Annotated in this window: 36 protein-coding genes, 1 tRNA gene and 1 pseudogene (2 of these 38 cut by a window edge); 23 read left to right on the top strand and 15 right to left on the bottom strand. The window is 69.0% G+C overall.

Translation table 11 applies throughout. The features are described 5' to 3' along the window. The 4 genes from ACLQ2N_RS33565 to ACLQ2N_RS33550 form a co-directional block, all read left to right on the top strand. Positions 1-894 carry the 3' portion of a DNA cytosine methyltransferase gene (locus ACLQ2N_RS33565; protein ID WP_425819164.1) on the top strand. Its footprint begins 321 nt before the window's first position, so the window shows 894 of its 1,215 coding nt (coding positions 322-1,215); its start codon lies beyond the left edge, outside the window; its stop codon occupies positions 892-894. Then, entirely contained in the window at positions 894-1,997 is a 1,104-nt protein-coding gene (locus ACLQ2N_RS33560; RefSeq protein WP_425819162.1) for a DnaB-like helicase N-terminal domain-containing protein, read from the top strand. Before ACLQ2N_RS33565 ends, ACLQ2N_RS33560 begins: the two co-directional genes overlap by 1 nt. A 337-nt stretch (positions 1,998-2,334) precedes the next feature. Next, the gene (locus ACLQ2N_RS33555) at positions 2,335-3,420 is read left to right on the top strand and encodes a DUF317 domain-containing protein (protein WP_425819216.1); all 1,086 of its coding nucleotides are present in this window, start codon (positions 2,335-2,337) and stop codon (positions 3,418-3,420) included. Between the two features lie 206 nt (positions 3,421-3,626). Next, positions 3,627-4,988, top strand: a complete 1,362-nt coding sequence (locus ACLQ2N_RS33550; RefSeq protein WP_425819160.1) for a DUF317 domain-containing protein — start codon at positions 3,627-3,629, stop codon at positions 4,986-4,988. Positions 4,989-5,160: 172 nt separating this feature from the next. Here the strand turns inward: ACLQ2N_RS33550 and ACLQ2N_RS33545 are convergent, their stop codons facing one another. Further along, the gene (locus tag ACLQ2N_RS33545) at positions 5,161-6,027 is read right to left on the bottom strand and encodes a DUF5655 domain-containing protein (RefSeq protein ID WP_425819158.1); all 867 of its coding nucleotides are present in this window, start codon (positions 6,025-6,027) and stop codon (positions 5,161-5,163) included. Positions 6,028-6,769: 742 nt separating this feature from the next. Here ACLQ2N_RS33545 and ACLQ2N_RS33540 point away from each other — a divergent pair. From ACLQ2N_RS33540 to ACLQ2N_RS33495, 10 genes are all read left to right on the top strand, one after another. Beyond that, the gene (locus ACLQ2N_RS33540) at positions 6,770-8,338 is read left to right on the top strand and encodes a TIGR02677 family protein (protein WP_425819156.1); all 1,569 of its coding nucleotides are present in this window, start codon (positions 6,770-6,772) and stop codon (positions 8,336-8,338) included. Next, complete coding sequence (locus ACLQ2N_RS33535; protein WP_425819154.1) at positions 8,338-9,759, top strand: DUF2398 family protein; 1,422 nt, start codon at positions 8,338-8,340, stop codon at positions 9,757-9,759. The genes ACLQ2N_RS33540 and ACLQ2N_RS33535 overlap by 1 nt, the downstream gene beginning before the upstream one ends. Beyond that, positions 9,756-14,075: an SbcC/MukB-like Walker B domain-containing protein gene (locus ACLQ2N_RS33530; RefSeq protein WP_425819152.1), complete on the top strand. Its 4,320-nt coding sequence runs from the start codon at positions 9,756-9,758 to the stop codon at positions 14,073-14,075. Before ACLQ2N_RS33535 ends, ACLQ2N_RS33530 begins: the two co-directional genes overlap by 4 nt. After that, a complete protein-coding gene (locus ACLQ2N_RS33525) occupies positions 14,072-15,394 on the top strand; it encodes a TIGR02679 family protein (RefSeq protein ID WP_425819150.1) in 1,323 nt (440 codons plus the stop codon). Before ACLQ2N_RS33530 ends, ACLQ2N_RS33525 begins: the two co-directional genes overlap by 4 nt. A 54-nt stretch (positions 15,395-15,448) precedes the next feature. Beyond that, positions 15,449-16,519 (top strand): serine/threonine-protein kinase, encoded by a 1,071-nt coding sequence (locus tag ACLQ2N_RS33520; RefSeq protein WP_425819149.1) that lies wholly within the window; start codon positions 15,449-15,451, stop codon positions 16,517-16,519. A gap of 74 nt (positions 16,520-16,593) precedes the next feature. Beyond that, positions 16,594-19,530 carry a DEAD/DEAH box helicase gene (locus tag ACLQ2N_RS33515; protein ID WP_425819147.1) on the top strand — a complete coding sequence of 979 codons (2,937 nt, stop codon included), beginning with the start codon at positions 16,594-16,596 and terminating at the stop codon, positions 19,528-19,530. Further along, positions 19,527-24,443, top strand: coding sequence for an Eco57I restriction-modification methylase domain-containing protein (locus ACLQ2N_RS33510; protein ID WP_425819145.1), 4,917 nt, complete (start codon positions 19,527-19,529; stop codon positions 24,441-24,443). The genes ACLQ2N_RS33515 and ACLQ2N_RS33510 overlap by 4 nt, the downstream gene beginning before the upstream one ends. Before the next feature lie 9 nt (positions 24,444-24,452). Then, complete coding sequence (locus tag ACLQ2N_RS33505; protein WP_425819143.1) at positions 24,453-31,058, top strand: DEAD/DEAH box helicase; 6,606 nt, start codon at positions 24,453-24,455, stop codon at positions 31,056-31,058. Continuing rightward, positions 31,058-33,202 (top strand): UvrD-helicase domain-containing protein, encoded by a 2,145-nt coding sequence (locus ACLQ2N_RS33500; RefSeq protein ID WP_425819141.1) that lies wholly within the window; start codon positions 31,058-31,060, stop codon positions 33,200-33,202. The genes ACLQ2N_RS33505 and ACLQ2N_RS33500 overlap by 1 nt, the downstream gene beginning before the upstream one ends. Before the next feature lie 139 nt (positions 33,203-33,341). Next, entirely contained in the window at positions 33,342-34,796 is a 1,455-nt protein-coding gene (locus ACLQ2N_RS33495) for an NF041680 family putative transposase (protein ID WP_425819139.1), read from the top strand. A gap of 8 nt (positions 34,797-34,804) precedes the next feature. Here ACLQ2N_RS33495 and ACLQ2N_RS33490 read toward each other — a convergent pair whose 3' ends face one another. Together ACLQ2N_RS33490 and ACLQ2N_RS33485 are read right to left on the bottom strand one after the other, a co-directional pair. After that, positions 34,805-35,284, bottom strand: a complete 480-nt coding sequence (locus tag ACLQ2N_RS33490; protein WP_223837665.1) for an ASCH domain-containing protein — start codon at positions 35,282-35,284, stop codon at positions 34,805-34,807. Continuing rightward, entirely contained in the window at positions 35,281-37,341 is a 2,061-nt protein-coding gene (locus ACLQ2N_RS33485) for a GNAT family N-acetyltransferase (protein ID WP_425819137.1), read from the bottom strand. Before ACLQ2N_RS33485 ends, ACLQ2N_RS33490 begins: the two co-directional genes overlap by 4 nt. Before the next feature lie 381 nt (positions 37,342-37,722). On the opposite strand from ACLQ2N_RS33485, the gene ACLQ2N_RS33480 reads away from it, so the two are divergent. The 4 genes from ACLQ2N_RS33480 to ACLQ2N_RS33465 all read left to right on the top strand — a co-directional run bounded on the left by ACLQ2N_RS33480 (position 37,723) and on the right by ACLQ2N_RS33465 (position 42,010). Further along, a complete protein-coding gene (locus ACLQ2N_RS33480; protein ID WP_425819135.1) occupies positions 37,723-38,247 on the top strand; it encodes a hypothetical protein in 525 nt (174 codons plus the stop codon). 532 nt (positions 38,248-38,779) lie between these two features. Next, complete coding sequence (locus ACLQ2N_RS33475) at positions 38,780-39,868, top strand: hypothetical protein (RefSeq protein ID WP_425819133.1); 1,089 nt, start codon at positions 38,780-38,782, stop codon at positions 39,866-39,868. 670 nt (positions 39,869-40,538) lie between these two features. After that, on the top strand, positions 40,539-40,793 hold the full coding sequence (locus tag ACLQ2N_RS33470) for a helix-turn-helix domain-containing protein (RefSeq protein ID WP_425819131.1): 255 nt from the start codon (positions 40,539-40,541) through the stop codon (positions 40,791-40,793). Next, positions 40,793-42,010: a tyrosine-type recombinase/integrase gene (locus ACLQ2N_RS33465; RefSeq protein WP_425819129.1), complete on the top strand. Its 1,218-nt coding sequence runs from the start codon at positions 40,793-40,795 to the stop codon at positions 42,008-42,010. Before ACLQ2N_RS33470 ends, ACLQ2N_RS33465 begins: the two co-directional genes overlap by 1 nt. Before the next feature lie 110 nt (positions 42,011-42,120). On the opposite strand, the gene ACLQ2N_RS33460 is transcribed toward ACLQ2N_RS33465, so the two are convergent. Continuing rightward, a tRNA-Pro gene (locus ACLQ2N_RS33460) sits at positions 42,121-42,194 on the bottom strand. Between the two features lie 50 nt (positions 42,195-42,244). Further along, a complete protein-coding gene (locus tag ACLQ2N_RS33455) occupies positions 42,245-44,878 on the bottom strand; it encodes an ATP-binding protein (protein WP_425819127.1) in 2,634 nt (877 codons plus the stop codon). A 110-nt stretch (positions 44,879-44,988) separates the two neighbouring features. On the opposite strand from ACLQ2N_RS33455, the gene ACLQ2N_RS33450 reads away from it, so the two are divergent. Together ACLQ2N_RS33450 and ACLQ2N_RS33445 are read left to right on the top strand one after the other, a co-directional pair. Next, positions 44,989-45,483 carry a DUF309 domain-containing protein gene (locus ACLQ2N_RS33450; RefSeq protein ID WP_425819125.1) on the top strand — a complete coding sequence of 165 codons (495 nt, stop codon included), beginning with the start codon at positions 44,989-44,991 and terminating at the stop codon, positions 45,481-45,483. Positions 45,484-45,562: 79 nt separating this feature from the next. Next, positions 45,563-45,958, top strand: a complete 396-nt coding sequence (locus tag ACLQ2N_RS33445; RefSeq protein ID WP_425819123.1) for a hypothetical protein — start codon at positions 45,563-45,565, stop codon at positions 45,956-45,958. 339 nt (positions 45,959-46,297) lie between these two features. Here ACLQ2N_RS33445 and ACLQ2N_RS33440 read toward each other — a convergent pair. The 9 genes and pseudogenes from ACLQ2N_RS33440 to ACLQ2N_RS33400 all read right to left on the bottom strand — a co-directional run. Further along, positions 46,298-46,573, bottom strand: a pseudogene (locus ACLQ2N_RS33440) (FAD-dependent oxidoreductase); the annotation flags it as partial. An 89-nt stretch (positions 46,574-46,662) separates the two neighbouring features. After that, the gene (locus ACLQ2N_RS33435; protein ID WP_425819121.1) at positions 46,663-47,430 is read right to left on the bottom strand and encodes a sulfite exporter TauE/SafE family protein; all 768 of its coding nucleotides are present in this window, start codon (positions 47,428-47,430) and stop codon (positions 46,663-46,665) included. A 37-nt stretch (positions 47,431-47,467) separates the two neighbouring features. Then, the gene (locus ACLQ2N_RS33430; protein ID WP_425819119.1) at positions 47,468-48,100 is read right to left on the bottom strand and encodes a LutC/YkgG family protein; all 633 of its coding nucleotides are present in this window, start codon (positions 48,098-48,100) and stop codon (positions 47,468-47,470) included. Further along, complete coding sequence (locus tag ACLQ2N_RS33425; protein ID WP_425819117.1) at positions 48,097-49,635, bottom strand: LutB/LldF family L-lactate oxidation iron-sulfur protein; 1,539 nt, start codon at positions 49,633-49,635, stop codon at positions 48,097-48,099. Before ACLQ2N_RS33425 ends, ACLQ2N_RS33430 begins: the two co-directional genes overlap by 4 nt. Next, positions 49,632-50,399, bottom strand: coding sequence for a (Fe-S)-binding protein (locus ACLQ2N_RS33420; protein WP_425819115.1), 768 nt, complete (start codon positions 50,397-50,399; stop codon positions 49,632-49,634). Before ACLQ2N_RS33420 ends, ACLQ2N_RS33425 begins: the two co-directional genes overlap by 4 nt. A gap of 158 nt (positions 50,400-50,557) precedes the next feature. Continuing rightward, positions 50,558-51,292 carry a FadR/GntR family transcriptional regulator gene (locus tag ACLQ2N_RS33415; protein ID WP_425819113.1) on the bottom strand — a complete coding sequence of 245 codons (735 nt, stop codon included), beginning with the start codon at positions 51,290-51,292 and terminating at the stop codon, positions 50,558-50,560. 81 nt (positions 51,293-51,373) lie between these two features. Then, positions 51,374-52,417 carry a S66 family peptidase gene (locus ACLQ2N_RS33410; protein WP_425819111.1) on the bottom strand — a complete coding sequence of 348 codons (1,044 nt, stop codon included), beginning with the start codon at positions 52,415-52,417 and terminating at the stop codon, positions 51,374-51,376. Positions 52,418-52,426: 9 nt separating this feature from the next. Then, on the bottom strand, positions 52,427-52,846 hold the full coding sequence (locus ACLQ2N_RS33405; RefSeq protein ID WP_425819109.1) for a DUF4440 domain-containing protein: 420 nt from the start codon (positions 52,844-52,846) through the stop codon (positions 52,427-52,429). Between the two features lie 34 nt (positions 52,847-52,880). Continuing rightward, positions 52,881-53,621, bottom strand: coding sequence for a class I SAM-dependent methyltransferase (locus ACLQ2N_RS33400; protein WP_425819107.1), 741 nt, complete (start codon positions 53,619-53,621; stop codon positions 52,881-52,883). A gap of 175 nt (positions 53,622-53,796) precedes the next feature. Here ACLQ2N_RS33400 and ACLQ2N_RS33395 point away from each other — a divergent pair, with 175 nt between their 5' ends. The 3 genes from ACLQ2N_RS33395 to fusA all read left to right on the top strand — a co-directional run bounded on the left by ACLQ2N_RS33395 (position 53,797) and on the right by fusA (position 57,488). Further along, positions 53,797-54,705, top strand: coding sequence for a DUF2510 domain-containing protein (locus tag ACLQ2N_RS33395; protein WP_425819105.1), 909 nt, complete (start codon positions 53,797-53,799; stop codon positions 54,703-54,705). Between the two features lie 102 nt (positions 54,706-54,807). Then, complete coding sequence (locus ACLQ2N_RS33390; protein WP_425819103.1) at positions 54,808-55,107, top strand: hypothetical protein; 300 nt, start codon at positions 54,808-54,810, stop codon at positions 55,105-55,107. 302 nt (positions 55,108-55,409) lie between these two features. Then, positions 55,410-57,488 (top strand): elongation factor G, encoded by a 2,079-nt coding sequence (gene fusA / locus ACLQ2N_RS33385; RefSeq protein ID WP_425819101.1) that lies wholly within the window; start codon positions 55,410-55,412, stop codon positions 57,486-57,488. Positions 57,489-57,545: 57 nt separating this feature from the next. Here fusA and ACLQ2N_RS33380 read toward each other — a convergent pair whose 3' ends face one another. Continuing rightward, positions 57,546-57,671, bottom strand: the final stretch of a protein-coding gene (locus ACLQ2N_RS33380) for a glyceraldehyde-3-phosphate dehydrogenase (protein ID WP_425819099.1). 1,320 nt of this gene lie beyond the right edge of the window; the window shows 126 of its 1,446 coding nt (coding positions 1,321-1,446); the start codon falls outside the window, past its right edge; it ends in the stop codon at positions 57,546-57,548.

Here is a 57,671-nt window from a genome sequence, read left to right as displayed (position 1 = left end):
TGCCGCGACGAGCGCTCCCTGCTCGCCGCCGAGCCCATGCGCTACCTGTACGCCCTGAACACCGTCGGGGACCCGGAGTGGGTGGTCATGGAGGAGGTGCCGGACGTGTTGCCGTTGTGGAGGCAGTACACGAGCATCCTGCGCCGGTGGGGTTTCTCCGCCTGGTGCGGAATCCTCAACGCGGCCGACTTCGGCGTGCCGCAGACCCGGCGGCGCGCGATCCTCCTCGCCTCCCGAACCCGTTCCGCGCAGCCGCCCTCGCCCACGCACGCCCAACACGAAGAATCGGAGAGCCTGTTCGGGCCCGGCCGTGCCCGTTGGGTCAGCATGGCCGAAGCCCTCGGCTGGGGCGCCACCGCCCGGCCCGTCCCCACCGTGTGCGCCGGTGGCGGGAGCGGGGGCGGCCCGGAGCCCTTCCCGTCCGGCTCCCGCAAGGCCCTGTCCACCGCCCGGGACCACGGCGCCTGGCTCCCCCAGCCGGACACCGTCCCCCGGCCCCACCGACATGGGGGCCGGCTCGCCGACGGGGCCGGCCGCTGGGACTGGTCGTTGCGTAGCAACAACCAGGTGCACGCCACCGTCCGCTCGCTGTCCGAGCCGGCGGGCACGCTGTTCTTCGGTCACCGGAGCAACGAGTGCACCTGGGTCGCGCAGCCCGCTCCGACACTCGACGAGTCGGGAACGCGAGCGGCGCCGGCGCCGGAGCCGATCCGGATCACCGCCCAGGAGGCCGGCATCCTGCAGACGTTCCCCGCGAACTACCCCTGGTCCGGGAACCAGAGCGCGCGGTTCTCCCAGATCGGCAACGCCGTGCCCCCGCTCCTCGCGGGACACCTCCTGGCACCGCACCTCGGCGTCCCACTCGACCCCACCGACTTCGCCCTCGCCGCCTGATGCCCCATACCCCAGCACCCCACCCTGACGAACTCGCCCCCGTCGTACCGCCGCCCCCGGTGTTCCACGCCGAGCAAGCCCTCCTCGGAGCCCTCCTGCGCGAACCTCACCGACTCGGCGACGTGACCGGCATCGGCCCCGACTCCTTCTCCACCACCGCTCACGCCGCCGTGTGGGCCGCGATCACCGCCATGCCGGCACCCGACCCCGCCACCCACGCGAAGGACACCATCTGGCACACCGCGGTCCTCGCCGCCGCACGCGAACACGCACGGGGGCTGACACCCACCTACCTCCACACCCTCATCCAGCAGTGCTCCTGGCCCAGCCACGCACCGGCATACGCCCGCATGATCGAAGCCGACCACTCCCGCCGCCGCCTGAAGTCGGCCGCCGGACACCTCCTTCGCACCGTCCACGACACCGCTCTCCCCCATCGCGTGCAGACCACGCTCGCCGAGGCCGACGCCGTGGCCGCCGTCGTGGACGACATCGCCAACCGCTTCCCCCCACGCGCGGGCGTGCGACATCCCCCAGCCGTGGACCCGGCCCCCCTCCCGCTCGATGCCGAGGCAATCGGGGAAGAGCAGCTGCTGCTCGCGACGGCCACCGCCCACCCCGACACGATCGCCGCTATGCCGTGGCTGCTCCCCGACGACTTCGTCCTGCCGCTGCACGCCGGCCTCTGGCAGACGCTGTCCCTCCTCGCCCGCCGCCAAGCCCCTGTCGACCCCGTCACCGTCCTCTGGGAAGCCCAGCAACACGGGGTGCTGGATGACAGGACCCCTCCCCGCGACGTCCTGGAGCTGCTGAGCGAAACGTCCGGGGCCGCGGAGTACTGGGCCGAGCGCGTCCTGGAGCGCTCCCTGCTGGCCACCGCCGACCGCACCGTCCAGCGCATCGAGGCATACGCCGCGGCTCCGGCCACCACGCCCTTCCAGCTCGTGGTCGGCGCCCGCCGAGCGCTCGCCGACCTCGGCGCCGTACGAACCCGCTGGCAGTACGCCACCGGAACCGGACCGCCGCCACGGCCTCGCCCGGCAACCGCCGCGCGTGCGGGCCCTCCGACCACGGCTGCGCGCCCCGCACGCGCCACCCGATAACCCCCGCCCCGGACCACCGGCCATGCAGGTCGAGTCCCCGGGAGAAGAGACGCCGCCACACCGTGCCTGACCCCATCGACGCCTTCGTCATCCTCGCCCCCCACCCGAAGCACCGCCTCGCCGTCACCGCCGAACTGGACGGCTCCCAGGCCCATATCGCCCGCGCGGCGCTGCAGGCCGCCGGGTGGGCCACCGTCACCGACACCCTCCTCGTCCTGGCCCGCATCGACCACGAGGAGCCCTACTGGGCCAAGCAGGCCGCCAAACGGCTGATCGCCGAAGGCATCACCGTTGAGATCGCCCCACGACTCAGCGCAGCCATGAACCAGGAGAGGACATGGGCCGGCTACCTGGACCGCGGCCTCACCCCCGGCCAGGTTCGCGCGCGCTCCGACCGAGCGCAGAAGATCCACGACGACATCCTTCACGGGGAACTCGTCATCCACGCCCACGCCCACGACGGCCACGACATGGCCTCGGTCGGCACCTACCGCACCTCCCGCAACAGCAGATCCGTCCACCTCCTGGGAGAGAATCACCTGCGCAGGGTGACCGCGCACTTCGACTCCCCGGCCCAGGCCATGCGCGCCTTCGAAGAGACCCACGCCCACCGGATGCACCCCGGCCCGGCGCCCCTGACGTACATCGAACGAGAGGCGGCGCAGGCCCGCAGCAGCCTGGCCGCCCCCGTACCGGACAAGTCGACGGCGCCCCTCCCGGAGCCGGAGGCCGTCCCTGTCTACGCGGCCGATCCCGGCAACTACGACGCTCTGCTCGACGATTTCCTCGATGCACACGACGCCTGGCACAAGTGGCGGCCCCGCGACGAAAGCACCTATGCGGTGCACGAGTCCCAGACCCTGCGCATCGAGCGCATCCACGAGCCGCAGGCGAGAATTCGTGGACCGTCGCCGGGTACGAGTCACCTGTCTCCGACCGCATGTGGCACCTGGCCTTCCCCGACACCACACCCGAGCCAGTAGTCCGAACGCTCCTGGACAGCCTCGCCAGCGGCGACCACGACCTTGCGCTCGGCAGTCCCATCACGGCGAAGACCGTCGCTCAGGCCATCGCGCCCCTCACCCAGGCCGGATGGGAGAACACCATCGACGGTCGCTGCATCCGCTGGGCCAGCCCCCACGCCGGCGTACAGCTCGACACCTTCGCCGCCCAGAATCCCTACCTCAACCCCACCTGGCTCATCTGGGCCGGGCCCGACCCCCAGCAGGCCACCTGGGTCGTACACGCCTCGGCATACACCCCCGCACAGGTACTCACGGAACTCGTCGAATGCCTCGCCCCGGAACTCGGGCAGGTGAACGACAGCCCCACAACTCGCGGTTTCAGTCACCCACTTGAGGCCAGTGTCACACTCCCGGCCGCTCCGACCGCGATCAAGGCACCGCCCGGCCGCCAACCCTGACTGCTCCGCAGGAGCCGACGAGCATGAAGCCACTGCGTGACGCTGCGCACCTGCCCGAACGGGGCACGCGCAGCCGCCCGCGCTTCGCCGAGCCTGCGCGCCGAACCGCGGCACGACTATTCCACGCGAGCAACCCGGCAGCTCCTTAACGGCGCTGCTGGCCGGACCCGACCGTCCGGCCACCGACGGAAGAGACCAGCCCCCCCATGACCTCACCCATCGACGCGCACGTCCGCTTCGATACTCACCCCACCCACCCGACCGCCGTGGCGGCCGTACTGACCGGCACGCAAGCCCATATCGCCCTCACAGCCCTGGAAGCCGCCGACTGGAGCATCGTCGCCACCAACATCATGGTCCTGGCCCGCATCGACCACGAGGAGCCCTACTGGGCCAACGAGGCCGCCAGCCATCTGCTGGCCGAGGGCATCACCGTGAAAATCACCCCACGGCTCCAGGAAGCCATCGACGAGGAATGGACCTGGGCGAACTACCCCATGCCGTGGTGCAGTCGCAGCGAAGTACGCGAGGTCTCCAACCAGGCGCAGAAGATCCATGACGACATCCGCCACGGCCACCTGCTCATCCACGCCCACGCCCGCGACGCCCACACCACCGTCGCGGTCGGCACGTACCTCCACCGGAGCGGCAAGTCCGTCTACTTGCACGGTGAGGACCACCTCCGTCAGGTCGCGGACACCTTCGACTCGCCGGCAGAGGCACTGACGGCCTTCGAAAAGGCCCACGCCGCGACGATGCAGCCCGGGCCGGCGCCTCTGACGGACACCGAGCGCGCCGCCGCACAAGCACGCTCCGTCTTCGACGGCACTACGGCCAGAACCGAACCTTCCCGCCCCTCGTTGGAGACCGTCCCCGTCTACCTCGCCGATCCCGGCGACCACGAGACGCTCCTCAGCTCCTTCCTCGACTCAAACCCCGAGTTCGAGAAACGGCGCACCTGGTCGGACGAGGCGACGTACGCCATCCATGAATCCCAGACGCTGCGCATCGAACACATCCACAACATGGACGCCCGCGAGATCGCATGGACCGTGGCCGCCTTCGAAACCCCGGTCTCCGACCGCATGTGGCACCTGACCGCGACCGGCTCCACCCCCGCGCCCGTAGTACAGGAACTGCTGAACCACCTCGCCGACGGCGGCGGCTGGGACACCGCAGTCGGAGCCCCCGGGGACGAGAAGATGACCACGAAGGCCACGCAGCCGCTCTCCGACGCCGACTGGAAACACACCGTAGACGGGGTCCGGATGCGCTGGACGTCGCCCGCCGGGGACGCAGGCGTCCTCTTCGACGCTTTCCACGCCCAACAGCGGAGCCAGACCATGGCCACCTGGACCATCTGGGCCGGCTCGAACCCGGACCGGCCCACCTGGGCCGTCACCGCTTCCCCGCACGCACCGAATTCTCTCCTGGCCGATCTGTTCGAGACCCTTGCCCACGAAACCGGACTCCGCCGCCCCAAGGCCCCCGGCACCGGGCACCGGACGAGCCCCGCTTCTTCGTACCCAGCGGTCACGGTCAATACGGCCGGCAGCCGTACACGCTGATCATCGGCAGACACGAGCGGGGCAACATAGCGCGGGACCGCCGGTTAACCAAACCGGCGGTCCCGCGCATCATTGATAGTCCACCGCCACGTCCCACTCGCACGTCGAAAGGCATGACCCCACGACGACAGAACAGCCACGAAGCGGCCCCGGCCCAGAGATCAGCAGGCGATCACGACGCCGCGTAGCTTGCCCGGAACAGACCCTGCGCCCGCTCCACGTCCTTCGGCGTACGGAGCTGAACCTCCAGGTCACCCGTCCCGTGGTGACCGAGATCGGACACGTCCCGGGTGAAGCCCGGAACGAGGTCGACGTCCTTCGGGTCGATCTTTAGGTACACCAGCAGCTTGGTCCGCTGCGGGGGGCACAGGCAGGCGAAGTTCCGCAGCCGCTGATACGCCCGGTAGGTCCTGCGCTCGACGACGTGCACGCCGTCCCCGAGCCCTAGCAGGGCCTCGTCGACCGCGCCGACCAACTCCGCCATCGCGGCCTCCTGGTCGTTCCCCGGCGTCTGGGCCGCAGACCGGCGCCGTGCGCGGCGGGACACCTGCATGCCGCCGCTGACGGAGGCCACGGTCTCCAGGCCGAGCAGGTCGCTGCCGAAGTACCGGTAGCGGACCAGGTCGATCGAGCGCCGGTGCTCACGCACGGCATGCACGTCGTAGCGGGTGAAATCACCTGCGATGCAGACAAGGCGCGGGCTGCTCCACAGGACCTGGGACGCGGCCGTCGGTCCGAGCAGGTCGCGGACCAGGCGCTCGAACTCATCACGGTGATCCACAAGCCACGACAGGTAGAACAAACCTTGATGGATCACGCCGGCGTCGATGCCGCGCTTGTACTCCACGATGACCGGTGAGCCGTTCTCGTCCAGCCCGAGCGAGTCGATCCGGCCCCCGTGCACCGGCCCGGTGCTGTACTCGCTCGCCAGGAACCGAACGCCCAGCAGCGTCTCCATGTGCGCCTCGACAAGCCCCTGCACATCGGCCTCGACTTCAGCAAGACGCGGCATGACCTCCGTCATGCCGCTCTTTGTCATGTCCGTACGGAACAACTTCAGGCCCGAAACCTCCCCCTTGACCAGGAGACCTACAACGTCGAGCCGATGCCAGATTGTTTCCCCGAGGGACTTCGAGGGTGTGAAGATGATGTGAGAAGCTACGCCCGGGTCACCGAAGGGCAGCCATGTCCCACGGTTCCCAGGGGTCGCCAGATCCCACATACGTCCCACGGGAACATGGGACGAGCGCCTGGAAGACTGCGTTTTCGCAGGTCAGCCCCCGTAGCTCAGTGGATAGAGCAGGTGCCTTCTAAGCGCCTGCTCTATCGAGAGGAACCATGAGCCGAGGCGCCAGCGACTGGCCCGCACCCGAAAATTTCGCGCAGCTACCAGCACGAGACAATTCACCGACACCTTCCGGTATCGATAGCCTAAAAGGCCGCCGCCTGTGGCGATACCAGCTGAAATTGCACGCCTGGAAATTCAAAGCGAGCCGCAATTGAGCTGAATTTTCCGTTCACTGCAAACGCAGCGGCAATCCATAAACCCCAAGCATTACTCATTTCATGCTTGGAATTTCGGGCGACGTCACGCGTCCTGTCCCCGCTTGTTGCGCCGACATCCGTCGGGACCACGCGAAGCACCGCTCGACCCTCAGCCGCGGGCCCGGCCTCACCCCTGCCGCAACGCTGCAGGGCAGCGTCATCTCCCGTTCGCAAGCCGATTGTCAGTGGCACCTGCCAGGGTATGCCGCAGTGTGTAGCCAGCCGAGGGGGCACAGGTGTTGCAGCGTGATGACTCTGGAGTCTCCGAGTCATTCGATCTTGATTCATTGACGGTGGGCGACCGCCTGCGACTGTTCAACTTCACGCAGCGCGATGATCCTGTCGCATATTTGTGGGTGCTGCGTGCGATGAACGTACTGCGAGCGGTACACCAGTTACAGGTTCACCCTGACGACGTGGCGAACACGTTGAAGGAGCTCGCCACAGAGCACGACGAGGTACCGTCTGCTGCGGATCTGAATCTGCGGGGCATGCTCGACAACCTCTCCTCGGACGACGAGCAGGTCCTCTATCGAGTGGAAGATCCGTTGCGGTGCGGCAATCTTGCCGCATACCGGAACCGGCAATCGGTCTACCAGTTCACGGAGATCGGCTACCGCGTCTACCGCGCGGTGGAGGAGGTCATCGGCTCCCGCGTACAGGACGCGAACCTGTCGCGGCTGGTCTTCGCCGACATCCTGACGGACTTCAAGGCGCTGGCGACAGCGAACCGGGAAGGCGACCGGGACGAGGTGTACCGCAAGCTCGCACGCCTCGACAGCGTGCTGGAAGACATGACCCAGCGGGCGGCGCGCTTCTATCTGACCCTGAACGACGTGGCGCGCACGACGGATGTCTCTCCCGAGACGTTCCTGCGCTACAAGCACGCGCTGCTGGCACACATGAGTGAGTTCACAGCGGAACTGGAGCGCTACGCGCCACGCCTGGCCGAGGCCGTGTACGAAGTGGAAGACACCGGGGTCGAGACCCTGCTGGAGCGGGCCGCCGCAGTGGATGAGCGGCCCATGATGCGGCCCTCCGCCCGACTGGAGGACTGGCGGCGGCGCTGGATCGGGCTGCGCCAATGGTTCTTGGCGGACGGCCCTGGGGAGACCAAGGCCGCCCATCTGCAAGGCGCTACCCGCACGGCTATTTCGGGGGTCATCGCCCTACTGCGGCAGGTGACGGAGTCACGTCGAGGTGGGGTGAGCCGGACCACCCAGCTCCGGCATCTTGCCGCCTGGGCGGCGGCTGCGCCGGATGAGCAGGCGGCGAACGCGCTGGTGTCCGCCGCCTTCGACCTGCGCTCGGTACGTCATCTATCGGGTGCCCACGACGACGATGACCAGATCTCGCCGCGGACGACGTGGTGGGATGCGCCTGGTGTAGAGGTCAGCATCAGCCTGTTCCGGCACGGCAAGCGGCCAGCACCGGGTGGCCCGCAACCGGTCCGTACCCGCCGTGGTGCCCATGCCCGGCTACGTGAGCAGCAGTTGGCGGATCGGGCCGCGGACCGGGAGGCCGCGAAGGATCTCCTGGACCATGGGCCGCACGACCGGGTGCTGAACGAGGCGGAGACCCGCGCCGTGCTCAAGCTGCTAACCCGTGCCCTGCAGGTGCGAACGGTCGTCGCGGGCCGACTGCGTTCCGGCACCGGCAGCAGCGACGTCCTGACGCTGCGCCTGATCCCGAACGAGCGCGGCAGCCAGCTGCGGACCGAGACCGGCACGCTGCACCTGCCCGGCTTCGCCCTGGAGATCAAGCCCCACGGTGCGATGCGCCGAAGCCGAACGGAGAAAACCTGATGCCCGCCCATCGCGTAGCCGCCTCCGTGGAGACCGCAGACCTTGGCTCGTACCAGCAAGCGGCCCGGCTCATGCTGCTGCATGGCATCGTCACCGAGAGCTACCCGCGGGCCAAGGCGCTTGCGCTGGTGCTGCAATGGGCCGACGAACTGGCCAAGGACTTCCGTGACCTGTTCGGCTACTCCTTGCAGACCAGCGCCCGTCACGCACGGCTGTTGCGGCGGCTGGACGCCTTCGACGCCAGCCAGGCGTTCCTCACGGTGAAGAGCAAGCGACCCTTCGACCGGCGGCGGCTGGCCTACCTCTGTCTGATCTTGGCCTGCCTGCACAGGTCGCGCGTCGAGATCAACCTCGCCGATCTCGTCAAACTGCTCACGCCGTCCGCGAACACGATCGAGCACTTGGGCTTCGATGCGACCGCACCAGGTCACAAGGACGCGGTCGTTGACGTGATGGACTGGCTCGTCGACCGGGGTGCACTGCGGATCTCCGATGGCTCCATGGAGGACTGGGCCCGTGACCACGACCGCGGGGACGCGCTGTTCGACATCGACCACGACACCTGCGCGGCGCTTTTCCGGCCGAACAAACCGCTGCAGCACCTGGTCAGCGCTGCTGGGCTGTTGGACACTCCGACCGCCGGCACCGGGCGCGACCCCCGTCGCCGCTTTGCTGCCCAGCGAGCCCGTCGGCTGCTGATCGAGTACCCGGTGGTCTACTTCAGCGACACCGACGCGGAGACCGCGATAGCACTGCGCCAGCCCACCCTGGCCGAGGACATCGCACGGCTTACCGGGTTGCCTGTCGAGCGCCGGGCCGAGGGCATCATGCTCGTAGACACCACAGGGCACTTTACGGACAAGCGGTTCCCCGGCCGCGGCGGAGCCGTCAACCGGACTGCCGGGCTGATACTCGCGAAGATCGCGGACCTGCGGGAAGACCCGGACCGGGCCAGCAGCCTTCACTACCTCCTGCCCACCGATCCAGGAGAGGAACACGCAGTCCTGCTCAGCCGCATCGATATGGCCCTGCCGCAGGCGGGCACGCTCGAAGCCTTGGCGCACGACCCGCACGCGGATGCTGGCGAGCACGCGGCCGAGGCCGATCCGGACTCCCCGGAGCATGAGGGGCAGACGGGCTTGCCCTTCGTGGAACACGGCACGCTGGAGCAGATGATCACCGAGCTCTATGAGGAGTTCGGCCCCTCGTCCTTCACCAACAAGTGGCAGGCCGATCCCGGCGGGCTACTGGCGGAGGCGGTCGCGCTCCTGGCGGACCTGCGCCTGGTCCACATCGTCCCCGGCGGGATTCTGGTCCGGCCCGCGGCCGGCCGCTACCGCAATATCACCGCCGTCCTACCGCGCCCCGCGCACGACGGCCAGTTCGCTCTTGACTTCCCCACTGAGGAAACCTTTCGATGACGCTCATCCCTCACTCCCGCACCGCTGACCGGTCGGAGGTCCGCTTCAAGCCCACCCGCGCCGGAGTGATCGGCCTATGGGACTACACCGACGAGGAGTTCGTCTTCGCCGACGGACGCCTGGTCCTGCGCGGGCACAACGGTTCCGGCAAGACCAAGGCCCTGGAGGTTCTCTTCCCCTTGGTCCTGGACGGTGTCCTCGACGCGAGGCGTCTCGATCCGTTTAGCGGCGAGGAGCGCACCATGAAGTCGAACCTGCTCTACAAAGGGCAGGAGTCCGCATACGGCTATGTGTGGATGGAGTTCGCCCGCACCGCACCCGACGGAGAGGTCCTCGAAGCCGTCACCGTGGGGATCGGCATGCGGGTGACCAAGCCGATGTCCACGCCGGCCCGCTTCTTCTTCGTCACCGACGGCCGTGTCGGCATCGACTTCGGCCTGCTGGACGCCGCCTCGCGCCCGCTGCGGGAGAACGCTCTGAAGAAGCTCCTGGGTGAAGGAGCCACCTACGCTACGGCGGAGGCGTACCGGGAGGCGATCGATGACCGGCTGTTCGGGCTGGGCCGCGAGCGCTACAACCAGCTGGTCAACCTTCTGCTCCAGCTACGGCGTCCTCTGCTGGCCAAGGACCTCGACCCGGTCAAGGTGTCCGACACCCTCACCGCCGGCCTGCGTCCCGTCGACGAGGACCTCATCCTGCAGGCCGCCCGCGATTTCGAGAACCTCGCCGAGATCCAAGCGCTCCTCAACGCACTGACGGGGGCGGACACCGCGGTCCGGACCTTCCTGCGTGAATACACCGGTTATCTGCGCGCCCATGCCCGTGACCGCGTGGACCAGGTCACCGGGCGCATTCAGGACACAGCCGCGCAGTGCGAGACGATCATGGAGGCGGCGGAGGACCACCGCACCGCCGAGCGGCAGCTGGCCTCCTCACAGCATGAGCGCGATACCGCCGAACGCCGGTGCAATGAGCTCAGCGCGAGCCTGGCCGAGTACAAGAACCACGACGCTATCAAGCAACAGAACGGTCTCGAGGAGCTGCGCGATCGCGTACGCAACGAGCGCCAGGGCATCGCGGAGAGTGGCCGCCACCTCAACCGGGCCCAGGAGGGCTTGGCTGCCCTCAAAGGGGAGGCTGAGCGGGCTCTCCTGAGACACGATGAGCTACGCAAGGCCGCTTCTCGGCATACCCACAGTCTCATGGACGCGGCGCGCCGCTGCGGCGTCCTGCACGACGACGACACACTGGATCTCGGTGCCGATCTGGACACGGACGTGGCAGGCCGGGTTGCCGCGCGTCGCAGCGAAGTGGAGGACGTACGCGTCCACCTCAGCGCGTCCGAGAACGCCGCGAAGGACCAGGAGCGCGAGCAGGAGCACGCTGACGCGGCGAGCGGTGAGCTGACCGAGACCGAGCGGCAATCCGCCGCAGCAGCTGAGAAGCTCGAGATCGTCCGCGCCACGGCCGACCAGGAGCTGGAGGAGTTCATCAGCCGCTGGAGCGGCAGTGATGACACCGCGGTCTTGGTCGCCGCCGACGGTGACGTACTGCGTACTGCCATCGCCGCGGTGGGGGAACCCGAAGCGGCCTCGCTGCCGGAGGAGTTTCGTTCTCTCACCGACCAGCGCCGCACCAGTGCTCTGGCCCGCGTCGAGAACTTGAAGCGGGAGTACAGCGACGTCGCGGAGGCCCTGCGATCCAGGCGAGCAGAGCGCGACACCGTGGCAGCGGAAGGCGACGACGCGCCCCCGCCCAGTGACCTGCGCCCCGCCAGCCGCGATGCGCGGCCCGGTGCGCCGTTGTGGCAGCTTGTGCGGTTCGCCGAGGATGTTCCCAACGATCATGCGGCTGCGGTGGAGGGCGCCCTGTACGCGGCCGGCCTGCTCACCGCCTGGCTGCACCCCGACCTTGCGCTGACCGACCAGGCACTGCACGACAAGCTCGGCGACGCCTATCTGCGCCCACTGCCTCCCGCGCAGCGGCCGACCGGACGCACCCTGGCCGACGTACTGGTCGTCGAAGATCAGCAGCTCGTCTCCGCCGCGGCCGTACAGGCTGTCCTGGCGTCCGTCGCCGTAACGGACGACGTCCCTGCGACGGACGGCGCGCTGCGCGCTCCTGCGGTCACGACCGGCTCGCACTTCTGCCTCGGCATCCAGGTCGGTGCGCATCCTAAGGATCAGCCGGAGTACATCGGGGCCACGGCACGAGCCGCCCGCCGGCGCGAGCGGCTGCGCCTGCTCGAAGAATCCATCGCCGTCCTGGAAGCTCAGCTCGCCGGCATCGAAGAGCAGCAGAGGCACGCGCAGGAAGCATGCGACGACTTCGACCGCGCCCGGCATGAGCTCCCGCGCACCCAACCGATCATCCAGGCGGTGGGTCAGGTGGCGGTGGTGGCGGAGAAGGCCGCTGGCGCACGCCGCCGCCTCTCCGAAGCCCGCAAGCGGCTCGACGGGGCGATTGCGCGCGCCCATGAGAAGAATCGGCAGCTTCGGCATGCTGCCACAGCCGCACGGCTGCCTACGCTTCGTGAGGAACTGGACAACGTCGCGCAGGCCATCGACGACTTCGCCGACGCCGGCAAGGCGCTCTCCGCCTGCCGTGAGCAGGCCGATGCGGCCGAGCGCGACATCGCCGGCCGCAAGGAGATCACCGAAGCGCAGACCGAGTCCTGCTCAGAGCAGGCTGAGGCGCTACAGGCGCGTAGGGATGCGTTCGCCGTTCAGGAGGAACGTCTGCGCACCCAGGAAGCGACGCTCGAAGCTCCTCTGCAGGAGATTCTGCAGCAGATCACGGACGCGGAGGAGCAGCTCACCACGGCGCAGAAGACGTACGACCGTGCGAAGAAGGACGCGGAAGAGCATCGAGACCGGCTTCTGAAGGCTGACCATGCCCTGGAGTTCGGCCGTACCGCACTCGCCACGGCCGTGGCGGAGCAGGTGCGCACCACGCTCACGCTGGAGCCATATGCCCGGCCCGACCTTCTCGGCCTCCTGGAAGCGAACGCCGAGACCATCTGGCTGCCCCACGACATGTGGCCGAGCCCCGAGCAGGCAGTCCAGGCCCTCATGGACAGCCTGACCTCGCCCGGCATTCCCCTCACGGGCATCGAAGCCGCCCAGAGCGTCGTCCCCGCATCCGTCGCTTCCTTGGTCAACGCGCTCGATGAGGCGACCCGGGGCCGACCGATCACCTCGAGCCTCCTGAAGACCGTGACATCCAAGATCTCTAGCGCTATCACCGCGCTGGAGGCAGCCCTGCTGGAATCTGATCAGGGTTACCTCTTCGAGTGGGAGCCGGCCGGTGACATCATCCTGGCCCGGGTCACCGACAGCGAAGGCCCCGCCCCCGTAACGGACTTCGCCCGTCGCCTGGCCGAACAGCTCGCCGATCAGAGCGTACTGCTGGAAGACAGGGAACGGACCGTCCTGGAGGACGGACTCCTGACCGGGCTGGCCGAGCAAATCCATGATCGCACCGTCGCCGCCCGCGACCTGGTCAAAAGCATGGACGCCGATACCCGCTCCAAGCCGATGTCCTCCGGTACCACCGTGGGCATCAACTGGATCACCTCCGACGCACTCACCGACTCCCAGCAGGCCGTCAACAAACTGCTCGACAAGGACGCCTCCGGTCTCGGACCGGCAGGACTGGCCGAGCTCCGCTCCCACCTGCGCAGCCAGATCCGCGCGAGGGCTGCTGCCGACAAGAAGAGGAGCTACCAGCAAGTGATCGCTGAGGTTCTGGACTATCGCGCCTGGCGCAAGTTCGAACTCCGGCTGTTCCGGCCGGGCATGAGCGAAGAGGAGCGGAAGAAGGGAGAACTGCTCACCAAGGCCAAGCACAGCGTGATGTCCGGCGGCGAGAAGTCCGCCTCCATCCACCTTCCGCTCTTCGCAGCCGCCCATGCGCAGTACAGCTCCGCCTACCCCACCTGCCCGCGGCTGATCGCCCTCGACGAAGCTTTCGCCGGCATTGACGAGAAGTACCGCCCCGACCTGCTCGCCCTCACGGCCAAGTTCGACCTCGACCTCTTCATGACGGGCTACGACCTGTGGATCACCTACCCTGACGTGCCGCAGATCTCCCACTACGACATGAAGCACGACGAGGCGTCCCACACCGTCTCCGCCATGCTGCTGGTCTGGGACGGCGAACAGATCCTCGATGACCTCGAGTACCCCGGATCCGACGATCTTGCCGCCGAACTCCTTGGCTTCGCGCCCCGTCGGCACGTTCCCGCAGGGGCAGGACTGCTCGCGGACATCCACGAGGACGAGCCGACGAACAACAAGGTCGAGGAGACAGAATGACCGGATCGACAGAGGCATACGAGCGCTACCGGGCCCCCGAGTTCCGCCGGCTCCTGGCTGCTGCCCGGCGCTCGCTCGAGCGCAACGGCGGCGAGGTCAAGGGCTCCATCGGCCTGGCCAACCCGACCTCGGCCGAACGCACCGCTGTCATCGGCATCACCGGTACGTACCGGTCGGCCGATGTCCGCCGCATCACCATCCCCCTCGGAGCATTGGAGGAGAGCGTCCGCAACGTCACGGGCATGTCGCTCCGCGACGTCCTGGAACGGATCGGCCCCGAGCTGCGTTTTCGGGCCGATGAGCGGACCGTGCTCGATCAGGCCCGGCAGAGGATCGTTGCTGAGGGCGAGGCCAGCCCGCTGCATGCCGAGCATGCCTGGTACCGGCAGTGGCTGGCCGGCCTCGCATCCGACGGCACGATCACCGCACTGATCAATAAGAAGGACACCCACCTCTTCAGGCAGGCCGTCCGCGTCCTGGAACACCTCTACAACCGGCCAAGCGACGCTCCACCGATCATGCTGCCCGTCTTGGCCGACACCACCACAGGAGACACCAAGGCCCTCAACCCCGGCCGCGGCTCTCTGCCGACACTGGTCCTGCGGGCCTTGGCCATGGCACGCGGAGTCCCACTCGGATCAGGGGCCGAAAGTCGGCGCGATTTGTGGGACGCCTTCGACGTCATCGTCGACGACCTGGCCAGCCGTGTCCTCGTCCTGAACCTCCCTGCGACCGGCCAGGGGCTGGGCCAGTGGCTCACCGACGCCGCCCACTACGGCACTCCATTCCACATCACCCTCCACCAGCTCATCACCCTTCCGATCGCCGTGAACCTGCCAACGGTGTACGTCTGCGAGAATCCGGCCGTGCTCCGCCGCGCCGCTGGTGAGCTCGGTGCCAGCAGCCCGCCGCTGATCTGCACCGAGGGACGCCCCTCGACCGCCTTTCACCGGCTGGCGCGGTTGGTCGTCGAAGCCGGTGGCACCTTGCTCTACCACGGGGACTTCGACTGGCCCGGCATCGACATGACGAATCAGCTCCGTATCCGCTATCACGCCAAACCCTGGCGAATGAGTGCTGCGGACTACCTCAGCGGTGTTCGCGCCGACAGCGACCAAGTCCGGCTGAGCGGAAGGCGGCAGGACACCTGCTGGGAGCCAGAGCTCGCAGAGGTCATGGAAAGGGAGAACCGTGCTGTCTACGAGGAGGCGGTCGCCGACACACTCCTGGCCGATTGGTCATATGAGTCGCGGATAAGATCCAGCGAGGCACAAGAGGTAGCCCGTGACGCTGATAACCTCAGCGTTGTTGACGTGTGACGCATCGCGTCCGGCGCATTCGCCTTCATCTGCCCGGTCGCGGAACGGGGGGCGATGGTGTTCGAGCCGCTGCGGGAGAACGACCCCCGAGAAATCGCGGGCTTCCGACTGACCCAGCGTCTCGGCCAGGGCGCCATGGGCGTCGTTTACCTCGGATACCGCAGCCCCCGCCCCGTGGCGATCAAGGTCATCAAGCCGGCGCTGGCAGACCAGCCGTACTTCCGTCAGCGGTTCGCCCAGGAGCTGGAGGCGATCCGGCGTGTCGGTGGATTCCACACCGCGGCGCTCGTGGACGCTGACCCGGACGCGGAGCAGCCCTGGATCGCCACCGAGTACGTCCACGCACCCTCGCTCGATGTACTGCTGAACCAGCATGGCGCCGTGAGTGAGCTCGGGGCGTGGTGGCTGGCCGCAAGTCTGTCCGATGCTCTGATTCACATCCACTCTGTCCGGCTTCTCCACCGCGACCTGAAGCCCAGCAACGTGCTCGTCACCACACAGGGCACTCGTGTGATCGACTTCGGCGTCTGCCATGTCGGAGGTGCGACCGGCCTCACATCCGGCGACGTGCCGGTCGGCACCCTCGTGTACATGGCGCCGGAGCAGGCCATGGACTCCCGCAAGGCGAGCGAAGCCGCGGACGTGTACAGCCTGGGCGCGACGCTCGTGCATGCGGCGACTGGGCACCCCCCGTTTTACGCCGATATTCCGGTACAGCGGATACTGGACGTTCCTCCCGATCTCTCGGGCCTGCCCGAGAGCCTGCGAGGGCTGATTGTCAGTACCTTGTCCTACTCTCCGGAGGACAGGCCGACCGCCCACAGTGTGCTGGAGGCAGCCATGGACCGGCTGCTCGAGCATGCCGTGCCGGTCAGTGGTCCGCTTTACCCGCCGTTGCCCGGCGCGTTCCTCACGGACGTGCTGCAGGTGGAAGGTGCGCCTCCGGTGCCGCCGAATCCTCCTGAGCCAGTGTCGGCTCAGGAGGGTCTTGAGGGTCCGGAGCTCGGGGACGAGGTATCGCCCGCTGAACCTGCCGTCGCCGGCGCGTCCAGTGGCGGGGGCGCCCCCTGGGCTGACCGTTGGCGCGGAAAAATCCGCGACCGGCGATCTGACTTCGGCGGCTGATTCCGCCTGGTGCACAGCGGGATCGGTAGTAGAGCACGACAAGGCAATAGACAGTGACCGAAAGAGGGAACCCGGTGACCAGCTCCGCAGGCACAGCCAAATTCGCCGCGGGCATGCAGGTCCGTGCACGGGACGAGGACTGGCTGGTCGTCGAGGTGTCCGAGACCTTGCACGACGGCACGCGCCTGGACGTCCGCGGCATCTCCCCGCTCGTGCGCGACCAGCGAGCTGTCTTCTTCGCCCACGAATCCCTGGATCGGGTCACCCCTCTGCGGCCCGAGGACACGGACCTCGTCGTCGACGACTCCCCGGAGTGCCGCCGCTCCCGGCTCTTCATCGACGCATTGATCCGCAAGACCCCGCTTCCGCTGTCCGAACAACGGCTCGCCACCGTCGGCACACACCTCCTCGACAACCTCGCCTACCAGCGCGAGCCCGCCAGAGCGGCCCTGCGCGGTCTGCGCCCGAGGTTGCTCATCGCCGACGCAGTCGGACTGGGCAAGACCCTGGAGATCGGGCTGCTGCTGTCGGAGCTCATCCGCCGGGGCAGGGGCGAGCGCATCCTCGTCGTCACGCCCAAGCACATCCTGGAGCAGTTCCAGCACGAGCTGTGGACGCGTTTCGCGATCCCCCTCGTACGCCTGGACTCGACCGGCATCGAGCGCATCCGCCAAAACATCCCGGCCGGCCGCAACCCCTTCTCGTACTACAAGCGCGCGATCATCTCCATCGACACCCTGCGCTCTGACCGCTGGCGCAGCCACCTCATGCAGGTCGCCTGGGACGCCGTGGTCATCGACGAGTCACACAAGCTGATCAACACCGGGACCAAGAACAACCGGCTCGCAGGGCTGCTCGCCCCGAGGACCGACGCCCTGATCCTCGCCAGCGCCACACCCCACAACGGTCAGCGCGAGTCGTTCGGTGAGCTGCTGAGCCTGCTCGACCCGACCGCCATCCCCGACACCAGCGACTACGACGAGACTCAGCTCGACCACCTGTACGTCCGTCGGCACAAGATGTCCCCCGACGTCTCGGCGGAGATCGGCCACAAGTGGGCCACCCGCAAGCCGCCAGTGGCCTTCGACTGCGTCGCAAACCCCACGGAACAGAAGATCTTCGAGGAGCTGTACGACGTCTGGATCAGGCCGGAAGCAGGCCAGTCGGCTCCGGTGAGCGGCAAGGGCGCCCGACTGTTCCCGTATACGCTCCTGAAAGCCTTCCTCTCCTCGCACAAGGCGTTGGCCGAGACGGTGAAGAACCGGATTGAGCGCATCGACGAGGACGCACAGAAACACCCGGAAAAGGGTGCGCAGCGCGCCGCAGAGCGATCGGCGCTGACGCGGCTGGGCCAGCTCGCCGGCGAGGCCACAGTGGAGGACGCGGCGAAGTTCCGCCGCCTGGTCGACGAGCTGAAGGGCATGGGGATCGGGCCGGGGTCCGACAAGCGCGTCGTCGTCTTCTCCGAGCGCCGCGCCACCTTGCAGATGCTCCATGAGGCCCTGCCCGGTGAGCTCGGCTTCGAGGTGAGCGACGAAAAGGGGCGCGGGGCTATCCGCCAGCTGCACGGCGGCCGGCCCGATGACGAGCAGCAGCGGACCGTGAAGGACTTCGGCCTGGCGGACAGCGAGCTGCGAGTCCTGCTCACGGGTGACATCGCCTCTGAGGGCGTCAACCTGCACCGCCAGTGCCACCAGATGATCCACTACGACTTGCCCTGGTCGCTGATCACCATCGAGCAGCGGAACGGCCGTATCGACCGGTACGGCCAGCAGACGTCCCCAGAGGTCCGAGCCTTGCTCCTGGTCCGCCAGGACGAGGACCCCGACGTGCCCTCCGCCGACCGACTGGTCTCGCGGCGGCTGCTGGAGCGCGAGGACGAGGTCCACCGCACGCTCGGTGAGGCCGCCTCCATCCTCGGGCTGCGCGACGAGGAGGCGGAAGAGACCGCGATCAAGTCGGGACTCGCGGACGGGAGGATGTTCGACGAGATCGTCCCCGCACAGCCGATCGACCCCTTCAACCTCTTCATGGCGCACCACACCGTCGACGGGTCGGGGGCCCATTACCGCGTACCGCAGCTGTTCGCCTCGACACGAGCCTTCGTCGAGGAGGCGCTCGACGAGGTCTATGGCAACCCCGAGGAGAAGATCGGGAAGGCGTGGGACAAGGACCATCCCGAGATGCTCTCCTTCGCCCCAGACCGCGAACTACAGCGACGCCTTCTCGTCCTTCCGCAGACCTACCTGGACGAGCGCGGAGTGCTCGACAAGCTCAGGGTCACCTTCGACCCCGGTTTCGCTCAGCAGCGCCTGGACCGCGCCCGCGAGCGCAGCGGCGAGAGGAGCAAGGGCGCGATCACGAAGCAGGAGCGGCGCGAGACGTCCGGCTGGCCCGACGTCAGCTACCTCACCGACCAGCACCCGGTGGTGGAGTGGCTCACCGACAAGGTCCTGGTCCGGCTCACCCGCAACGCCGCGCCAGTCATCACGGCCAACGTCCCCGGGCCGGTGTTCCTGATGCAGGGCATGTACTCCAACGCCAAGGGTCACCCGACAGTCCTCGCCTGGTCCTGCGTGACCGGACTGGAGTACGGCAGCCCCGTGTTCGATGACGATCTGGTTGGTGTCCTGGAGCGCGCCGGCGTGAAGCCGAAGATGCTGAACCGGCCCTTCGCCGGGGACATCGATGCCCTGCGTGCCCTGGTGCCACGGGCGGTCGAGGCCACACGGCAGCACCTGCTCACGCTACGTAGCAGCCAGGAAGAACCGCTGATCGAGCAACTGGCCGAGTATGAGAAGCGCCTGGCAGCGTGGCGCAAGGCGAGCCAGTCGACGTTTGAGCAGCTCACCCTCGGCATCCGACGCGAGCATGAGGAACAGCGGGTGGAGACCACCGCAATAGAGGTCGAGCAGCTGATCGAGCAGCTCGCCACCCAGGGCGATTCGATGATCCGCGTGATCGGGGTCCTCGTCCCTGCCGCCGCAGCCAGTGACCAGAAGGGTGCGTGACCACCGTGGCATTCGAAGCGATCATCAACCGCGGTGAGTACATCTCCGCCCACTACCTCGCCGAGCTCTTCGCCAAGGACCTCGCTGACCTGCGCAAACGCTGGACTGCAGCGGACCGGGCCGGAGCACCCACGTCCCGCTCCGGCGTGAGGAACCTGGGCCGCGACTACTTCAAGGCCAAGGTCCGCATCACCGAGAAGGACGACTTCGGCGGATCCGAGCTGCGCAAGCTCAACGACGGTCTGCTCGCCGCGCTCGCATACATTCCCCGTGGAGACGAGCCTCCAGAGCGCGAGGACGACACCCACGCCAGGGTCCAGCGGGGTGTCTTCGAGGTCATGCACAGTGACAAGCCCCGGGAAGTCCCTGTCGCCTTCGCGGTGAAGGGGCCTGGGGGTGTCGAGCTGATCGCGCTGGACGTCACCTGGAGCACGGACGCCGAACTCGTCGCCTCCGACGTCGAAGACGGCGGCGCGCAGCTGCTCGCGCCCATCGCCCTCGACGGCAGAAACGAGATCACCAGTGCGGCGGACGCCGTCACCTTCCTCTTCGGCAGCGAGGACGCCTACGCGCCCAGGTTCGTACTCCTGCTCGCCGGCGGTGCAGTGCTGCTCGCCGACCGCACCGCGTGGCACGAGGGCCGATTCCTGGGCGTCAGCATCGACGCCGCGCTCGACCGCAACCTGGCCGCCGACGGCGGCGAACTGGAAGCCGTCTCAGCCCTGTTCGGTGCGGAGTCCCTGCTGACAGAAGGCGGCGCCGCTGGATTCCTGGACAACCTCGTCGACAAGGGCCGCAAACACGCCGTCGGCGTCTCGAAAGAGCTGCGGGAGGGCCTGCGACAGTCCGTCGAACTGATCGCCCAGGAGATCCTGGACCGCATCCACGATCAGGATGGCGACCCTTCCGAGCTCGGCGACAGCAGCGAACTCGCCAACCGACTCACCCGCGAATCACTGCGCTACCTGTACCGCATTCTGTTCCTGCTGTACGCAGAAGCCCGACCGGAACTGGGCATCCTGCCCAGCAAGGACGACGCCTACCAGGACGGCTACGGGCTAAGCCGACTTGGTGAACTCGTCTCGTACGACCTTCCGAACGAGGCTCAAGACGGCTTCCACTTCCACGAGTCGCTGGATCTACTGTTCCGTCTCGTCGACCAGGGACACCACGCCTTGGAAGAGCAGGAGCCGAGCGACACCGGATTGGCCCCGGACGGCATCCGCTTCGAGTCCCTGCGCAGTGACCTGTTCCACGCGAATGCCACGCCGCTGATCGGATCGGTACGCATCGACGGCCAGCGCGTCGACACCCGGCTGCGCAACAAGGTGCTGTGGGGGGTGCTGAACCGCCTCATGCTCAGCCGAGGCACCGGCAAAGGCTTCATCTCCTACGCCCAGCTCGGCATCAACCAACTCGGCGCGGTGTACGAGGGCCTGATGTCGTACACCGGCTTCTTCGCTTCCGAGGACCTGTACGAGGTAGCCAAGCCGGACTCGGACGGGCTGGCCGGCACATGGGTCGTCCCCCAGCGCGAAGCGGACAACTACGACGACGAAGTCTTCGTCAAGCGCCCCGACGAGATCACAGGCGTACCCAGGCGGATCGAGCACAAGAAGGGCTCCTTCGTCTACCGCCTCTCCGGCCGCGAGCGGCAGCGCTCCGCCTCGTACTACACGCCCGAGGTACTCACCCGTAGTACGGTCAAGCACGCTCTGGCCGAGCTGCTCGACGAGGATGGCGAGATCACGAAGGCTCGCGACATCCTGGACCTGGTGGTGTGCGAGCCGGCCCTCGGTTCGGGAGCGTTCCTCAACGAGGCCATCAACCAGCTCGCCGCCGAGTATCTGCGCCGCCGCATGAGTGAGCTCTCGGTAGAGCGCAGCCAGGACGTGCAGCTGCCGCCGGACCAGTACGAGGCAGAGCTGCAGAAGGTCAAGGCGTACCTGGCCCTCCACAACTGCTACGGCGTGGACCTCAATCACACCGCAGTCGAGCTGGCCGAGGTGTCGCTGTGGCTCAACGCGATGCACGAGGGTCTCAAGGCCCCATGGTTCGGGCTCCACCTGCGCCGTGGTAACTCCCTCATTGGTGCGCGCCGCGCGGTGTACGCCGCCGAGACGCTGAAGAAGAAGGCGTGGCTGACCGCAGCACCAGTCGACCGCCCGCTGAGGGATGGCATGGTCGAAGGCGCCTTCAAGGACGGCGAGGAGATCCATCATTTCTTGCTCCCGGCAAAGGGATGGGGAGCGGTCGCCGACTCGGGCGAGGCAAAGGAGCTAGCCAAGGAAGACCGGGATCAGCTTGCCGAGTGGCGTAAGCGAGCCGCCTCCACCCCGAGTGTCACCCAGGGCAAGCGGCTCCTGACCCTGGCCACCAGAGTCGAGCGTCTCTGGGAGCTGGCCAGGCGGCGGCTCGTCATCTCTGAGAAGGAGATTCGCCGTGACATCGCCGTTTGGGAGGTGGAGCCGGACCGGCCGCTGCCCCTATCTTCGGGAGCCGTCTCACGGGAGCGGATCGAGGCAGCCCTCAAAGAGCCTGGCGCCCCGCTGGGCCGGCTGAAGCTGGTCATGGACGCCTGGTGCGCTCTCTGGTTCTGGCCAGTGGGCCAGCGCGACACACCTGAGCCCCCGGACCTGGCCGAATGGCTGGACTTCTGCGAGGCCGTCCTAGGTGTGCCGCCGGCCAAAGCGAAGGCCGCCAAGGCAAAGGGGATCAAGAAGGCAAGCACCGCAGGACACGACGACCTCTTCGGCCTCTTCGGCGACACCGGCGACTTCGACCAACTCGCCGTGGACGACTCCAACGACCGGCTGATGAGCCAGTGCGCCGAGATGCCAGCGATCGCCCTGCGCTTCCCTTGGCTGAGCGAGATCGACGCGATCAGTCGTCGGGAAGGCTTCTTCCACTGGGAGCTGGAGTTCGCGCACGTCTTCAGCCAAGGCGGCTTCGACCTTCAGGTGGGCAACCCGCCGTGGCTCAACTCCGAGTGGAAAGACGATCTCGCAGTAGCAGAGTACGACGCCTGGTTCGGCTTGGAGAAGCAAGCAACCGAGGACGTTAGAACAGATCGGCGGGCGACGGCACTGGCCGAACCCGGAGTATTGCGGGCCTACCTCGCCGACCTCTCTTCCTGGGTGGGGAGCGACGCGCACCTGGGCTCGGCAGTTGACCACCCGATGTTGAGTGGGCTTCGGACCAACCTCTATCTGAACTTCATGGAGCGGACCTGGCGCAGCATGGGCCAAAAGGGCACAGTTGCGTTGATCCACGAGGAGAACCACTTCTCCGTCCCCCGGGGTGGCGCTTTCCGCGCTTCCACGTACGCCAGACTCAGGCGGCACTTCCAATATGGCAACAACATTCTGCTATTCGAAGATGTCGACAATAACAAGCCCTTCGGGGTTAGCGTCTATGGTCCCCCTCGCGAGATCGGCTTCCTCCAGGTCGCCCGCGCCGTGCATCCCTCCATCGTGGACGGCTCCTTTACCCACAGCGGCGAAGGGCCACTGCCGGGGATCCAGTTTCCCGAGGGGGGCTGGGACCTCCGTCCCCACAGGGATCGCATCGTGCACGTCGACCGGGGTGTGCTCGCCAGTTGGGCCGCCGTCATCGATGAACCGGACACCCCAGCCGAACAAGCCAGGGTGCTACGTCCAGTGACAGTGGAGGACAACCAAGCTCTTCAAGTCCTCGCCGCCTTTGGTGAACGGCTACACGATCACCCCTATTGGTTCTCATTCGAACTGAATGAGAAAACCTCCAGGGAGAAGGGAATTATCGAAAAGCGCAGCGCCGTGCCTGCCTCCTGGGACGAGGCTGTGCTTCAGGGCCCCCACTTCTCAGTAGCCACCCCCTTCGCCAAGCAGCCCAACCCGGGCTGCAAATCCAACAAGGACTACACCGACTGGGACTTGGAAGAACTCCCCGAAACCTTGGTGCCGCGTACCAATTACGCGCGGGCGTGCTCGAAGGTGGACTTCGCCGCGGCACGGCGGTCCTGGGGCAACGTGCCTTCGGGAGACTTCTTCCGGGTGACATGGCGCAGAATGATCACGTCGAATACCGAGCGCTCGCTTCAGCCCGCTCTACTGCCTCCCGGGCCAACTCACGTAGATGCGGTTCACACCCTTGCCCTCCGCTCAAACCGTGGCACCGGCGTCGTCGCTGGACTCTGGGCTTCGCTCGTCTATGACTACCTGGTCAAGGTCTCCGGCGCCTCCAAGGTCAATATCGAGCTAGCACGGAGCTTCCCCAGCCCGCTTTCCCATCCCCTTACCACTCCCCTTCTCCTACGGACCCTACGTCTCAACTGTCTGACCCGTGATTACGCCCCTCTGTGGGAGGAGCTCTTCGAGTCGGCCTGGCAGAGAGACCGCTGGACGGACACCGTCTCCGTTCGCCCCCCGTTGAATGAAGTCGTTAGGGCTTGGTCCATGGCCACCCCACTGCGCACCGAGTACGACCGCCGGATGGCGCTGGTGGAGATCGACGCCCTAGCAGCCGTGATGCTTGGGCTGAGCGCTGAGCAGTTGTGTGCGATGTATCGCTCGCAGTTCGCTGTGCTGCGCAAGTACGAATGGGAAGCGTTTTATGCCGCCGATGGCCACAAGATCGGGGCGGCCACCCACAACGTAGGCGTCCGGCAGATCCCCGAGGAGACGGCCCACGTCAAGGCGTGGGTCAAAGCCGCCCGCGCCGGCGACTCGACTCCCGAGGTTCCCGACGGCTGGGTGAAGCCTGACCGCGAGGCCGAGATGACGCGGGCCCACGCCGACTTCACCGCACGGCTACTCGCTGGCGAGTATGGCGACTATGCCGCGTACGCCGCCGAGCACGGGGATCACGGCAACCTCCTCGGCGCGGCCGAAGCCGAGCAGGTCCTCGCCGACGTTCCGGCAGAAAGCAGGTAAGACGCCGTCATGCTGCCCTCTCTGGTCGCCGAGGACCTTCGCCGTGCCCTCGCTACCTACCTGACGACGAGCTTTGCACTGGCCGATGACGATGTGCGCGACGAACTCGACGCGTTCCTGGAGCGGCCGGAGAGCCGGCTGTTCCGGGGGCCGTATCTGCGTGTGCGCACCCCCTTCCGGGAGGCAGGCTCAGGCTGGGAGTCCGCACTCGACTGGTGCCCGAAGGACTTCACGCCGTACACGCACCAGGCCGCGGCCTGGCAGCGGCTGTCCTCGAAGGCTGGGCGTCAGCCGGAACCGACCATCGTCACCACCGGCACCGGATCCGGTAAGACCGAGTCGTTCCTCGTACCGATCCTGGACCACTGCGCTCGTGCCCGTGCCGCGGGACAGCGGGGTGTCAAGGCCCTGCTGCTGTACCCGATGAACGCCCTGGCCGATGACCAGGCTCGCCGCATTGATGACTTCCTCGGTACCGAGACGGCGCTGAAGGACGTCACGGCCGGCATCTACATCGGCGGTGCCTCCGGCCCGCGCTCGGCATCGGACGAAGACGAGAACGAGCCCGGCTTGTACGGCCGCGACACTGGTGCGACGTGCCTCGCCGACGATCCCACCATCAAGCACCTGATCACCGATCGGGACGCGATCCGTGCTGACCCGCCGGACATCCTGCTCACCAACTACAAGATGCTGGATCTCCTGCTCCAGCGCGTTCCGGATGCCCCGCTCTGGAAATCAGACTCCCTGGCCTTCGTCGTCCTCGACGAGTTCCACACCTACGACGGCGCCCAGGGCACCGACGTGGCGATGTTGTTGCGCCGCCTCGGCGCAGCCACCGGGGCAGCCCGCGAGGGACGCCCTCTCGGCGACATCACGCCCGTGGCGACGTCGGCGACGCTCGGCGGGGGAATGCCCAGCGGCTCCTCGTCCCTGGCCCTCGACGGGCCTGAGAGGTCCGATCGGGAGCTGCTGCGTGAGTTCGCGGAGAAGGTCTTCGGGACACCGTTTCCCGACGCCGCGCTCATCGGCGAGAACCGGCTGCTGCCCGGAGAGGTCGTCACCGACCCCGACTTCCTGCTCCCCTCGCCGGCCCCTGCGGCTCTGGCGGCGCTGCCCGACCCCCTGGACGACGAGTCGGCGCTATTGGACCTGGCCCGGCTCATGCTCGGCCAGCCCCTCAGTGATCCGGTTCAGATCGGCACCAAGCTCAAGCAGCACATCCTGGTCAAGGCGATCCTCGACGTCGCCGGGAGCAGCCCGGTCGCCATCCCCGACATCGCCCGCGAGTTCGCCCAGCGCGGTGGCGGGCCGGCCTGGGATGAGGCAGCGCGCAGCGACCCTCGGCTTGTCGAGCTCGCCTTCGCGCGGATCCTCGCACTGATCTCGCACGCCCGCACCCTGCACCCGGTGACGGGGAAGCTTGGCCCTTTCCTACGGGTTGAGGCCCAGCTTTGGGTGCGTGAGGTCCGCCGCGTCATCCGTGCGGCGACCGCCGAGCCCCACTTCCGTTGGTACGACGATGATGGGCCGACCGGGGACTCCCGGCCGAACCCTGCCAACCTCGCCATCTATCAGCCGACGGAGGTCGACAGCGCCGGGGAGGGCGGAGAGCGGACCGATGCGTCGCGTCGCCCTGTAGGGCCGCCCTACCGGCGGCATCTTCCTGCCGTGTACTGCCGTCATTGCGGGCGGTCCGGCTGGGCTGCGTTGTCCACGGAACTGGAGTGGCAGCAGCTCAAGACGAACACCCTGGAGATCTACAAGGCTTCGGCGCAGAAGAAGCGGGCCGCGCGCTGGATGCTCCGGGCTCGCCCGGACGAGTACCCCGTACTGCACCTGCACGCCGAGAACGAGCGGCTGACGACCAACCCGACCGAGGACACCGTCGCGGTCATCACACCCCACGGGCCGTTGCCCGCAGCCCCTGACGAGGAGTGCCCCTCGTGTGGTCTCGACGACGGCATGCGCTTCCTCGGTGCCGGCACCGCCACTCTCGCCTCGGTCACCACCACACAGCTCTTCTCTGACCGGGGACTCGCCGGCGACGAGCGGAAGCTGCTCGTGTTCACCGACTCGGTGCAGGACGCCACCCACCGCGCCGCGTTCATCGCCAACCGCAGTTTCGGCTTCACCTTCCGCGGTCTGCTTACCAATCACCTCACCACAGGCCAGCCTGTCGCTGTACATGATCTCGCCGCTGACGCCGCCGAGGCTGTCGTGACGGCCGCAGGCGCGGGCAAGCGCAGCGAACTCGCCTCTATCGTCCCGCCCGACCTGCGAGAGAACCCGGACATCCTCACCCTCCTCGACGAAACAGAGGACTTCAGTGATGCCGGCGCGGACATGCTGCAGAGCCGTATGGTCTTCCAGACCCTCATGGAGTTCGGTCTGCGCTCCCGTCTGGGCCGCACACTGGAGCTGACCCGAACCGCTGCCGCGGAGGTCGACCTCAAGGATCTGCCCGCGCTCTGCGCCGAACTGCGGGAGCGGCATCAGCGCCTGCCGGGACAGATTTCACTGCCTCCAGATGACGGGGCGTACGCAGTATTCCTGCGCGGGTTGGCCGAGCGACTCCGCCTGCGCGGGGCTCTGTATCACCCCTGGCTGCAGGAGTACATCCGGCAGGCCGGCGCAAGGCGCTGGCCGGTCTGGGGAGGCCGCCCCACTGGCATGCCTGCCTTCCCCAGGGGCCTCGCCGCCCCTGCGTTTCCGGTATCGGGCAGCACCGGGACCACCGGCTTCGACTCCCTGACCCGCGACAACACCTGGTTCGCGGACTGGGGTCACCGTTCGCTGGGCTGCGACCGGCGTGAGGCACGAGCGGTGGCCGAGCTCGCCATGAAGCTGCTCGCCCAGCACGACATCCTGGCCACCTACCACGCCGAAGGCGGCGCGCTCGTATACGCGCTCAAGCCCCGCAACGTCCTCATACACCGCATCGACGACGCTGCCGCACCAGGTGGGGAAGACGGCGTGAACGCGTGCGGGGTGCGCTGCGACACCTGCACCTGGCGGCAGACCGTGCCACCGAGCCGCCGCCAGGACTGGATGGGCACCTCGTGCCTGCGGTTCCACTGCTCGGGCCACTTCGTAGAGGACGACCGCGACTACACCGCCGACTACTACCGGCACCTGTACACCATCGACCGTCCAGGCGACGTACTGACCGCTGAACACACCGGCGCGCTCAGCCGCGAGCGGCGTGAGCATGTTGAAGCTGCCTTCAAGAACCGGGCCTCGGCCTTCGACCCGAACGTTCTCACCTGCACGCCCACCCTTGAGCTCGGTATCGACATTGGCGACTTGTCTGCCGTCCTTCTCGCCTCCATGCCGCCTGCACCTGCCAACTATGCGCAGCGGATCGGCCGGGCGGGCCGCAGCACCGGCAACTCGCTCACCGTCACTTTCGTACCGCGAGGCGCCCGAAGCCACTACTACCTGCACGCTCCGGAGCAGATGCTGGCGGGCCGGATCATCCCGCCGGACTGCTACCTGGACGCCTCGGAGATCCTGCGCCGCCAGTACCTGGCTTTCCTCTTCGACCGCGCCGCGGACCGCAGCCTGTGGGAAGGCACGGCGATCCCCGAACGCCCCATGCCTCCGCGCATCGGGGAGCTCTTCGGACATGGCCTGGCCGAGGACGGCTGGTTCAGGCGCTTCCTCGACGTCGCGGGCACCCGCCATGCCCAGCTGTCCGACGCGTTCATCGCTCTGTTCCCCGCGATGACCCCGGCCGCGGCCCAGGGCGTCCAGCACTTCGCCGCCCAGGGCCTAGAGGAAGCCGTCGGAGCCGCGGCCAGTGCGTGGAACAAGCGAGTGGCTGCCCTGCGCTCGAGGATGCGGCAGATCGGCCGGGCCTTCGACGCGCTGTCGACCGCTTCCGGTGATCCCGAACGCGACAAGCAGCGGCGCCAGCTCTTCGCCGAGCAGCGGACCGTACGCAAGCGCCGGGATGCCCTCGTCTCGGAGAACTCGATCAACGCCTTGGTGCGGCTGGGCCTGCTGCCCAACTACACCCTCCACGACGAAGCGACCGTCCTGGACGCCACCTTGTGGTGGAAGGACAGCGACGGGGAATTCGACGAGAGCTCGATCGACTACGGCCGCGGCTCCCGGCTCGCGCTGACTGAACTTGCCCCCGGCAACATCTTCCACAGCGACGGCTACAAGTTCATCGTCAGCACCGTAGACCTCGGCACCGGTGTCGGCGGCGGCGAGAACGCGTACGCCCTGTGGCGGTTCTGCCCCGAATGCGGCTTCGTGGCCACCGAGGAAACCGGGCTCGACATCACCGCCTGCCCGCGCTGCAAGGCACCGCAGATCGCCGACCCGGGGGCCGTACACAAGGTGCTGGTGCCCGAGCGGGTCCTCGCCCGCGAGCGACGCGAAGACGCCCGGCTGACCGACGAGCGGGACGAACGCGAGCGGAAACAGTTCGACGTGGTCACGCTCGTCGACATCGACAAGGACCAGCCGCAAGGGCTGAGGGCGTGGCGCCGCTCTGGCAGCGGCCTGCCCTTCGGCGTCGAGTTCGCCCGCGTGGCGACGATCCGCTCGATCAACCTCGGACCCTCAGCCGCACCCGGGTCGACCCACGCGATCCGCGGAGAAGACGTCCAGGTCTCCGGCTTCGAGACGTGCCTGGAATGCGGAGGTGTGCGCGGCACCCACCCGGAGGCATGGGACCCCTCGGCCCAGCGGATCGGCACCCGGCACGCGTACTGGTGCTCACACCGCGACGACGGCGTCGCCCACGAGCCGACGGAGAAGCTGCTGCTCGCCCACGAGCTCACCACCCAGGCGCTGCGCATCCTGCTGCCCGTCTCCACGATGGACCTCGCCGACCGCCTCATCTCCTTCAAGGCGGCCCTGCTCCTGGGCATCACCAAGCACTTCGGCGGCGCTCCCGACCACATCCGTGTGGTCACCGACAGCATGCCCGGCGACAGCCAGGAACTGCGACGACGGTTCCTCGTCCTGCACGACTCGATGCCCGGCGGCACCGGCTACCTGGAGCACTTGGCGGACGCCGCGGTGCTGCACCGCGTCCTGACCCTCGCGCAGACAGCGCTACGGGACTGCCCCTGCCAGAAGGAGGAGCAGCGCACGCCCTGCCACCGCTGCCTGCTTCCCTTCGTATCCAGCAGCGAACATCCGCACGTCTCGCTGCGCATCGCGAAGGAACTCCTGGACGAGATCCTCAAGGACTGGGCGGTCGAAGCCGTCGACACTCTCTCCGGCGTCCGCATCGACCAGCTCGTCGACAGCGAGCTGGAGGACCGGTTCGTTCGCACCCTCATCACCTGGGGCCGAAGGGACGAGGAGGACGGATCGGTCGCTGCCAAGGCCGGCCAGGGCGGAGTGGAGCACGAACTCCGTTTCACCCGCGGTGATGCGGCCACGCGCTGGCGCATGCGGGACCACGTACGGATGAACACCTCGGTGCCCAGCGAACCCGACTTCCTCTTGGAGCGCACCGACGGCCCAGCGGAACGGGTCGCGGTCTTCCTCGACGGCTTCGCCTTCCACGCGAGCGAGACGGTCAACCGCATCGCCGACGACGCTGCCAAGCGGGCGGCCCTCCGAGCGGACGGGGTGCTGGTCTGGCAGCTGACCTGGGACGACGTCATGACGTGGGCAGCGGGAGTCAGCGGCGCGGCGGAAGGCCAGCAGGTTCGTGCCCATGCCCGGCCCCTTCACACGGATACTGCACTCCAGCTCGCCCGGCAGATCCACCAGAGCCTGGTTGGCCAGGCCCGCCCCGACGACACCCTGGACCCCGTGCTTCGCAACCCGGTCGAGACCCTGCTGGAGTTCCTCGCCGACCCCGATCGCGCCAAGTGGGCTCGACGGTCGGCCGGCCTGCTGGGCGGCTTCGGAGCAGCGGCGCGCCCGCAGCCGGTGGACCGCGAAGTGACCGGACGGGTGCTTCACGACGTACTGCGCGGCGCGAACCTGTCGGCCTCGGCCTCGGCCGCAGAGGCCGTCGCGTTCGATGCACGCACCACAGGCCAGACGCGGATCATCGGCCTGCTGGACCGCCGCCCCGAGCCGCGCAGCAAGCAACCGGACATGCGGGCATGGTCCGCACTGGCTGTGCTCGACGACCGAGCCGAAGCCATCGCAGACAGTGAGCACAAGGACCGCTGGACGGACTGGCTGCGCTGGTCGAACCTGCTGCAGTTCCTGCAGCCCTCCGGCGGCGACGAACTCCCCCGTTCCTTCCACCAGGTCGCGGTATCCACCAGTGACCAGGTCGATCCGCACACCGTGGCTCTGTTGACCAGTGCTCTGCCCACGGAGGCAGGGGCCCAGCAGGCGTTGCCCCAGGCATGGACCGAAGCGATCGAATGGGCCTCGTCCCAGGTCGAGGACGTCCTGCGCGCTCTCGTCAAGGAAGCCCGCAATGGACGCATCGACGTCCCGGAAATCGGCTTCGAGTACGGAGACCAGGCGATCCAGGCCGAACTCGCCTGGCCCGAGGAGAAGGTCGCCGTCTTCCTCGACCTGGACGAGCGGCGAGACGCCCTCTTCGCGCGCGACGGATGGTATGTCGCGAGAGCCGGCGCCGTGAATGTAACTGAGCTCATCAAGAAGTTGGAGGGGAACTGATGTCCGGCGCCAAGGTGATCATGGCGGACGTCTTCGGGAGGTCCTACGACGCGCTGGACGGCTCCGTCCAGCCGCAGGTGCTGCAGTTCATCATGAAGATGCAGCGCGACCCGGACTCCAACGGCCTCAACCTGAAGCCGCCGAAGGGCGCCAAGGACAAGAGGGTCCGCACCGCACGCGTCACCGACAACTACCGGGCCGTGCTCATGCACTACGCCGACCGCATCTACTACCTGGTCGCTGTGCTGCCTCACGACGACGCCTACGACTTCGCCGCGAACATCCTCTTCGACATCAACAAGGTCACCGGCGGCATCGAGCTGATCAACCTCGGCAGCCTCTATGGCACGCTCAGCGGACAGCCGAAGGCCGCCGACATCGCACCCGACACCCCGTCGCTGTTCGCCGGCGTCTCCGACGCTGACTTCGAACGACTGGGCGTTCACACCTCTATCGTTCCGGCGCTCCGCGAGATCCGCAGCGAGGACGCGGTCCTCGGCATCGTCGAGACCCTGCCCAAGCTGGCTCGCGACGTGATCCTGTGCCTCGCCGACGGCATGTCCGTCGAAGAGGTCTGGGAGCAGGTCAGCTCGCTCGCGGCCACCGACGACGAAGTCGACACCCAGGACTACGAGGCCGCGATCGAACGCCCCGCCACCAAGGAAGCCTTCGTGGTCACCGGCGACTTCGCCGAGTTCGGGCGGATCCTCACCGAGCCCCTGTCCGCCTGGCGGATCTTCCTGCACCCGGCACAGCGGGCGCTGGCTGAGCGCAAGACCCCTTATAAGGGCTCCGTCCGCGTCACCGGAGGCCCCGGAACAGGCAAGACGGTCGTGGCCCTGCACCGCGTCAAGGCCCTAGCCGAACGTCTGCCCGCCGGCCAGGCCATCCTGCTCACCACCTTCACCACCAACCTCGCCAACCTGCTCAAGTCCATGCTCAAGGACCTCGGCGGCGCTCAACTGCTCGCCAAGGTCGACGTACGGAACATCGACAAGGTCGCCTACGGCACCGTGAAGGAGACCTTCGGCGCGGAAGCGCCCAGCAGACTCAAGGACGGCGAGATCCTCAACCGGTGGATCGAACTCTCCCAGGAGCAGCAGACGCCCCGCTTCGACGGCCGCTTCCTCGACGCCGAGTGGAAGCAGGTGGTGCTGGCCCAGGACATCCGCAGCCGCGACGAGTACTTCGCCGCCAGCCGCGCCGGGCGCGGACGACGCCTCAACCGCCCCGAACGCGCCGAGGTCTGGTCCCTCGTCGAGGAATTCGAGCGCAGACTCGACCGTGAAAAGGCCGCCGGCGTCACCCAGCTCGCCGTTCAGGCAGCCCGGATCGCCTCCGGCTGGTCCGACGAAGAGCGACCGTACCGTCACATCGTCGTGGACGAGGCGCAGGACCTGCACGCCGCCCACTGGAAGCTGCTGCGCGCGCTGGTCCCCGACGGCGACGACGACCTGTTCATCGTCGGCGACGCACACCAGCGGATTTACGACAACCGGACGTCCCTGAGTGCCCACGGCATCAAGATCCGTGGCCGTTCCAAGCGGCTGACCCTCAACTACCGCACCACCCGGCAAATCCTCGCCGCCTCCCTGAACCTGCTCGGCGACTCCAAGTTCGACGACCTCGACGGAAACCCGGAACAGCTCCGCGGATACCGCTCCGTCCTGGCGGGGGCCAGACCTGAAACCACCGGCTATCGCACCCCCTCCGAAGAGATGACAGCGCTGGCCAAACGCGTAGACATCTGGCAGCAGGAAGGGATCAAGCCCCACGAGATCGCGGTAGTAGCCCGAACCCACGCGATCGCCGACAGCGCTGTTCAGGCACTGCGTGACGCCAAGCTGGCCGCGGTAAAGGTCGAGGACTACCGCGTCCCCGACCCCGACGAAGGCGTCCACGTCATGACGATGCACCGCATCAAGGGGCTCGAGTACCGCGCTGTCGCCATCGTCGGGGCCAGCACCCAGCACATGCCGCTGCCCAGCGCTGTCACCCCAGAGACCGAGGACCGCCTCCAGTACGCCGCAGACCTCCGCCGCGAGCAGTCTCTGCTCTTCGTCTCCGCCACACGCGCCCGCGAGCAGCTGTCGATCACCTGGTCGGGTCGCCCCAGCCAATTCCTCTGCGATCCTGCCGCCTAACTTGATCTTTAACGTGCGGCGTCGAACGGTGCGTCGTACTTGATCACTCAGTTTGGTATCTGCCGTACACGGAAGCGGCCTTCGTCTGAACATGTGCTCCGACCAAGGAACACACACGTCCAGCACGAAGGCCGTGAGGATGAGTCTGCTGCATCACGATGCCCGGCGAGAACCGTTGGCGGAACTGTCAGGCTTCCGGGGCGAGTTCTACTCCTGTCTCACTGCTCGTTCGGATGCCCTGTTCGAGCTGGCGGACGCGGTTCTGTGTGAGGACGGGCCGGTGAGGTCGCTGGTCGAGCTGTCACTGGTGGGCGAACACCGCCGTGGTCACGGCGGGCTCTACGCCGCGCTCGCCCAGGGCCGAATCGACGCCGAGCGGATGCGGCGGACCTTGGCCTCGGTACCGCTGCCCCGGTCGGCGGACGGCCGGCTGGTCCTGGCCGTCGACGTCACCTGCTGGCTACGGCCAGACGCTCACACTTCACCTCAGCGGATCCTGTGTCACACCTACGGCCGCGGCAAGGACCAGCACATCCCCGTTCCCGGGTGGCCCTACTCGATCGTCTGCGCGCTGGAACCCGGCCGCAGCTCGTGGACCGCGCCGCTGGACGCGTTGCGTCTCGCGCCCGGGGACGACACCGCAACCGCCACCGCCCGACAGTTGCGCGACCTGGTCGAGCGGCTGATCACGGCAGGTCAGTGGCAGAGCGGAGACCCGGACATCCTCATCATCGCGGACGCCGGATACGACGCGCCCCGCCTCGCCTTCCTGCTGAAGGATCTGCCCGTGCAGGTGCTGGCCCGAATGCGCTCGGACCGCGTCCTGCGCCGTCCGGCCCCGCCACGGGAACCTCACACCAAGGGCCGGCCGCCCCGGCACGGAGGCGAGTTCGTCTTCGGCCAACCCGACACCTGGGGCACCCCGGACACGCACACGGCCACCGACACCCGTCTCTACGGCACCGCCCTGGCCCGGTCCTGGGACCGGCTCCACCCCAAACTCACCCACCGCTCGTCCTGGGCCACGGCCGACGGCACCCTCCCGATCATCGAAGGAACCGTGATCCGCCTGGACATCGACCACCTGCCCAGCGGAGCCACCCCGAAGCCGGTCTGGCTGTGGTGGTCGGGCACCGACGCAGACGCAGCGGACACCGACCGGCTCTGGCAGGCATACCTGCGACGCTTCGACATCGAGCACACCTTCCGCCTGTTCAAACAGACCCTCGGCTGGACCTGCCCGAAGATCCGCACACCCGAAGCGGCCGACCGCTGGACCTGGCTGATCCTCGCCGCCTACACCCAACTGCGACTGGCCCGGCCACTGGCAGCCGACCGACGCCGCCCATGGGACAGGCCCGTTCCCGCCGACAGACTGACGCCCGGACGTGTCCGCCGCGACTTTCGGCACATCCGCCCCACAGCCACCTGTCCCGCCAGAGCACCGAAACCCACCAGCCCCGGCCCCGGACGACCACCGGGTCGAAAGAACACCCGGCCCACCCCACGCCACGACGTTCACACACCCCGCAAAGCGGGCACCACCGCATCCCGGAAGAAGCCCACCAACCCACGGCCCCGCCGCACAGGTTAAAGATCAAGTTAGGCTGGCGTCAGGTCGTTCAATGCACCCTGAAGGGCCGCTCCGGTCACCGGTGCTACCTCAGCGACCTTCCGGAGGTCTTCGCCGGTCAAGTACCGGTAGCTCTGCGGCGGGTGGAACGTGCCGGAGGCTCGCAGCGCGGCCAGCGATACCGGGTCCTCGAAGGTGATCGGTTCCTCGAGTGACAGACCGCTGGCCTGAGTCGCTCCACTCATGTACTCGTCATACTCTCGCCGACTGATCCCGGCACTCGTGCGGCTGGCCGACCAGACCTCCCGAGGGGAGGCCACCTGCACGGAAGCGATCCGCGCCATGCCCACGATGGCCATCGTGGGCGCGGTCGCGTACAGGAGCACGGGAGTTCCCGGTGGGGCGGCGACGCGCTGGCGGCGGACCTCGACCGTCTTGGTCCCAGCCAGGATCGCCGTGGCAAACCGAGGGTGGACGGACAGCAGCATCGCGCGCTCCGGATCACTCACGTCTTTCGGTGCCCCTCTTCGTACATGGCCTGGAACAGCGCGTTGCTGATCTTCGACAGCTGCATCGGCGGTACCCACCGTAGCCCCAGCCCCTTGGCCAACGCGGTCACTCGTGCATGCGTCACCGGTACGGGAAAGATCTCCGTGTCCGAAAACCTCAACGCCATGGCCTTGCCGGACACATCGGCTGCAGCACACACCTCGGCATGACCATATACGCCCAGGTGTTCGAATCGCGAGAAGAGGGTGTCGGGGTCGTCGATGACCACCTCGTCAAGGCGCGAGCAGCCGATGACCATCTTGCCCTGCTGCCCGGAAGTCCCCTCGCTGACGTACCACAGGATCCGGGCGGGAACGCTCTCTCCTCGGTGTCCGGACGAACGGTAGTAGACGTGCTCGCGGCTGATGCCCAGGACGTCATCCCGGGGAACGAGCATGGCCGGAACGTCGAAGAGCTCCGTGGACCAGCGCGGCTTGATGGGTGCGATGAAGGAAGGCAGGGCCGTGTCGATCAGTTTGGCCGGCCACCACACCCGCTCGACCATGCTCGCGATCTCGGGCGACACGCGATCATCCAGCCGTGGCGTCGATCGCCTCATCCGGACCGCGATCTCCGCTGCCTTCTCCGAGACGACCTCAGCAGGTCCGCAGACGTCGACCAAGAGTGCGGTGAGTCCGCTCTCGTCCTCGGTGAAGCCGTCGGCACCGGCAGCCGACATTGCTACCGGCGATAGGAACGGATCAGTGATACGGACCGCCTGCGCCCCTCGCTCTCGGCCGAGCCGCTTGAGCATGAAAAGCAGTTGCCGTGCAAGTGTCTCCTCCAGCGGGTGCGATGCCGTGCGGAGGAACGCGACGTTCAGCGTGCGGCCGTCCATGGCCCAGGCGTAGAGGGCTACCGGATATCCCTCTCCGTCTCGGAGCAGCTCCCTGCGCCACAGCACCCCGTCATCGGCGAGACTTTTCAGCCGCTCCGCGAAGGCCATTCCACGGTCGCCCTCAGCCTGATCGAAGAAGGCTACCAGCCCTCCTTCACTGCCTGGCACGATCTCCTCGGCGGAGAAGGCAGTGCCCATGAGATCCGCAGGACGGTACACCTGGGCCTGGCGCAGTTCGTCCACATGCAGCGTGACCACCGCCGGCGAGACGACCTTGACCCGTGCGACGTCCCAGGCGATGTCCGCCAGAGCCGCCAGTGCGGGATCGCGCGTCACCAGCACCTGGAGCCCGGCACACGACGTCTCGGCCACGTAGCGCAAGCGGGCTCGCTGCCGGCCATCAAGGGGAACATCAGGCAGCTCCTTCCCCGCTGCCGCGACCAGCTCCTCCAAGCGGATGGCAACGGCAGCACTGTCGGGAGACAGGGACCGCAGCTCGGCGAGCCCCGCACGCTGATGGGTGCGCGCCTCACGCTCCTCGACATCACGCACGTCATGCAGAAGCTGCGAAGTGAACGCGAGCTCGATCAACTCGGCAAGCCATCCCGCTTCGAGAGCACGTGACTCCTCAACAGCGCGTTCCGTCCCCGTACCGCGCAGCCCGGCGAACACTCCGTGGTCCACGGTCACCACCAGCAGCGCATCGCTCTGGGCCTCGGTGAACAGGTCTTCGTGCCCCAGATCGAGCCACCAGCTGTCCAGAGTCTCCTTGTCCTTGCCCCGCCCCAGGGTCTCTCCCCTGGGAACGAAGCCCAGCGCCGTCCACATGTCGCTGAGCCCGTAGTCGCGCCGGCACTTCGCACGAATGCCGAGCCGATGAGCATGCCGCGCTCGGATCGCCTCGATCAACTCACGAGCGACACCCTTGCCTCGGTGTTCCTCTGCCACGCACAAGTGAGCCAGCCGCACATGCAGACTCCGTTTGGGCAACCCGAAGAGCGCGTAGCCGACCACCTCCTCGCCATCCAGGGCCACCAGCAGGCCGTCGTCCTCGGCGTGCTTACGGTAGGCAGGCGGCGTCAGCAGACCCAGATACTTGGTGTACCGGTCGCCCAAAGCGATGACCGCGTTCAATAGCTCCGTCTGTTCCGCAGCCACCGGCAGCACACTGATCGCCATGTTCCCCCTCCGCTTCCCTCAACCGATCAACACCCCAGGACGGCATACTGCCCAACAGCGCACGTACTGAGCCACCGATTGATCAAAACCGGCTAACTGGCGGGAATCCGTCTGCTCTTGTTTCGTTCGAGTGGATGGGCGGCGGTGCTGGGTTTGCGCCTGGCGGCGGCTTGACCGGGACCGTCGGTTGCTCGTCGGCGGTAACCCATGGCTTGCTTCAGAGCAGCCATCGCCGCCACACCACGCAAGCCCACGCGGCTGGCCTCGGAGCGTACGCGACACGCACCCCGGCAGTCACTCATGGGCAGAATCCGCAAGCTGGTTGACCAAGACCGTTCTCTTCCCCACGGCCGCGTAGGCACCGCTTCTACGCTGACCGTCATGCGCGAAGTCGAATACCGAAGCAGCGGGGTTCCGTTGGAGGAGTACGAACTCACCCCCAGGGACCACCGCCGTCAGAAGCAGAGCCAGGAGAGCAGCGCCTCCATTCGACGACAGGTCGAAGAGGACAACGCCAAATGCCGGGCAGACCCGGCGATGGCAGAGCGCCGCCGCCAGGCGTTCGAGAACGTCGCGAAGCTGATGCAGTCCTTCAAGAAGGCCGACCACGAGATCATGCGGTGGCGTGTCCGGCTGTACTGCGGCCACATCATCGAGACGGCGGCGCATTACACGTACACCGACCCCATCGATGCTGGAGGATCCAGGAAGCAATGCCCTGAGTGCGGAGGTGCCTGGCAAACGATCGTGGCCTTCGAACCCATCGGACTGCGCGGCGAGCCACCGGAGCCCAGGGTCCCTACACCTCCGCCGCCCCCGAAGAAGCCGACACGAGCCGAACTCGAACGACGCGTTGAGACGCTGGAGAAGGAGAACGAACGCTTGCGCGCGAAGTTCAGTGGCTAAAGGCGCCGACCGAAGCCATTGGGCTGACTCGCCAGCAGGTCACGGGGACCGAGTTGACGGCAACGGTGAAGACGCCGCCCGCGCGGACATAGCCATGGTCCACGTCACTCCACTCGTTCGAGCAAATTTCTTCGAACCACCTATCGCTGACGAACGGAACTGACAACATGCCGCCGTCGTACGTCAACCTAAAGTCGAAGGCGGACCATTGGAACGGCAGGTCAATGAGCGGCAACTCTCGGTGCTGCAGTGGGTGCAAGACGGGTGCCCTGACGGCGTTTGGGAGACCAGTTCCTACAAGAGCACCTGTCAGGCACTGCAGAACCGGGGCTTGGTCACGGTTTCCTGGAAGGCCGGGCAGTGGAGGGTCACCCTGACGAGTGCTGGCCAGCACTACCTGGCGCACGGCGCGTACCCTCCCCGGGGGTCACGCCCGCCGAAGACCCAGGCCGCCGCTCCACGACCCCAGTCCACCCAAGCGCAGGAAACTCCGGCCGCCGGGCGGAGGCCAAGCCCTCCATCACAGCCTCGAATGACGTTCACGGAGCAGCTGCTGCAGGAGCTCGCGGAGGCCGGCGGCAGAATCGTCAAGAGCGGCAGCGGTCTGGACTTGGAAAAGTGGCCATCCCGCCTCGCCGCGGCACGCAGGTCCGGAAAGGTTCCGGAGACAAAGGAGCTGTACGGGGGTTGGTGCCAGGGCGGGTACGAGATCAAGCTCGTCGGCATCCCCGCCTGGCGCCTCGCCGTCCTCGAACCCGTCCCCGTTCCCTCCCGGCTCACGCGGCCGCACACCGTGGTCCGGGCCATGCAGAACGAACAACAGCCACTGGGCCTCACGAAGCCCGTCCAAGGACGTGCCCTCCGGCTCGTCCAGGCGCTGATCATCGCTGCCGAGGCCGAAGGGCATCCTAGCTCGGCAGGACAGACCGGCTTCGCGCCCCTGTCTCATCGCCGTCGTAGGGCATCTCCACACTTCACCATCACCGCACAGGGCCAGACTGTGGGGTTCCTTGTCCTCCAGGAGCAGGACCGGACCGAGCACGTCGCCACCGAGAAGGAGCTCGCGGCGGCCAAGAAGGACTCATGGGTCAGGATTCCCCGCTTCGACTACACCCCGTCCGAGCGTCTCCGTTTCGTCCTCAGCGGCGGCCAGCCGCATCGGGCCAGCGAATGGTCCGATGCCTCTGGCCGTCCCCTGGAAGATCAGCTCGCCGAGATCGTGCAGGAGGTCACGCTTCGCGGTGAAGCCGCCGAACGCAGACGTCTGGACGAGATCGAAGTGGCACGCCAGAAGCGCATCCGCTGGGAAGCCGCAGTGGAAGAAGCCCGAATCCGGTACGCCGAGGCGTACCGCGTCAGGCACTTCGAGGCGCAGGAAGCGGCATGGCGCCACGCCGCCCGACTGACGGAGTATGTGAACGCCGTACGCACCCGAGTCGAGGCCATGCCCCCAGGCCAGACCCGGACCGAAGCCGAAGCCTGGATCGACTGGGCAGCAGCCCGCGTGGAGCGCCTCGACCCACTGAACACACCGCCCCGGCTGCCCGCCATTCCCGAGCCACGCCCCGACGACCTGAAGCCCTTCCTCGGGCGCTGGAGCCCCTACGGCCCCACCTACTGACGCCCGCTCCGCCACACGCCCGGCCCGCCGAAGTACGGCAGCAGCGCGCCTGCCACCGCAACCAGCGGCGGGCGCCGTAACCCGGCGAAATCTTCTTCAAGTTCCCGCAAAACCAGCCCACGGCAGCGCGCCTCCCAGCCAACGTGACCTGCACGATCAGCCAGGTGACGCCCCATCAGAACGAGCGCCAAATGAGCGTCACGAGCGTCATTTCAGCGTCAAGATATCGCCCGTAACGCCCACAACGCACATAATGCGCACGCAAGAAACCGCAGGTCAGGCGCCCTTTGCGACCGGTTCAAGGATGGCAACGCACTCCACATGGTGCGTCATCGGAAGCCATTGGAACGGCACAACGCCTGGTACCCCAGCCGCGTATACGACGGTGATGCATACGAGAAGTCTCATCGCGAACGGTAGCTACCCTCCGGATGTCTCGTCGCAAACGAGTGGAACATAGCCGCACATCGCCGGTTAGCCAAACCGGCGTCTGCGCGGACGATTGTTGTCCACCGTTTGCTCCGAGCGCCACGGCGGATCGATCCAACTGCGAGCAGCGACGTCTGCCGCCTTGGATTTCATCGAATCGCCTTGGCGTTCCATACCACCCGGAGACTCCTAGCACTTGTCCACCGAACCGATAGCATCCAGCTCAGATCGTAAGCCGCGCATGGACAGGTCGGACGGTTCCCCTTTCGTCCAAGACGACAGCCGGTCCATTCTCCTGTCCAACGCCTGGTATTCGACGAGCGACCTCGCCGCGTGCTTGCGTGTAGATTCCTCAACCCTGCGCCGCTGGCGTACCGCTCGGCCGCCTCAGGGCCCGCCGTTCGTCGCCGTTTCGGAACGCGTCATCATGTACAGCGCCGTCGACGTCGAAGAATGGCTGCACAGCCACCGGACCGACCCGCGTCGAGAAGCTTGATGGCTGAGAAGGCCACGGTGCCGGTCGGGGTCCGGCTTAGCACTGATATCGAGTACCGGCCCGACCGCCCCAACCCGTACCGCGCGCGAGTCCGCTGGTTCGATCCGGCCACGAAGCGGCGCTTGTCCCTGTCGGAAGGAAAGGCGGACGAGGACGAAGCGCAGGAGTGGCTCCAGTCCATCATCGAAGCGGCTGAGGCAGGGCTATCCCCGTCGCTCGCCACCATGAAGCTCGCCGAGTACGGCGACGCGAACATGGACCTCGCGTTGCGCGGGCTGGAGTTGAAAACTCTCGACCCCTATCTCGCCGGCTGGCGGATGCGTGTCGTGCCCGCTCTGGGCCACCTCGCGGTCCGCATGATCACCAACGGTGCTGTCGACCGCACCGTGCAGAACTGGATCGCCGACGAGCACAGCCGCTCAACGGTGAAGAACACCATCGCCGTCCTGGTCCGTGTCATGGAGCAGGCAGTGCGGGACGGCATCATCAAGGTGAACCCGGCCCGGGTGACCGGCTGGCAGAAGCTCTACAAGCAGGCCGAGGACGAACTCCTCGACCCGCGCGCGCTCGCCCTGCCCGACTGGGAAACACTCGTTGCACTGGCCGACGCACTCGTGGCCGCCTCCCACGACGAGTACCGCGGCTGGGGCGACGTGGTCATCTTCGCCGCGTGCACCGCCGCACGGATCGGGGAGATCTCAGGCTGCCGCGTCGGAGACATCGACACCACCCAGTGGATCTGGACCGTGCGCCGTCAGACCACACCCGCGCCAGGCGGACTCACCGACAAGGGCACCAAAGGCAAGCGGGCCCGCAAGGTTCCCATCGTCGAAGAGATCCGCCCCCTCGTCGCCCAGCGCATCCTGTCCGCCGGCCCCCATCCGGACGCCCGCCTGTTCACCGGCCCGCGAGGCGGACGTATCTCCACAGCCGTCCTCCGCGACGCCACACACTGGGACGACGTGGTCACCAAGCTCGGCTACGAGCATCTGCGCCGCCACGACCTCCGGCACACCGCGCTGACCTGGTTCGCCGACGCCGGGGTCCCGGTACACGTCCTCCGCAGAATCGCCGGCCACGGTTCGCTGACCACCACCCAACGCTACCTTCACCCGGACGTCCACAAGATCACAGCGGCCGGAACGGCACTCTCGGCCCACTTCAGCGCGCTGCGCGCACCACGCTCACTCCCGAGCCCCATCGTCATGACCCGCTGACCCGGTCAAGGACGCCGGACCACCACTTGGTCCCCAACTGGTCCCCAAAAATGATCAAGGGCAGGTTTCGGATTGCTCCGAAACCTGCCCTGACCTGCGACTGTCACCAGTCGGGACGACAGGATTTGAACCTGCGACCCCTTGACCCCCAGTCAAGTGCGCTACCAAGCTGCGCCACGTCCCGCTGCCACTGACCCGGTCTGGCCGGGTGGCGGCTGCAGGGAAAACATTACCTCACTCGGTGGACCGGATCGACGCGCGTGCCTGCTGGGCGCGGGCGGCCAGTCCTTCCGCGCCGCAGGCGGTGGCCAGTTTGTGGGCGCGGGCCAGTTCGCGGGGCGAGCGGATGGCGATGCCGTAGTCGACGAGCGCCTGGGCGAACTCGTAGCCGGAGGGCGACGCCTCCAGGTGGCGGACCGCCTCGCCGAGGAGGTGTACGGACTCCTCCGGGCGCGCGAAGAGGGCCACGCAGCGCAGGGCCTCGCCGATGGCGGTCTCCGTGCCGAACCGCTCCGCGTGGACCCGGGCGGTGTTGGCGAGCTGGGCGGCGCGGCCCGGGTCCTCGTCGGCGAGGGCGCGGGCCAGGTCGCCGGCCCAGGGGGCCCAGATGCCGTTGAACCGGCCGCGCGGTTCCAGCGAGCGCCCGGCCGCCTCCAGCTCGGTCACCGCTTCCTTCGTACGGCCTTCGGCCAGCAGCAGGCGGCCCCGGACGCAGGGGGCGTCCGGCAGCACCATGGCGCTCGGGTACGGCAGGCCGAAGTCGTACTGGTCGGCGATCTTGCGCGCCTCGGGGACCTTGCCCCGGGCGAGCAGGGTGTCGATGAGCAGGCAGGCCGCGTCCCAGTGGACGGGGAGCCCGCTGCCGACGCGGTCCGCGAGGCGCAGTCCCTCGCGCAGGAAGCCCTCCGCCTCGGCGAGGCGGCCCCGGCGGCGGTGGACCAGGCCGAGCAGCGTGTGCGCGAAGGCCAGGTGGGCACCGCTCCAGCCGGAGATCTCGAAGGCCCGGACCGCCTCACCGAACAGCTCCTCGGCGCGGTCGAGCCGGTCCGTGAAGGCGTAGGTGATCCCGACCATGGCGGGGAGCTCGAAGCCCCACTCGGAATCGGTCCAGCCGAGTCCGCGTGCCGGGTGGCCGTCCACCAGGGCGCGCTCGCAGAAGTCGACGATGATCTCGGCGTTCTCGCCGCGCAGCATGGCGTCGAAGGCGCGGAGCGTGAGCAGGGCGCGTTCGGCGTTGTCCCGGCCGGTGAGGTGGTCGGCGTTGGCCGCGAGCCGGCGCGAGCGGCCGGGGCCGTCCTCCTCGGTGGCCTGCATGCCCTCCCAGAGGAAGTGGGCGGCCTGGAGCCGCATCAGGCCGGGTCCGGGCGCCGTGCGTTCGGCCTCGGCGGCCAGGGCCAGGGCCGCCTCCTTGAGCTGGTTGTTGTGGGACAGCGCGGCGGCGAGCCGGAACGTGGCGTCCACCCGCAGCTCGTCCACGAGCCCGGGCATGTCCAGGGCGGCCCGCAGGTGCTGCACGGTGGTGGCCGGGGAGCTGAGCAGCGTGGCGCAGCCCAGCTCGTACAGCAGGGTGGCGCGTACGTCGTGGCGCGGCGGCTCCTCGAGCGCGCGCTCCAGGCAGCGCCGGGCAGCCTCGGGGGCGCCGACGGCGAGGTGCTGCTTGGCGGCGGCCCGCAGTTGCTCCACGAGTTCCTGGTCGTCGTCCGGGTGGACCTCGAGCAGGTGGCGGGAGGCCGCGGCGGGGCCGAGTCCGGCGTTGGTGATGGCCCAGGCGGCCCTGCCGTGCATGGCGGTGCGGGTGGCGGGCGGGATGGAACGGTAGACGGCCGAGGCGATCAGCGGGTGCACGAACTCCAGCGGGTCGAAGCCGCTGACGATGCGGGCCTCGCGCAGCCGGGCGGTGCAGTCCGCGGCCTCGGCGGAGCTCATCCCGGCCAGGGTCGCGGCGAGGTCCTGGGAGATGTCGGTGCCGAGGACGGCGGCCGCCCAGGCGAACCGGTTGGCGTTGGTGCCGAGCCGTTCGAGGCGGGCGACGAGGCCGCTGCCCCGGGCGGAGGCGCCGAGTTCGCGCAGGAGCCCGGCGGACTCCTCCAGCGGGGCGAGCTCCTTGTCCTGGACCTTGGCGACGAGCTCGACCGCCTCGTAGGGGTTTCCGCCGGTGACCGCCCAGACCTCGCGGCAGAACGGGTCGTCGGCGTGCTCGCCGAGGGTGGCGCGGACCAGTTCCGCGGTGGCGTCCGGCGTGAGGGCGCGCAGGGCGACCCGGATCTGCGCGGGGTGGCCGTCGGCCGCGTTGCGCGCGGCCTCGCGGGCGGCCAGCTCCTCGGGCCGGTGGGCCTGGACGACCAGCACGCGCAGGTCGCCGAGGCGGGCGGTGAACGAGGAGAGCCAGGCGAGGGATTCGCCGTCCGCCCAGTGGGCGTCGTCGATGATGAGGAGCAGCGGGCGGTGGCTGAGCCGGGATGCGAGCCGCTTCACGACGTAGTCGAGGCCGTCGCGCACACCCTGCGGGTCGGGCTGCGGGCCGGAGGGCTCGGCCAGCCCCAGGGCCGGGGCGGCGCTGTCGAACCAGGGGCCGAACAGGGCCCGTACGTCGTCGGGCGGGAACTGGCCCAGGGCCGGCTGGAGCAGCTGCCGTACGACGTGGAACGGCACCGAGGTGACCGTCTCACCGCCGCGTGCCGACCAGATGGTGCACCGGTCCGCCGCCATGGCCTGGATCTCCTCCAGGAGAGCGGTCTTGCCGATGCCTGCCTCGCCGCTGTAGATCAGCAGCCCGCCGGTGGCCTGTGCCCCGCACAGCGCGTCGATGGCTTGTGCGGCAGTGGCGAGTTCCGGTTCGCGCTCATAAAGCGGCCGGGACGGCTTCATGCCTACCCTCCCCCAAAGTGGTGACCATGATGGTCGAGCCTAGTCGCGCGCTGGGTTCCACCGACAGTGGTTCGGACAGTTCGCCGCAGGTGCGGGGCACAATCGGGGGCGTGAACGAGACACGCAGGGACCGGGATGCCGAGGGACGGGCGCACAACGCGCGCCCCCGTGACGGGCTGGGACGCCCGCTGCCGTACGGGACGCCGGGGGTGGAACGCCAGCCGGAGGGCGTCGGACGCACCGCCGGTGAGACCGTCCGTGAGGCGCAGCGGCTGCTGGACGCGGGGATGCCGTTCCACGCGCACGAGGTCTTCGAGGACGCGTGGAAGGCGGGCCCGGACGCGGAACGGGAGTTGTGGCGCGGGCTCGCCCAGCTGGCCGTGGGCCTGACGCATGCCGCCCGGGGCAACGCGACGGGCGGGGCGCGGCTGCTGCGGCGCGGCGCGGCGGCGCTGGAGGCGTACGGGGCCGGCGAGGCGCACGGGATGGGGCTCGGCGAGCTGACCGGCTGGGCGCGGGGGCTGGCGGTGCGGGTGGAGCGCACGGGCGCGGGGCCGGTGGACGCGGCGGCTGAGGCACCGAGGCTGCGGGCGGACCAGCCGTGAGCCACAAGTCGGCCTGGTTTCGACGGTGTTGGTTGACAACGGCGAACGGACCGGGGTCGAACCATTACGATCCCGCGTCATGAGCACTTCTGACCAGGACCGAGCCCTGGACGCCCCGATAGCCGAGGACACCGCCGAAACCACCGCCGAGCACCGGGCCGAGGACGTCGCGGGCGCCCCCGTCGGCGGTCTCGCGGAGGGCGGGGACACCGGCGGGCGCCGGCTGACCCCGCGGCAGGCGAGACGGCTGCGTATCGTGCTCTCCTCGGCCGGGATGGCGGCGATGGCGGTGGTGCTCGGGCTGCGGCTCGCGAGCCGCGCGTCCGTGCTGGTGGTCGGGGTGTACGGGCTGGCGCTGATCCTCTGCGGGATCGTGATCGAGTTGAGCCGGAACGGTCGTACTCGGCTGGGCAGTTGGCTGCTGGCCGTCGGGCTGGTCGCCGCGATCGGCTCGGACTGGCTGCTGATTCCCTGAGCGGCCGCCTCCCGCTCGGCCGAGCCGGATGCGCACCGTGCCGCCGTGGGGGTCGACGCGCCCCAGCCAGTCGGCGGCGAGGGAGAAGGAGCAGCCCGGCGCGACGGATCGCACCAGGCGTTCGCGGTGCGGCAGTACGCCGTCCTGGCTGACGACGAGCAGCGGCACGGTCAGCCGCCCGCCGGTCCGCATCCGGAGCCGGCGTCCGCCGGACCCGGCGAGGTTGGGGGCGATCCATTCCAGCGGTGCGGCGACGGCGAGGGGCGGCCCGCTCGCCGGCCAGGTCCCGGCGGCGAGGTGGGCCAGCACGGGCCCGGTGACGGCCCGGCCCTCGCGGGCGGCGGTGGCCGCGCTCTCACCGCCGTGCAGGAGGTTCCCGACGGCGAAGACCCCCGGCCGTCCGGTGCGGTGGGCGGGGTCGTGCGCGGGCCCGCGCGTGCCGGGGTCCATCGGGAGGCCGCCGCGCCGGGCGAGTTCGTGGTCGGGGATCCAGTCGGCCGTGAAGACCACGGTGTCGCAGGCCAGGGTGGCGGTGCGGCCGTCCGCGTGGCGCACGCGCACGCCGGTGAGGCGGGGGCGGCCGGTCAGGGCGGTCACGGTGGTGCGGGTGAGCAGGGGTGCGCCGCCGGCCGGGCGTAGGGCCGCGAGGGGGCGGGGCGGGTGCTCCGTGACGTGTGTCCGCCGGGGCCGCCGGCGTCACGCCGTCAGGTCAGGAGGAGCTGGAGGCCGCCGACGACGGTGGCGGCCAGGACGATGCGCTCGAAGAGCCGCTGATTGATGCGGTCCACGCAGCGGCGGCCGAGCCAGGCGCCCGGGAGCACGAACAGCAGCAGGCAGGCGTCCAGCAGCAGGGAGCGCCCGTCGATGAGCCCGAGGCCCACGCTGAACGGCACCTTCGAGGTGTTGACGATCAGGAAGAACCAGGCCGAGGTGCCCAGGAAGCCCAGTTTCCGAAATCCGGCCGAGAGGAGATAGAGCGACATCACCGGGCCGCCCGCGTTGGCGACCATGGTCGTGAAGCCGCCGAGCACCCCGTACGAGCGTGCCTTGAGCCGCTCACCGGGGGTCGGCGGCCGGTCCTCCGCGCCGGGCTCCGCGACGGTCTCCGCCCGGCGGCGGCGCCAGACGGTCACGCCGGCCATGAAGACCAGGATCGCGCCGATCGAGGTCCGCACGGTGGCGTCGTCGGCCCACATCATGAACAGGGTGCCCGCCACCACGCCGACCGCGACGGCCGGGAAGAGCCGCAGCAGGGTCGGCCAGTGCGCGTGGCGCCGGTAGACGAGGACGGCGAGCACATCGCCGGCGATGAGGACCGGGAGCAGCACCCCGGTGGATTCGCGGGCGGGGAGGACCGCCGCGAAGACCGCGAGGCTGATCGTGTTGGCGCCGCTGACGGCCGTCTTGGAGAAGCCGACGAGTGCGGACGCCGCGGCCAGTGCCGCCAGTTGCCAGAGGGTAAGTGTGTTCATGCCAGGCAGAGAGCGTAATCCCGCCCCGCACGATGACCTAAACGTCTGTGCGAATCACGACCGCGAGGGTGCGCGGGCCGTGGACGCCCTCGACCCGCTCCAGCTCGATGTCCGAGGTGGCCGAGGGCCCGCTGATCAGCGTCGTCGGGCGCTCCGGAACCAGTCGGGCCACCGCCTCCGGCACACCCACCTCCACGGCCGACAGGTCGACCACGCACACATGGAGGTCGGGCACGAGGGAGAGCGCCCGTCGCCCCTGGTCGGGCGAGCCGTCCAGGAAGATGGTGCCGGTCTCGGCGCAGCTGACGGCGGACGCGGTGACGACACCGTCGAGGTCGTCCAGGCGCGGCGCCGGGATGTCCGCGGAGTCCTGCCGGACCTCGCCCTCGTAGGCGGCCAGCCACCCGGTGTCGAGCCCCGGGGGCACACCGATCCGCTCGGCTCCCCGCTCCCGCAGCACCTCGGCGATCACCTCGGCGGTCCGGTCGGCGGTGCAGGGGTGGACCTGCGCCTTGTAGTCGAGGAGCCGGTCGGTGAAGAGGGCGAGGCGTTCCTCGTCGGGGAGGGTGCGCCCGGTGCGGTAGGCGCGCGGGACGGGGGTCTCCCCGGCGGGTGCGAGGGCGAGCGCGTCCCGGACGCGGCCGATCACGATGTCGCGGGCGGTCGTCATGCGCCGTCCTCCTGCTGCTGGTTGCGGGTGTGTTCGGCGGACGCCTCGCGCATGGCGGCCGTGCCCTCGGCCGAGGCCAGCCAGGCGCGGAAGGTCTGTTGGGGCGGGGCGGGGGTGTCGCGGCTGTCGCTCCAGCCGCTGAGCGGGGGCGGCAGTGCTGGGAGCTTCCCGTCCCGGGCCAGGACGCGGCCGAGCCGGGACGCCTTCTGCGCGGCGGTGTACACCTTGGGCCGGCTCATCACGGCACCGGCCGCCTTCATGGCCAGCTTCTCGGCGGTGGTGCCGGACCGCTCGGTGTGCTGGTGGCGCAGCTCGACCAGCAGCGAGGGGATGTCGATCTTGACGGGGCAGGCGTCGAAGCAGGCCCCGCAGAGGCTGGAGGCGTACGGCAGCGAGCTGTTCGGGTCATCCTTGGCGGCGTCCATGCCGGCGAGCTGCGGGGTCAGGACCGCGCCGATCGGCCCGGGGTAGGTCGAGCCGTAGGCGTGCCCGCCGGTCCGTTCGTACACCGGGCAGACGTTGAGGCAGGCCGAGCAGCGGATGCAGTTGAGCGCCTCGCGGCCGATGCGGTCCGCGAGGGCGGCGGTGCGGCCGTTGTCGAGGAGCACCAGGTGGAAGGTCTGCGGTCCGTCGCCGGGGGTGACGCCGGTCCACATCGAGGTGTAGGGGTTCATCCGCTCGCCGGTCGAGGAGCGCGGCAGGAGCTGGAGGAAGACTTCCAGGTCCTGGTAGCGCGGGAGGACCTTCTCGATGCCCATGACGGTGATCAGCGTGTCGGGGAGGGTCAGGCACATGCGGCCGTTGCCCTCGGACTCGACGACGGAGAGGGTGCCGGTCTCGGCGATGCCGAAGTTGGCCCCGGAGACGGCCACGCGGGTGGTCATGAACTTCTCGCGCAGATAGGCGCGGGCGGCGGCGGCCAGGTGGGCGGGGACGTTGTCGAGGGCCGGGTCGACGCCGGGGATCTCCTTGAGGAAGATCTGCCGGATCTCGTCCCGGTTGCGGTGGATGGCGGGGACGAGGATGTGCGAGGGCTTGTCGTGGGCGAGTTGGACGATGAGTTCGGCGAGGTCGGTCTCGTGCGCGGTGATGCCGAGGGATTCGAGGTGTTCGTTGAGGCCGATCTCCTGGGTGGCCATCGACTTGACCTTGATGACCTCGTCGCTGCCCGTCTCCCGGACCAGCCGGGCGACGATCTCGTTGGCCTCGACGCCGTCGCGCGCCCAGTGGACGGTGCCGCCGCGTGCGGTGACGTTGCGCTCCAGCTCCTCCAGGAGCTCGGGGAGCCGGTTCATGGTGTCGGTCTTGATGGCCGCCCCGGCGTCGCGCAGCTCCTCCCAGTCGGGCAGTTCGCCGGTGACGCCGATGCGTTTGGCGCGGATGGTGCGGGTGGCGCGGCCGAGGTTGCGGCGCAGCTGCTCGTTGCGCAGTTCGTCGTGGGCGGCGGCGGGGAACATCCGGTCGCCGCGCAGATGGCCCGTGCCGTACGGGGAGCGGGGCGGCGTCGCGGGCATGCCGAGAAAGGTTGCGCTCATCGGGCGGCCTCCGTCAGGACGTGCGGCGAGGTGCGGGTGGAGGAGAGGATCTGGGCGAGGTGCAGGGTGCGCGTTCCGGCCTTGATACGGGAGAGCCCGCCGCCGATGTGCATCAGGCAGGAGGAGTCGCCGGCGGTACACACGGCGGCTTTGGTGGCGGTGACGTGGCGCATCTTGTCCTGGAGCATCGCCGCCGAGGTGTCGGCGTTCTTCACGGCGAAGGTGCCGCCGAACCCGCAGCAGGCGTCGGCCTCGTCCAGCTCGACCAGGTCGATCGCGTCGACGGCCCGCAGCAGCCGCAGCGGTTTGTCGCCGACCCTGAGCATGCGCAGCGAGTGGCAGGTGGGGTGGTACGTCACCCGGTGCGGGAAGTACGCGCCGACATCGGTCACGCCCAGCACGTCCACCAGGAGTTCGGACAGTTCGTACGTCTTCGCCTTGACCGTGGCGACACCCGCGCGCAGCGCCGCGTCCCCGTACCGCTCGGCGACGATCTCGTGCTGGTGGCGGACCGATCCGGCGCAGGAGCCCGACGGCATGACGACGGCTTCGATGGAGGTGTCGCCGAACTGGGCGGCGAAGTTACGGACGAGCGGGACGGGCTCGCGCTGGTAGCCGGTGTTGACGTGCATCTGGCCGCAGCAGGTCTGGCCGGGCGGGAACACCACGTCGTGGCCGAGCCGGGCCAGCAGCACCGCGGTGGATTTCACCGCCTCGGGGAAGAGCGTGTCTCCCAGACAGGTGGCGAAGAGTCCGATGCGCATGGGTCTCCCGATCATGGCTCTGGGTGGGCGGGCGCCGCGCGTCGGCGCTTATGGTCCGACCATACTACGCTCACTCCTGAAACCGGTTGGGGCATACGAAAGAGCCGCCGCGCCTCCCGGTAACGGGGTGTCGGCGCGGCGGCTCTTCGGCGTACGGGTCAGGCGTCGCCGGCCGACTCGTCCACGAGGGTGCCGTGCAGCCCCCTGATGTGGGCCTCGACCAGGTCCGCGGCCCGCGCCCCGTCGCCCGCGCGGACCAGCCGCAGCAGCTCGGCGTGGTCGGCGTTGAGCGCGGCGGCGGTGGCCGGCCAGTCGGGCTCCGCCTCCAGGGCGCGCAGGATGAGCGGCCGGACGGACTCGCGGACGGCGGAGGTGAGTGTCGAGGTCAGCGCGTTGCCGGAGCCCCGGGCGATCCGGACGTGGAACCGGGTGTCCAGGTCGTTGAACTCCGGCACCCCGATGCCCGGCTCCCCCATGCGTACGACCAGTTCCTCGGCCTCGTCCAGATCGGCCCCCCCGGCGTGGCGGGCGGCCGCCTCAAAGCTCGACCGCTCCAGCACGACGCGGGCCTCCAGCATGTCCCCCAGGCTGTAGCTGCCGAGGGCGAAGTGGAGTCGGAGCAGCCGGCCGAGCGCGTCGTCCGGGTTGCGGACGATGCGGGCGCCCGCGTCCGGCCCCCGGCCCGGCTGGGCGACCAGCACGCCGATGGTCTCCAGCACCCGCAGCGCCTCGCGGAGCGCCGACCGGCTCACGCCGAGGACCGGGGCGAGTTCCCGTTCGGGCGGCAGGCGGTCACCGGCCTTGAGATCGCCGGCGAACACCCGCTGCTCGATGCTCTGGAGCACCAGCTCGTGTGTGCGCGACTGCCGTACGGGCTCCCAGTCGACGGGCATGGGCCATCCTCTGTTCCGATCGGAACATCCCACTATGTCACACACGGTATGTGGTCGGACCACAGACCGGAGGCCGCCCCGTCAGTACGTCACGACGACGCGCCGCTCCACACCGTCGATCCTGACCTTGCCGCCGAACGGGATGATCACCTGCGGGTCCGTGTGGCCGCAGTCGACGTCGAGGACGGCCATGGTGTCGGGGGCGTACTCCGCGAGGGCCCGCAGCACTGCCTCCCGCTGCTCCCGGCAGTACACCGCGCCGGCTTCCGCGTCGAGCGGCCGGCCGAAGGACCAGTTCTTGGCGCGCCCCATCATCAGGGCGGGGAAGCGCCGCAGCAGCCCCCGCTCCCCCATGTTGCGCAGGACGCGGTACACCTCGTCGGCGCCGGGCATCTCCTCGGAGGTCTCGAGGAACAGCACCCGGCCCTCGTACGCCTCGGGCGGCTGGATCTCCCGGTCCGCCATGAGCAGCCAGGAAAGGATCTCCAGGTTGCCGCCCCAGCTCGCGCCCTCGACGACCCGGTCCGCGTGGTGCCAGATCCAGCCGTCGGCGGGGAGCAGGTCCGGCTCCCGGTCGAAGGTATGCGGGTCCCTCCAGTCCCGGTTGGTGCTGCCGCTCTCCTTCGCCGGCGTCAGCTCGTACGCGCCGCGGGTGAAGAGCGCGGCCCGCAGGGACTCGGCCGTCTGCGGGTGCAGCGCGCCGGGACGGCCCAACTCGACCATGACCGAGCCGCCGTGGTAGCCGACGATGCCGAGGTGGTCGAGGAACACCAGCAGGTTGGTGTTGTCGCTGTAGCCGAAGAACGGCTTGGGGTGGGCACGCAGCAGTTCGCGGTCCAGGTGGGGCAGCACGGTGATCTGGTCGTCGCCGCCGATGCTGGCTATGACGGCCTTGATGTCCGGGTCGGCGAACGCGGCGTGCAGGTCGGCGGCGCGTTCCTGCGGGGTGGAGCCCATCTTCCGGGTGCACGGGTACTCCACCGGCTCCAGGCCGAAGTCCTCGCGGAGTCTGCGCAGGCCGAGTTCGTACGGCAGCGGGAGGATGCCGGGCAGTCCGGACGAGGGCGAGAGCACGGCGACGCGGTCGCCGGGCCGGGGCTTGGACGGGTAGCGGGAGGGGGTCATCGCGCGAGCCTACGCAGCACCGCCGGGGGTGTCCGCCGGATTTTCGGCAGCCGCCCGCGCGGGACCGGCCGGGGTGCCCTGGTGGAAGTACAGCCGCCACCGCTCATCGGTCCTGCGCCACAGCGAACTGCGCCTGAACAGGAGGCCGTTCCGTTCGGCGACGTACGTCAGGTGGACGAGGTCGGGGGCGAGCAGGCTGCCGGACAGTTCGAAGACCTCCGGGCCGGGGTCGTCGTTCTCGACGGCGGAGGTGACGGCGAGGATGGAGGTGCGGTCGTAGCGGCGTCCGGACGCGCCGAACTCGGTGAACTCCGGGTCGAGCAGTTCCGTCACCGCCTCGGGCGACGCCCGCACCGCCGGTTCGAGCAGCCGGAGTTCGCCCGCCATGGCGGCCCGTACGGCCCGCCCCTCCTCGTCGCTGAGTCTCATGAGGCCCGACTCTACGTCGGCCGCGAGCGGACTGTCAGACCAGGACCAGCAGGTCCATCCAGCTCACGGCGGGCCGGTCCGGCTCCTGTTCCGCCGCCGTGCGCAGCCGGCGCATCCCGCGCTCGAACTCGTCGTCGCCGAGGCCGGCGAGCTTCGCGTCGGTGTCGCGGCTGATCCGGTCGGCGAAGGCGGCGAGGCTCGGTGCGCTCTCCTGCGGCACCGCGTGCAGGGCGACGCGGGCGAAGCCGGACCCGGCGAACGCGGCGCACGTCTGCTCCACCGTCGGATAGCCGTCCACGATGCGCTCGACGCCGGGGAAGAAGCGCACCCGGAGGTCCCGTGCGCACCGGCCCGGGAAGGAGTTGCGGATGAGCACCGGGGCACCGGGCTTGAGGGTCCTGCGCAACTCCCGCGCGGCGGCGGGCAGATCGCCGATGTGATGGACGACCGAGCCCAGCCAGGCCGCATCCGCGCAGCCGTCCGGCACCGGCAGCGCCTCGGCCCGCCCGTCCAGCGCCTCGATCAGCCCGTTCCGGGGGATCAACGCCCGCATGGCGGCGGCCGGTTCCACGGCCAGGACCCGGGCGCCGAACCAGTCGGTGAAGGCGGACGCGAAGGAACCCGTGCCCGCGCCCACGTCCAGGACGGTGGCACCTGGTGCGAGTTCCACCTCGGCGGCGATGGCGGCGCGCCACGCGGTCAGCCCGTCGCGCGGTATCTCCCGGGCGAGGCGGTAGTCCTCGGCGAAACGACGGTCGGGGGCGGTCGCTTCCATGGGGCCCTCACTTCTGGGCGCGGTCAGGCGGGTCCGCCGCGCCTCGTCGGCGGATGCTAGCGACACCCCCTTCACTTGTCTAGACCAAGGAAGGCGACAGGTGCGGGCCACCGGCCGACGAGGACCACCCACCCAGTTCATAGGATTCTCAGGCAGTCCGGTTACCGTGTCGGACGTGACCCAGATGACCCCGCCCGGCTGGCATCCAGACCCCGGGTACTCAGGATTCGGCCCCCGCCACGAGCGCTGGTGGGACGGCACCCAGTGGACCGACCATCTGCGCGTACCGCCGGCGGCCGTCCGCAGCCGGCGCATACGCATCGGGGCCGGCATCACCGCCGCCGTGGTAGTGCTCGCCGCCATCGGGGGCGGTGTCTATCTGCTGACGGACGACTCGGACGGCAAGAGCGACACCGCCGCCACCGCCCCGTCCGGCTCTCCGTCCCCCGGCCCCGGCCGGCAGCGCGACGGCGGCGCGGGCGGCGGGAACGGTGACGAGCGCGGCGACGGCGGCAGCAGCGAGTCGCCGGAGCAGGGCGGGCCGCAGATCGAGGACGGTTACGCGACGGACCTGGCCAGCGGCATCAGCATCCCGGTGCCCGACGGCTGGAAGGGCGAGTCGGGCATGGGCGCCGGGGTGACCACCGGGTCCTACGCCTGCCCCGGTGACACCGCGCAGAAGTGCGTGCGCGGCGGGATATTCTCCGCCCCGGCCGAAGCGCTGAAGCTGACCACCAAGACGGCGAAGGCCACCGCCGAGAAGGACATCGAGACCAATGCGAACGAGTCCTACGGCGAGAAGATCTACGGCGGCATCACCTCGCACGAGGAGCTGAAGTCCGAAGCCGTGACGGTGGCCGGGCAGCAGGGTTACCGCGTGCGCTGGAAGGTGGTGACGAAGAACGGCGACGACGGCTACGTCGAGTCGCTGGCCTTCCCGTCCCCACGGGCCAAGGACATGCTGGTGGTGATCCGCTCCGGCTTCGACATCAACAGCAAGGCGCCGTCGCTGTCCGTTCTGGACGAGATCACCAAGGGCATCAAGGCGGCGTCCGGCGGAGGGGGCTCCGGCACCAACGCCTGAGCCCCCCGCGGGCGCACCGCACGGCCCGGCTGAGTATCCGGGCCGTGCGGTCTGAGTACGTCCCCCGATCCCGGGCCCGGTCACCGCCGCTGAAATGGGGTCATGGCTTCCGACGCCCAGCGCCCCCGTATCCGGCACGTCACGAGTGCCGGCACCACCCTGGCCCTCTCGCTCGCCCCGCTCGTGATCGGTGTGCTGTTCGCGCGCACGATGGCCCTGGACCCGCACACACCGGTGAACGCCCTGATCACCCGGGGTGGCCGGGGCGTGGGTCCGTCGCCCGCCGAGTGGCGCGGCTGCGGCCGGAGTGCCCTGCGCCGGTGCCGGACCGCCTGCCGGCCCCTGGGTCCGGGACTCACCCGGCCGAAAAACCGGTTCCCCCGCGTACCCCGCCTTCCCTAGACTCGCCGCATACCGCGCGCCGGCCCTCAGCCGGCGCGTCCGCCGTGACCGTTGAGGGGAGACCGCCGTGCGCTGCCGCACCGCCGCCGTCGTCCCCCCGTCGCGGTTCGAGGTGATCCTGGTGTCTCGCGCCACCCGGCGCCGGCTGCGCGGCCGGCCCCGGACCCCGTGACGAACACCCGGGCCCCGTATTACTTCTGACGCTCTGTCATGCCAGTGGGCCCCGCAGGCCCGCAGCCGGGCCGCCTCGTCCGGGGGTATCGCGCCGCCCTTCTCCGGATCATCCCGAAAGGCCACCGGCCGTGCGTACCCACCAGCACCGTTCTTCCGCCACCGCTCTCACGACCGTCCGCAACCTGGGCATCCTCGCCCATGTCGACGCCGGCAAGACCACCGTGACGGAACGCATCCTCTACACCACCGGCACCACGCACAAGCGCGGTGAGGTCCACGACGGCACGACCATCACGGACTTCGACTCCCAGGAACGCGACCGGGGCATCACCATCTTCGCCGCGGCCGTCAGCTGCGCCTGGGACGGACACCGGATCAACCTCATCGACACCCCGGGGCACGTCGACTTCGCCGACGAGGTCGAGCGTGCGCTGCGGGTGCTCGACGGCGCCATCGCGGTGTTCGACGCGGTGGCCGGGGTGGAGCCGCAGAGCGAGTCGGTGTGGCACCAGGCGGACCGGCACTCCGTCCCGCGCATCGCCTTCGTCAACAAGCTGGACCGGGCCGGCGCCGACCTGGACAACGCGGTCGCCTCGATCCGGGACCGGCTGCACACCGTCCCGCTCGTGGTGCAGCTGCCCATCGGGGCCGAGGACGCCTTCCGTGGGGTGGTCGACCTGGTGCGCATGCGCGCCCTGGTGTGGGCGGACGGCGCCGACGCGTACGAGGAGGGCGAGGTGCCCGCCGGGCTGCGCGAGGAGGCCGCCCGGCGCCGGCGGCTCCTGGAGGAGGCGGTGGCGGAGCTGCATCCGGCGGCCCTGGAGGAGTTCTGCGTACGCTCCGAGCTCTCGGCCGGGACGCTGACCGGGGCGCTGCGCGATCTGACGCGGACCGGTGAGGGGGTCGTGGTGCTGTGCGGTTCGGCGTACCGCAACCGGGGCGTCGAACCGCTGCTGGAGGCGGTCGTCGCGTATCTGCCCTCCCCGCTCGACGTGCCGCCGGTACGGGGCATGCTCGACGGGGCGGTGCGGGAGCGGGCCGCCGACCCCCAGGGACCTTTCGCCGCACTGGCGTTCAAGGTGCACGCGACCGCGACGGGCCGGCTGACGTATCTGCGCGTGTACTCGGGAACGATCCGGAAGGGGGAGACGGTGCTGGACGCGACCACCCGGCGCACCGAGCGCGTCGGGCGCATCCTGCGGGTCCAGGCGGACCGGCATGTGGACGTGGACGCGGCGGTGGCCGGGGACATCGTCGCGGTCATCGGCCCGAAGGCCGTCCGCCCCGGTGCCACGCTGTGCGCGCCCGGCGCCCCGCTGGTCCTCGAACCGCCCACGGTGGCCGACCCGGTCGTGTCCGTGGCGGTGGAGGCGCGGCGGAGCACGGACACCGAGCGGCTAATGGCCGCCCTGGTCCGGCTGGCCGAGGAGGACCCGTCGCTCGTCGTGCGTACGGACGCGGAGACGGGCCAGACGGTGCTGTCGGGCATGGGTGAGCTGCATCTGGAGGTGGCCGCGGAGAAGATCCGCCGCGACCACGGTCTGGACATCCGGGCCGGCCGCCCGCAGGTCGCGCATCGCGAGACGTTGGTGCGCGGGGTGTCCGGCCTGGTCTACCGGCACGTCAAACAGGACGGCGGGGCCGGGCAGTTCGCGCACGTCGTCATCGACGTCGAGCCGCTGGCGGCCGTGGACGGCGAGGAGGCGGCGGAGTTCGCGTTCGGTTCGTCGGTCGTGGGCGGCAGGGTGCCGCAGGAGTACGTGCGGGCCGTCGAGGCGGGCTGCCGGGACGCGCTGGCCGAGGGGCCGCTCGGCGGGCATCCGGTGACCGGGGTGCGCGTCACGCTGACCGATGGCGCGACGCATCCCAAGGACTCCTCGGAGATGGCGTTCCGCACGGCGGGGCGGTTCGCGCTGCGGGAGGCCCTGCGGGCGAGTGCGATGGTGCTGCTGGAACCGGTGGTCGAGGTGACGGTCACCGTGCCGGGTGACGCGGTCGGCGGGGTGCTCGGCGACCTGGCCGCCCGGCGCGGCCGGGTCTCCGGCTCCGCCACGCGGGGCGGCGCGGCGGTGGTCACGGCGACCGTGCCGCTGGCCGAGCTGTTCGGATACGCGACGCGGCTGCGCAGCCGTACGCAGGGCCGGGGCACGTTCACCACCCGGGCCACCGGGTACGCGCCCGCCGCCACGGTCTCGGGGACCGGCTGACGAAACGGGCCCCGCCCGCCACACCGGCGGGCGGGGCCTGTCGTCGTCGGGGCCGGGTCAGGCGACAGGGACCGGGAAGGTCGGGTACTCGACGCCGGAGACGTGCTGCACGACCCGGATGACCTGGCACGAGTAGCCGAACTCGTTGTCGTACCAGAGGTAGAGGATCGCGTTGTCCCCGTC

This window comes from Streptomyces sp. DT224 (genome assembly GCF_049844595.1).
In the GTDB taxonomy this organism is placed as follows: Bacteria; Actinomycetota; Actinomycetes; order Streptomycetales; family Streptomycetaceae; genus Streptomyces.
This window is presented reverse-complemented; position numbering and strand designations above follow the sequence as displayed.

Coding starts and splice junctions, on each gene's coding strand:
- ACLQ2N_RS33560 (WP_425819162.1), top strand. CDS start 894: ATGCCCCATACCCCAGCACCCCACCCTGACGAACTCGCCCCCGTCGTA.
- ACLQ2N_RS33555 (WP_425819216.1), top strand. CDS start 2,335: ATGGGCCGGCTACCTGGACCGCGGCCTCACCCCCGGCCAGGTTCGCGC.
- ACLQ2N_RS33550 (WP_425819160.1), top strand. CDS start 3,627: ATGACCTCACCCATCGACGCGCACGTCCGCTTCGATACTCACCCCACC.
- ACLQ2N_RS33545 (WP_425819158.1), bottom strand. CDS start 6,027: ATGACAAAGAGCGGCATGACGGAGGTCATGCCGCGTCTTGCTGAAGTC.
- ACLQ2N_RS33535 (WP_425819154.1), top strand. CDS start 8,338: ATGCCCGCCCATCGCGTAGCCGCCTCCGTGGAGACCGCAGACCTTGGC.
- ACLQ2N_RS33530 (WP_425819152.1), top strand. CDS start 9,756: ATGACGCTCATCCCTCACTCCCGCACCGCTGACCGGTCGGAGGTCCGC.
- ACLQ2N_RS33525 (WP_425819150.1), top strand. CDS start 14,072: ATGACCGGATCGACAGAGGCATACGAGCGCTACCGGGCCCCCGAGTTC.
- ACLQ2N_RS33520 (WP_425819149.1), top strand. CDS start 15,449: ATGGTGTTCGAGCCGCTGCGGGAGAACGACCCCCGAGAAATCGCGGGC.
- ACLQ2N_RS33505 (WP_425819143.1), top strand. CDS start 24,453: ATGCTGCCCTCTCTGGTCGCCGAGGACCTTCGCCGTGCCCTCGCTACC.
- ACLQ2N_RS33500 (WP_425819141.1), top strand. CDS start 31,058: ATGTCCGGCGCCAAGGTGATCATGGCGGACGTCTTCGGGAGGTCCTAC.
- ACLQ2N_RS33495 (WP_425819139.1), top strand. CDS start 33,342: ATGAGTCTGCTGCATCACGATGCCCGGCGAGAACCGTTGGCGGAACTG.
- ACLQ2N_RS33485 (WP_425819137.1), bottom strand. CDS start 37,341: ATGGCGATCAGTGTGCTGCCGGTGGCTGCGGAACAGACGGAGCTATTG.
- ACLQ2N_RS33480 (WP_425819135.1), top strand. CDS start 37,723: ATGCGCGAAGTCGAATACCGAAGCAGCGGGGTTCCGTTGGAGGAGTAC.
- ACLQ2N_RS33475 (WP_425819133.1), top strand. CDS start 38,780: ATGACGTTCACGGAGCAGCTGCTGCAGGAGCTCGCGGAGGCCGGCGGC.
- ACLQ2N_RS33470 (WP_425819131.1), top strand. CDS start 40,539: ATGGACAGGTCGGACGGTTCCCCTTTCGTCCAAGACGACAGCCGGTCC.
- ACLQ2N_RS33465 (WP_425819129.1), top strand. CDS start 40,793: ATGGCTGAGAAGGCCACGGTGCCGGTCGGGGTCCGGCTTAGCACTGAT.
- ACLQ2N_RS33455 (WP_425819127.1), bottom strand. CDS start 44,878: ATGAAGCCGTCCCGGCCGCTTTATGAGCGCGAACCGGAACTCGCCACT.
- ACLQ2N_RS33445 (WP_425819123.1), top strand. CDS start 45,563: ATGAGCACTTCTGACCAGGACCGAGCCCTGGACGCCCCGATAGCCGAG.
- ACLQ2N_RS33435 (WP_425819121.1), bottom strand. CDS start 47,430: ATGAACACACTTACCCTCTGGCAACTGGCGGCACTGGCCGCGGCGTCC.
- ACLQ2N_RS33430 (WP_425819119.1), bottom strand. CDS start 48,100: ATGACGACCGCCCGCGACATCGTGATCGGCCGCGTCCGGGACGCGCTC.
- ACLQ2N_RS33425 (WP_425819117.1), bottom strand. CDS start 49,635: ATGAGCGCAACCTTTCTCGGCATGCCCGCGACGCCGCCCCGCTCCCCG.
- ACLQ2N_RS33420 (WP_425819115.1), bottom strand. CDS start 50,399: ATGCGCATCGGACTCTTCGCCACCTGTCTGGGAGACACGCTCTTCCCC.
- ACLQ2N_RS33415 (WP_425819113.1), bottom strand. CDS start 51,292: ATGCCCGTCGACTGGGAGCCCGTACGGCAGTCGCGCACACACGAGCTG.
- ACLQ2N_RS33410 (WP_425819111.1), bottom strand. CDS start 52,417: ATGACCCCCTCCCGCTACCCGTCCAAGCCCCGGCCCGGCGACCGCGTC.
- ACLQ2N_RS33405 (WP_425819109.1), bottom strand. CDS start 52,846: ATGAGACTCAGCGACGAGGAGGGGCGGGCCGTACGGGCCGCCATGGCG.
- ACLQ2N_RS33400 (WP_425819107.1), bottom strand. CDS start 53,621: ATGGAAGCGACCGCCCCCGACCGTCGTTTCGCCGAGGACTACCGCCTC.
- ACLQ2N_RS33390 (WP_425819103.1), top strand. CDS start 54,808: ATGGCTTCCGACGCCCAGCGCCCCCGTATCCGGCACGTCACGAGTGCC.